Raw genomic sequence first — 56304 nt, 5'->3', positions numbered from 1 at the left:
TGCGCGAGCTGGTCGCGGCAGGGGAGACGGCGTACGCGGAACGGCGGGCCGCGCTGATCGGGGCGCTCGGCACGTACGGGATCCGCGCCGTCGGAGCGAGCGGGCTGAACGTGTGGGTGCCCGTGCGGGACGAGTCCGCCGTGGTCAACGGGCTGCGGACGCAGGGCTGGTGGGTCGCCGCCGGCGCGCGGTTCCGGATCTCCGCCCCGCCTGCCGTGCGCATCACGACGGCGGCGCTCGCGCCTGCGGACGCGGTGCGGCTCGCCGCGGACTTCGCCGGGGTCCTCGGGGACTCGCAGGCCACGTACGGGGGGTGAGGCGGGACGTGCGGGAGCGCCGGGGCCGGTTCGTTCCTCCCCGGCGCTCCTTCGGTGTCCTGTCTCCCGCGCCGGTGACCCCGGTGGTCTTCGTGGGGGTGGTGTGGTCCACGTCACGGGAACCGCGGCGGACCGGCGACCAGTGCGTTGTGTGGAATCACCTATGAGAGATCGTTTCCGCGCCGGAGACCCGGCGGCGCTGGGCGAGGCGTACGACGAGCACGCGCGGGTCCTGTACCACTACGCGTACCGGGTGTGCGGGGACCGCGCCGCGGCCGAGGACGTCGTCTCGGCCACGTTCCTCGAAGCCTGGCGCTGCCGCGGGAAGGTGCACGCCGACGGCGGGACCCTGCGGCCGTGGCTGCTGGGCATCGCGACCAACGTCATGCGCGGCGCCGCGCGGGAGGCGCGGCGGCGGGACGCGGCGCTCGCCCGACTCCCCGAGCGCGGTGTGCTGCCCGACTTCGCCGACGACGTCCTCGCACGGATGACGGACGGCGAGCAGGTGCGGGCGGCCCGTGCCGCGCTCGGCCGGCTCCGACGCCGTGAGCGGGAGGTCTTCACGCTCGTCGTGTGGGCCGGACTCGACTACGCGGCGGCCGGGGAGGCGCTGGGGATACCCGTCGGGACCGTGCGGTCCCGGCTGTCCCGGGCCCGCGAGCGGCTTCGCAAGCTCGCCGAGGCCGAGCTGCGCGCGCTGCGGCGGCGCGAGCGGTCCTCCGGTCCGGGAAGGGCCGGGCCGGGAGGCACCGGGGCGGGGGCAGCGGGGCCGGGGGCCGCAGGGCCGCGAGTGGCCGCGCCCGGGACAGCCGGGTCCGGAGCCACCGGGCAGCGAGCGGCCGCGCCCGGGACAGCCGGGTCCGGAGCCGTCGAGTCCGGAGCCGTCCGGTCTTCCGTCGTGCGTCCTGCCGTTGCCGATCGGTCCGTCATCAGGTCCGGTGGCCGCCCCGTCGTCCCTTCCTCTGTCCGCTCCGCCCTCGTGCCCCGAACGACCCCGGAGAACCAGGCATGAACACCACCCGAAAGACGCACCCGACGCACTCCCCCTCGGACGAGCGCCTGCGCGGCGAGCTCACGGAGCTTCTCCCGCCGCCTCCCGTGCCCGAGATCGAACCCGAGCGGGAGCAGGCCCTCCGGTACGCCGTCCTGCGGGACGCCCTCGCCGCCGGGCCCGCCGCGCGACGTCCCCGGTCCTCCCGCGCCGTCCCGCGCTTCACCTGGATCGCCGCGCCCGCCGCCGCCTGCGCGCTCGTTGCCGGGGTCGTCGTCCTCGCCCCCGCGGAGGCTCCGGCCGGGCCCTCGGGCCGGAGCTCGGCAGGGCAGCCGACCGCGTCCGACGCCGGGCGGCTGCTGTCCCGTGCCGCGCTCGCCGCCGCCTCCGCCCCGGCGCCGGACGCCCGGCCGCAGGACTTCGTCTACATCAGGAGCCTGGCCGCGCACGCCGGGCGCAGCGCCGCCGGGGGCGTCGCCACGCTGCCGCCCGTCCGGCAGCGTGAGGTGTGGCTCTCCGCCGACGGCAGCCGCGCGGGGCTCCTGCGCGAGGCCGGTTCGGCCGACTCCGTGCTCTCGCCGCCGAGCCTGCCCGTGTACGAGCTGGACCACCCGGGCGCGTCGCCGCGGCCGTCGACCCTGGAGGCGGGTGCGGCGTCCGTCACGAACCCGACCCATGCGTACGTGGCCACCCTGCCGACCGATCCCGAGGTCCTGCTGAAGCTGATCCGGGAGGAGACCCGTGGGGACGGGGCCGATGCCGATCAGCGGGCCTTCCGGGCGATCGGGACGCTGCTCGCCGAGACCTGGGCCCCGCCGAAGGTGACGTCGGCTCTGTACGAGGCCGCGGCGCGGATCCCCGGCGTGTCCGTCCTGCCGTCCGCGAAGGACGCCGCCGGGCGTGAGGGCGTCGCCGTCGCCCGTACCGCCGACGGCGAGCAGACCCAGTGGATCTTCGACCGGGCGACGTCGGTGTTCCTCGGCGAGCGCACGGTGCTCGTCGAGACCACGGCGGCGGGGAAGAAGGGGACGGTGCTCGGTCTGTCGGCCGTCCTCGCCAAGGGCGCGGCCGAGCGGGCCGGTGAGCGGCCGGGCGGCTCCGGCGCCTGAGTCCCATGGGCGCGTGCGCGTGTGAAGAGGCCGGTTCCCGTTCGGGGGAGCCGGCCTCTTCACGTGTGCCGTGTCAGGACCTGCGGGTGGCCGCCAGGGTCTCGTAGAAGTGGAGGAGGGAGAGGTTGTCGACCGAGCCGGCGTTGACGGCCTTGGCCAGGGGGGTGCCCTGGAGGAGGCGCTTCACCGGGACCTCGATGCGCTTGCCGGTGAGGGTGTGGGGCACGCCCGGGACCTCGATGATGTCGTCGGGGACGTGCCGCGGGGAGAGCTCGGTGCGGATCGTCCGCTTGATGCGGCCGATCAGCTCGTCGTCCAGGGTGGCTCCGTCCACGAGGTGCACGAAGAGCGGCATCCAGTACCCGCCGTCCGGCTCCTCCAGACCGATCACGAGGGACTCGCGGATCTCCGGGAGACGTTCGACGGCCTCATAGATATCGGCGCTCCCCATCCGCACGCCCTGACGGTTCAGGGTGGAGTCGGAGCGGCCGTGGATGACGACCGAGCCGTGGTCGGTGATCGTGATCCAGTCGCCGTGGCGCCAGACGCCGGGGAACATCTCGAAGTAGCTGTCGTGGTAGCGGCTGCCGTCGGGGTCGTTCCAGAAGTGGATCGGCATGGACGGCATGGGGTTGGTGACGACGAGCTCGCCGACCTCGCCGATCACCGGCTTCCCGGAGGGGTCCCAGGCCTGGAGGTCGGTGCCGAGACCGGCCGCCTGGAGCTCGCCGATGTGGACGGGCAGCGTGGGGACCGCGCCGGCGAAGCAGGAGCACACGTCCGTGCCGCCGCTGACGGAGGCGATCCACAGGTCCTCGCGGACCTCGTCGTGGAGCCAGCGGAAGCCGTCGGGAGGCAGCGGGGAGCCCGTGGTGGCCACGCACTTCACGGCCGAGAGGTCGAAGTCCCTGCCGGGGTGCACGTCGGCCTTCGCGCAGGCCATCACGTACGCGGCGGAGGTGCCGTACAGCGTCGCCCGGGTGCGCTCGGCGACGCGCCACTGGGCGCCCGTGTCGGGGTAGCCGGGGCTGCCGTCGTACAGGACGACCGTCGTGCCGGTGAGCAGGCCGGAGACGAGGAAGTTCCACATCATCCAGCCGGTGGAGGTGTACCAGAAGAACACGTCCTCGGGGCCGAGGTCGCAGTGGAGGCCCAGCTGCTTCACGTGCTCGACGAGGATGCCGCCCTGGGACTGGACGATCGCCTTCGGCAGGCCCGTCGTACCGGACGAGTACAGGATCCACAGCGGGTGCGAGAACGGGACCTGCTCGTAGACGGGCTCGGCGTCGCCGGAGACGAGGTCGGCCCAGTCGAGGGTCCCTTCCGGGGCGGGGGTGCCGAGGAGCGGGATGTGGACGACGGCGCGGAGGGTGGGCAGCTCGGCGCGGAGTTCGGCGACGGTCTCGCGGCGGTCGTGCTCCTTGCCGCCGTAGCGGTAGCCGTCCACGGTGAAGAGGACGACCGGCTCGACCTGCTGGAAGCGGTCGAGGACGCTGCGGGCGCCGAAGTCCGGGGCGCAGGAGGTCCACACGCCGCCGACGGCCGCGGTGGCGAGGAGGGCGACGACGGACTGCGGGACGTTCGGCAGGTAGCCACTGACGCGGTCGCCGGGGCGTACGCCGACGGCGCGCAGTTCGGCGGCGAGGGAGCCGACCTGGCGGCGGAGCTCGGCCCAGGTCGTCGGCGTGGGCTCATGTGTCTCGTCCACATGGAGCAGGGCCGTGTCGTGGGGGCGCTCGTCGGCCGCGCGCAGGGCGTGCTCGGCGTAGTTGAGGGTGGCGCCGGGGAACCATTCGGCGCCGGGCATAGAGCGGTCGCCGAGGACCCGCTCGTACGGGGTGGAGAAGCGGACGTCGAACCATTCGGCGACGGCCTGCCAGAAGGCTTCGAGCTCCTCGACCGACCAGCGGTGGAGCGCCGGGTAGCCGCCTTCGGCCGGGGCACCGTGGTGCTCGGCGGCCCAGGCCTGGAAGCGGGTGACGGCCGCGTCGGCGACGCGTTCGTCGTCCGGCTGCCAGAGCGGCTCGGTCTGCGCTGATGTCATGGTGCTGCTCCCTGGCTGTACGCGGGGTCGGCGTGTGTCCCGCGCACGTGCTGGGGGTGTGCGCGTGACGCGGCTGACAGGACGATGCCATGTGATCGTCTTTCGCACCAGGTCTGCCTGCCCATGGTCGGCCAGTTGAACATGTGCTCCCACCACGGGTGAACGGTAGTTGAACGGAGCTCGTATCGCCCCTGGTGGGTGGCAGGGTGATCATCATGGACGGTCGGGAACTGGTGCGTTCGATCAAGGTGTTCGGCTCGGTGCGGGGCTTGCGGACGGTACGGGCGGCGTGGCGGCAGCGCAGGGCGGACGCGTGGGGGCTGCCGCCGAAGGGGGTGGAGCGGGCGCGGGTGCCGGGGCTCGCGACGGGCGCGGAGGCGCTGCCGGGCGGCGGGATCGTCCGGTTCGCGCGCTCCTCGCTGCGGATCGGCGTGTCGGCGGGCGGCGCGGTGTTCTGGGGGTGGGACGGGGCCGAGCCCCTGCCGTCGTACGCGCTGTCCGGCGCGGCTCCGGATCCGGATCCGCGGGCTTCTCTGGAGCCGGACACGGGCGGCGGGTGGCGGATCGTCTCGGAGCGGGTGACGGTGGCGGTCTCCCGGCACGGGGCGGTGGAGATCCGGACGCCGGGCGGGGTGATGCTGCGCCGGGACCTGCCGCCGCGCTGGTGGGAGCCGGCGGCGGCCGCGGGCGCGGGCGCGCCGGCGCGGTGGGTGCAGCGCAGCGAGGTGCCGGCGGACGCGCGTTTCTTCGGGCTCGGCGGGCGGGCGGCCGGGCCGCGGCTGCGGGACGGCTCGTACCGGCTGTGGAACACGGACCCCAAGGGCGGCTTCGTCCCCGGGGACGATCCGCTGTACCTCACCATGCCCGTGCAGTTCGTCGTGTCGGACGCCGGGACGCACCTCGCCTTCCACGACAACTCCTGGGACGGGCGGGTCACGCTCGCCGAGGGCGAGGAGGGCGCGGGGTCGGGGCACGACCGGCCGGGGACCAGCGAGGTCCGGATGTCGGGCGGGCCGCTGCGCTGCTGGGTGGTGGTCGGGACCCCCGCGCGGGTGATGCACGGCTGGGCGGCGCTGACGGGCCCGCCCGCGCTGCCGCCGTCCTGGGCGCTCGGGCCGCAGCACGCGCGCTGGGGTTTCGGCAGCGCCGCGGAGGTGCGGCGGGTGGTGGCCGGGTACCGGGAGCGGGGGCTGCCGCTGTCCGTCGTCCACCTGGACATCGACCACTACGACGGGCACCGGGTCTTCACCGTGGACGCGGAGCGGTTCCCCGATCTGCCGGGGCTCGCGGCGGAGCTGCGGGAGCAGGGCGTGCGGCTCGTGTCGATCGTGGACCCGGCGGTGAAGGCCGAGCCGGGCAACGCCGTGTACGAGGCCGGGCGGGCGGCAGGGGCGTTCGTGCGGGACGCGCGGGGCGGGGAGGTCCGCGGGGAGGTGTGGCCGGGCGAGTGCGCGTATCCGGACTTCACCGATCCGGCGGTACGGGAGTGGTGGGGCGGGCTGTACGAGGAGCGCCTCGGGCAGGGCTTCGCCGGGGTGTGGCACGACATGAACGAGCCGGTGTCGTTCGCGCCGTTCGGCGACCCGACGCTGCCGCGGTCGGCGCGGCACGCGCTGGACGGCCGGGGCGGTGACCACCGGGAGGCGCACAACGTGTACGGGCTGACGATGGCCCGGGCCGGGTACGAGGGGCTGCGCCGGCTGCGGCCCGACGAGCGGCCGTTCCTGTTCTCCCGGTCCGGCTGGGCGGGGATGCAGCGGTACGGCGGCACCTGGTCGGGGGACGTGTCGACGGGGTGGCCAGGGCTGCGTGCCTCGCTCTCCCTGGTCCTGGGACTCGGGCTGTGCGGGGTGCCGTACTCGGGGCCCGACGTGGGCGGGTTCGACGGGACTCCTTCGCCGGAGCTGTACCTGCGCTGGTTCCAGCTCGGGGCGTGGCTCCCGTTCTTCCGTACCCACTCGGCGATCGACGCCGGGCGGCGCGAACCCTGGGAGTTCGGGCCCGAGGTCCTGGAGCACGCGCGCGTGGCGCTGGCCGAACGGGAGCGGCTGCGCCCGTACTTCGAGACGCTGGCCCGGCTCGCCCGGATGACGGGCGCGCCGTACGTCCGCCCGGTGTGGTGGGGGACGCCGGAGGACCGGGCGCTGCGCGACTGCGAGGACGCGTTCCTGCTGGGGGACGCGCTGCTGGTGGCGCCGGTCCTGACGCGGGGCGCCGACCGGCGGGCGGTGCGGCTGCCGCGCGGCCGCTGGTACGACACCGCGACGGGGCGGGCGTACGAGGGTCCGGGGCAGGTCCTGCTCGACGCGCCGCTCTCGCGGGTCCCGGTGCTCGCCCGGGCGGGGGCGGTGCTGCCGGTCCGGGGCGACGGGGACGGCCCGGCCCTCGAGGTGTGGGCGCCCGCCGCCGGGCGGACGGGCGGCGGGCTCGTCGTCCGGGACACGGGCGACGGCTGGGAGCCGGCCGAGATCGAGCGGTACCAGTCGCGGCTCGTGGACGGCCGGGTGGTGGTGGAGCGGGTCACGGACGACGGGGTGGAGGCGGCGGGGCTGCCGGTGCGGGTGCGGGGGGGGTGAGGGGGTGAGGGGGTGAGGGGGTGAGGGGTGTCCCCCGGCTCGGCCCTCGCCTGGTCGGCCTTCCTCCGAGTCCGCCGGCGGAAGACTCGGTGCCGTACGTCCTCCGCTCAGTCGTACGCCCCCGCGAACCACTTGCGTGCCGCCTCCGTGTGGAGGGGGAAGGCCAGTTGCCCCGGGGTGCGGATCAGATGGTGGCCGCTCGTCTCGTTCGTGGGGGTCGAGGGCGGGAGGGCGGTGGCGGGACGGGGCGGGAGGAGGCCGAAGAGGAGGAGGTGGCCGCCGGGGGAGCTCATCGCGTCGGCGAGACGGACGTCCTCGGCCGAGGCCTGGATGCCGGTCTCCTCGCGGAGTTCGCGGGCGACCGCGGCGCGCCAGTCCTCGGCATGGTCGATGAAGCCGCCGGGCAGGGCGATGCCTCCCTTCTGGGGCTCGATGGTGCGGGTGATGACGACGAGCCCCCTCCCCCGGTCCCCGTCCGTGACGGGGAGGAGGGCGACGGCGACGGGCAGGGGGTTGCGGTAGGCGGTGTGGCCGCAGGCCGGGCAGGTGCGGGGCCAGCCGGCGTCGGGCGCGTGCGCGGCGCCGCAGGCGGAGCAGTGGGAGTCCATCACGGGCCGACGGTATGCGATCTCCCTTTCCCGGCGCCGGTGGAACTGATAGACGGTGCGCATGACAGGACTCGTTTCCGCTTTCCGTACCCTCGCCGTCGGCGCCGCGGCCGGGCTGCTCGCCGTGACGGGCGCCGTCGCCGCCCCCGCTCCCCCGGCCTCCGCGGCGCCGGAGCCCCAGGCGCCACGGGAGTTCGTGGCGCTGAGCTCGGTGGACCGGACGATCGTCCAGGAGATGCGCTACACGACGGCGCACAACTTCGTGGGCGAGCCGATCGACGGCTACCGGCAGCCGCTGTGCATCCTGACGCGGCCTGCCGCGGAGGCGCTGCACCGCGCGCAGGTGCGGCTGCTCGCGCGGGGCTACACCCTGAAGGTCTACGACTGCTACCGGCCGCAGCGGGCCGTCGACCACTTCGTGCGCTGGGCGGAGGACCTGGAGGACGAGCGCATGAAGGAGGAGTTCTATCCGCTCGTCGACAAGTCGAGGCTGTTCGCGGACGGTTACATCGCGGAGAAGTCCGGGCACAGCCGGGGCTCGACGGTGGACCTGACGATCGTGCGGCTGCCCGCCGTGCGCACGCGCGCGTACGTGCCGGGCGAGGCGCTGTCCGCGTGCTACGGGCCGCGGGAGGAGCGGTTCCCGGACAACTCCGTGGACATGGGAACCGGGTACGACTGCTTCGACACCCGCTCACACACGGACGACCCGCGGATCCAGGGTGAGCAGCGGGCCAACCGGCAGCTCCTGAAGAGCGTGCTCGTGGAGCAGGGGTTCGTGAACCTGCCGGAGGAGTGGTGGCACTTCACCTTCAAGCCGGAGCCGTTCCCGGGGACGTTCTTCGACTTCCCGGTGGCGCGGAGGTCGGTGGCCGGACACTGACGTCTTCCCCGTCCGGGTCGCCCGTGCCACACTTCTGACGCTTCGTCAGGTCAGTGGTGAGCGGTGGCACGGGAGGCCTTGATGGCACGGACGCGCAGACCGGTGGTGGCCGGGTGGTTCACCGACGACACGGTGCCGGAGGAGGAGTTCCGGCTGCTCGGGACCCGCTGCACGGCCTGCGCCTCGGTCTTCTTCCCGCGCGAGGACGAGCTGTGCCGCAATCCGGGGTGCCCCGGCGACGGCGAGCTCGCCGAGGTGCCGCTCTCGCCGCGCGGCCGGGTCTGGTCGTACACCGACGGCCGGTACCGGCCGCCCGCCCCGTACGTCTCCGACCCGGACGCCCCCTGGGAGCCCTACACGCTCGTGGCCGTGGAACTGGCGGCCGAGGCGATGGTGGTCCTCGGGCAGGCGGCCCCCGGGGTGCGGCCGGCCGATCTCGCGGTGGGCACGGAGGTCGAGGTGGTGCCGGGTGTCCTGAACGAGGACGACCTGCACACCTGGACCACCTGGAACTGGCGGCCCGTCGCCCGGGACGAGCGGGAGGAGACCTCGTGAACGACATCGCCGTCCTCGGGGCGGGAATGCACCCCTGGGGCAAGTGGGGCCGGAGCTTCGTCGGTTACGGGACGGCCGCCGCCCGCGCCGCGCTCGCCGACGCCGGTCTGGAGTGGACGGACGTCGGCTCGATCGTCGGCGCGGACACCGTGCGCTGCGGCTACCCCGGTTACGTGGCGGGGGCGACCTTCGCCCAGGCCCTCGGCTGGCAGGGTGCGCGGGTCACCAGCGTCTACGCGGCCTGCGCCTCGGGCGCGCAGGCCGTGGCGACCGCCCGCGCCCAGATCCTGGCCGGGCTCGCGGACGTGGTCCTGGTGGTCGGCGCGGACGCGACGCCCAAGGGGTTCCTGGCCCCGTCCGGCGGCGAGCGGCCGGACGATCCGGACTGGCTGCGGTTCCGGGTGCTCGGCGCGACCAATCCCGCGTACTTCGCGCTCTACGCCCGCCGCAGGATGGCCCTGTACGGCGACACGGCCGAGGACTTCGCCCAGGTGAAGGTGAAGAACGCGGCGGCCGGCGCGCTCAATCCGCTCGCCCGCTACCGCGCGCGCGTGACCGCCGAGGAGGTCGCCGCCTCCGCCGTCGTCGCCGATCCGCTGCGGCTCCTCGACATCTGCGCGACCTCGGACGGGGGCGCCGCGCTCGTCCTGTCCAGCATGGAGTTCGCGCGCCGGCACGGGCGGCCCGATCCGGTGCGGGTGCGGGCGGTGTCGACGGTCTCCCCCACATACCCCAAGGCGGTGCTCGACCTGCCCGACATCGCGACGGACTCGGCCGCCTCGGTCTCCCCCGCGCCGCACGGCTTCCGCGCCTCGATCGCGCGGGCCGCGTACGAGGAGGCGGGCATCGGGCCCGAGGACCTGTCCCTCGCGGAGGTGTACGACCTGTCCACCGCGCTGGAGCTGGACTGGTACGAGGACCTCGGGCTGTGCGGGACGGGCGAGGGCGCCAAGCTGCTGCGCGAGGGCGTCACCTCGCTGGGCGGACGGCTGCCGGTGAACACCAGCGGCGGACTCGCCTCCTTCGGGGAGGCCGTGCCCGCGCAGGCGATCGCCCAGGTCTGCGAGCTGACCTGGCAGCTGAGGGGCGCGGCGGGCGACCGGCAGGTGCCCGGGGCCCGCGTCGGCATCACCGCGAACCAGGGCCTGTTCGGGCACGGGTCCGCGGTCGTGGCGGTGCGCTGACGGTGTGCTGAGCGGTGTGTCGACAGTGCGTCGAACGGTGTGCCGCGCGGTGCACCGAACAGTGTGCCGACCCGGCGCCGAACGGTGTGCCGCCCCCTCCGCGAGGAGGGGGACCGTTCGGGCCGGGTTCCTCAGGTGGCGGCCGGCGCGTGCGTCCTGTCCGCGAGGACGAGGGCGTGCTGGACGACCGCCACGAGGACGTTCTTCACCGACTCCCGGTCCCGGGCGTCGCACATCAGGAGCTCGACCTCGGGGTCCAGGTCGAGCGCCCCGCGCACGCTCTCGGCGGGGAACCGCCGGGCGCCCTCGAAGCAGTTGACGGCGACCGTGAAGGGGATGCCGCGCCGCTCGAAGTAGTCGATGGCCGCGAAGCTGTCCTCCAGGCGGCGGGTGTCCGCGAGGACGACCGCGCCGAGCGCGCCCTGCGCGAGCTCGTCCCACAGGAACCAGAAGCGGTCCTGGCCGGGGGTCCCGAACAGGTACAGGACGAGGTCCTCGCGGAGGGTGATCCGGCCGAAGTCCATGGCGACCGTGGTGGTGGTCTTGTTCTCGACGCCGTGGAGGTCGTCGACGGGCCGCCCCGCCTCGCTGAGGATCTCCTCGGTGCGCAGGGGCCTGATCTCGCTGACCGCGCCCACCAGCGTCGTCTTGCCCACCCCGAACCCGCCCGCGACGAGGATCTTCAGGGTCACCGGCTCGACGAGCGGCTTCTTGCGGCTAGAGCGCCCGAAGGCCATTGATCACCTCGCGAAGGATGCTCACGTCCGGCAGCTCGGCCGGCGGAACGGGGCGGGTCACATGGACGAGTTCGTCCTCGACGAGGTCGCCGACGAGGACCCGGACCACCCCGACGGGGAGGTCGAGTCCTGCGGCGAGCTCGGCGATCGACTGGGGCTGCTCGGAGCAGCGTTCGACGATCTCCACGTGTTCCGGGGAGAGCGTCTGGTCACGGCCGGGGTCGTCGGCGGCGGGCTCGGGGACCACCAGCGCGATCAGGTCGAGCCGGTGCCGGGTGGCGGCACTGGTCCGGCCGCGGGTCATCGCGTACGGACGGACCACCGGCCCGGCATCGGCGTCGAACCAGTGGTGGTGACCGGGGGCGCGACCCTCGGTCACCTGGCTCGGCTCGGCTGCGTCACTCATGCCGTCCCACTCACCCTCCGGCGGGCAGGCCGGTCCGGGGGGCCGTCGTGAGGTGGGCCCCGACCCGCTTCACCATCAGCGTCATCTCGTAGGCGACCTGGCCCACGTCGGAGTCGGCGTCGGCGAGGACGGCCAGGCAGCTGCCGTCACCGGCGGCCGTGACGAACAGGAAGGCGTCCTCCAGCTCGACGACCGTCTGCCGGACCTTGCCCGCCTCGAAGTGGCGTCCGACACCCTTGGCGAGGCTGTGGAAGCCCGAGGCCACGGCGGCCAGGTGCTCGCCGTCCTCGCGGGTGAGCTGCTGCGAGGCGCCGGTGGGCAGCCCGTCGCTGGAGAGCACCAGGGCCTTGCGGATGGACCCGACCCGCTGGACGAGTTCGTCGAGGAGCCAGTTCAGCTCGCCGTTTCCGTGGCCGAATGCGGAGTTGGTGCCGGGTGCTGCGGCGTTCGGTGCGGTCATCGACCGTCCCCCTCGGGTGTCGTTCCTGGTGCTGACGTGTCGTCCGGGTCCGCTGTGTGCCGTCGGCCGCGCTGCCAGCCGCGCTGCATGGCGGCCATGCGGGCGCGTACCTCTTCGGCGTCGCGCTCGAAGGATTCGGGCCCGTCCGCGCCGACGGCCGTACGGTCGGCGGCGCCCGTGCCCCGGTCGGCCGGGGCCTCGGTCTCGCGCAGCTGGGGCGCGAGGTTGGCCTGGCGGACGCGGCGGGGCAGCCCGCCGAACGGCTCGGGTGCCTCCGCCGCCACGGGACCCTCCGGGGGTACGGGAACGAGTGTGGGCCCCTGGGCCGGTGCCGGGACGGGGAGCGGGACCGGTGCCGGGGGCAGCGGTGCTCCGGCGTCGGGGACGGCGGGGTGCGCGCGGCCCGGCTCGTCGACGCGGCGGCCGCGGTCCACGATCAGCGTGGGGGTGGAGCGGCGCGGCAGCGGTACGGGGCCGCGTACGGCTCCGTCGGCGCGCGCGTCGTCCTCGCCCCGGCCGGTCGTCTGGTCGGGGGCCTGCTGGTGCTGCTCGCCGGCCGGGGCGAGGCCCGGGCGGCGGTTGCGGGGCCGGAAGAGGCCGCCGCGCTCGCTCTCGGTGTCGAGGATGTCGGCGGACCGGTCGAACAGCACGTCGAACTCGTCGGCGTCGAGCGGCGCCTCCAGCTCGACGGGTCCGTCCAGGACTCCCGGGGCCTCGGTGACGTCGGGGACCCGGGCGAGCACGGGGCGGCGCGTGGGCAGCGGGGTGGGACCCGTGACGTCCCCGTCGCGGCGGCCGGGTCCGTCGGAGTGACCGGCGCGCTCCAGCGTCCTGCCGTCCGGGCTCCTGCCGTCCACGGCCTCGCGCTCCGCGGACTTGCGGTCCAGGCGGAACCCGGCGCCCTGGGTCTCGGGCGCGTCGGTGAGCAGCGCGGCCGGGATGAAGACGACCGCGGTGGTCCCGCCGTACGGGGAGGTCTGGAGCGAGACGCGGACGTTCTGGCGCTGGGCGAGCCGGCTGACCACGAAGAGGCCGAGGCGGTCGGTGTCCGAGAGCTCGAACTCGGGGGTCTCGGCGAGCCGGAGGTTGGCGTCGAGCAGCGCGTCGGCGTTCATGCCGAGGCCGCGGTCGTGGATCTCCAGGGTGAAGCCGTTGGCGACGCGCTCGCCGAGCACCTGCACGGCGGTGTGCGGGGGCGAGAACACCGTGGCGTTCTCCAGGAGTTCCGCGATGAGGTGGGTGAGGTCGGCGACGGCGGGGCCGCCCACGCCGAGGCGGGGGAGCCTGCGCACCTCGATCCGCTCGTAGTCCTCGACCTCGGCGACGGCGGCGCGGACCACGTCCATGAGCTGGACGGGCTTGCGCCACTGACGGGAGGGGGCGGCGCCGGACAGGATCACGAGGCCTTCGGCGTGCCGGCGCATACGGGTGGTGAGGTGGTCGAGGCGGAAGAGGTCGGCGAGCTCCTCGGTGTCCTCCGTGCGCCGCTCCATGGTGTCGAGGAGCGTGAGCTGACGGTGGAGCAGGACCTGGTTGCGGCGGGCGAGGTTGACGAACACCTCGGAGACCCCGCGGCGCAGCTCCGACTGCTTGACGGCGGCCTCGACGGCGGCGCGCTGGAGGGTGTTGAGGGCCTGGCCGACCTGGCCGACCTCGTCCTCCCCGTACCGGAGGTGGGGCACCTCGGTGCCGACGTCGACGTGTTCGCCCGCGGCGAGGCGCCGCATGACGCTGGGCAGCCGGACGCCCGAGACCTCCTGGGCCTCCTTCTGGAGGCGGCGCAGGTCGTGGACGAGGGAGCGGCCGATGCGGACGGAGATGACGATCGAGGCGAGCAGGGCGAGGAAGCCGAGGACGCCGGCGACGCCGACCTTGAGGAGCACGCTGTAGGCGGCGGGCTGGACGCGGTCCTGGTAGCGGTCGCCCGCCGCGGTGTTCTCGCGGGCGAGGTCGTCCAGGACGGGGCTCGCCTCCTCCTGCCAGTAGGCGGCGGTGACGGCGCGCGGCTCGTCGGTCGGGCCCTCCTCGATGATCGCCTTCTCGGCGGCCCGCAGCGCGGCCGTCTCCGGGCCGGCCCAGTACTTCTCGAAGCGCTCGCGCTCGCTGGTCGGCAGGAGTTCGAGGTTGACCTCGTAGAACTGCTCGCGGTTGGCGACGAGGTTCGAGATCGCCCGGAGCTCCGGGGCGGTGACCCGGTCCGCGACGAGCGCGGAGAGGACGAGCGCGTCCTCGCGGGAGAGGACCTCGCGGGCGCGGGTGATGCCGACGAGGGCGCGGCCCTGCTTGTCCATCTCCACGTTCTCGAGGGCGTGGAGGGTGATGAGGAAGCTGTAGCAGGGGTCGACGAGCCGGTTGTAGAACTCGAGGGCCTGGATGCGGCCGATGCCGCGCTTCTCGACGGAGCGGCGCAGCGAGTCGAGGTCGTCGAGCGCGGCGAGGAGCGAGTTGAGCCGCTGGGTGGTGACGGGCCGCATCTCCTCGCGTACGCCCGGGTCGGCGGCGTTCGCGCGGATCCGGGCTATCTGCCGGTCGGTGGCCCGGCGGGTCTCGCGCAGGGAGGCGAGGGCCGTGGAGCCCCGGGGGTCGGCGAGGTAGACAAGGGACTGGCGGCGTTCGAGCTGGATGACACGGGCGGTGTCCTCCAGCGGGTAGCCGACCTTCTCGACGATGTAGGCCACGTCGAGGAGCTGGTCGGCCTCACGGCCCGTCAGGACCGTCGCGAAGGCCCAGAGGCCGGTCAGGGAGACGAGCGGTACGAGGAGCAACGCCACGATCTTCCGGCGGATGGACTTCCCGCGAAAGCGCATGGCCTCCCCCAGCTCGGCCCCCGCGCGCGCCACGGAGGTCCTGCACGTTCGTGTCGGCGCGCGTCAACACGCGGCGTCAACCTTCGGTTTCAAACAAATGGCGGCGTGAGCCTACTACTGCATCACGGCCATCTCGAAGGCATGTCCGGACGATTTTCAGCCTGTCGAGTGAGTGTTGATCATGAGATGTCCCAGTATTCGGGGAGTTGGGATCGGCCACTGTGGCACAGGACACCTGATGGTGTGCCATTTCTCCGGCCTGCGGAGATGGCTGGAACTGTGCGTTCCGGTCAGATTCAGGCGAAACCTTTTCCCGCTCTCGTGCGTCATTACGTACGGGGAGGGTCCTGTCCGCGTAAAGGCGCTCACAACGGGCAGCCACCCCAGAGGCGTTCAGTGGTGGGGAGTGACAGGACGATGGAACACGAGTCGCGGTCGGCGCGGCAGTTGTGGGTGGACGACGAGAAGGGCCGGCAGCGGATGCCGGATCCGGTGCGCACGGCCGCCGTGCGCGCCGTGATGATCACGTCGGTGACGCTGATCCAGGCGGTGGTGGCCTTCTTCTGCTCGGTCTCGGGCTCTTGGCTGGCCTTCCCGATGACGGTCAGTTCGGTGGTGTCGACGGTCGTGGCGACCTGGAGCGTCCTCGACGTCTGGATCACCCGTCAGGTGTGGCGTCAGCGCAACGGGGTCGTGTCCGAGCCGAGCAGTACGGCACGTCAGCTGCGGCGCGAGCGTCGCGCGGAGGAACGGTCGTCGGAACGGGCCGAACGGACCGAGCGTGGTGCGGAGGGCCGGAAGGACGGCCTGGCGGAGGCGGCCCGGCTGTCCGAGGCGGCCTGAGCCGAGCCCGGTCGCGGGCCTGGATGCCGGAGCGGCCCGGTCCCCCTCGTGGGGGCCGGGCCGCTCCGTCGTGGGTGCCGCTCCGTCGTCGGTGCCGCTCTGTCGTCGGTGCCGCCCTGTCGTGGGTGCCTCCCTGTCGTGGGTCAGGCGGTGGGCTGCGGTGCGGCGGTGTCGTCGGACGCGTGCCGGCGGAACATCCGCGTCGCCGTGATCTCGCCGTGGATCGACTCGCCCTCCCCGGCCGGCTGCGGCAGGCCCGGCCGCAGGTGCTCCTCGACGCTGATGTACTTGAGCCCGGCCCGCAGGTCGGCGTCGTTCCGCAGGCGGATCACCAGCGGGAACTCGGCCAGCGCCGTCGTGTCGAACAGGCCCGTCGTGTAGAGGAGCTGGACACCGAGCGCGTCCGACACGGCCCGCTGGAGCTCCAGCAGGTACGTGGCGTTGGCGCGGCCGATCGGATTGTCCAGGAACAGCGTGCCCGCGTGGCGGTGCTTGTCCCGGCCCCGGTCGTTGGAGCGGAGCGCCGCCATCGTGCAGTACAGGGCGATCGCCGCGGTGAGCAGCTGGCCGCCGGAGAAGACGTCGCCCATCTGGCCGACGGGCACCCGCTCGGCGCGCAGCACCGCGTCCGGCTTGAGGATCTCGACGGAGACGCCCTTGGGTTCGAGGGCCGCCTGCACACCTCGCAGCAGCAGGGACATGCCGTCGCGGCGCAGGTCGGAGTTCTTCTTCACGGCGGCGCGGGTCGCCTCGTCGACGACCTCGCCGAGCCGCTCCGCCAGGGTCGCCTGGTCGGGCTCCTCGAACCGGATCCGCAGGAACTCCTGGCCCGACCACTCGCCGAGCCCCTCGGGGAGCCGGGAGAGCCGCTGCGCGGAGCGGAGGGTCGTGAGCGAGGACTCCACGAGACCGCGGAGCCGGTCCACGATCGAGTCGCGGTTGCGCTCCAGCTGCGCCAGTTCGTCCGTGAGGACCCGGAGCCGGGGCGCGAAGGCCTCGGCCCACTTGGCGGCGTGCTCGGGCAGCGCGGAGGCGGGGAGTTCGCGGATCTGCTGGCGCGCCGGGGTGCGGACCTGCTCGTAGCGGGTGGAGTTGGCGTGCCGGACGAGGATGTCGCTGGCCTCGCGGACGGCGGCGTCGGCACCGGACAGGTCGGCGGTGCAGGCACGCAGGGCGCGGCGCGCCTCGCCCGCCGCCGTGCGGGCCTCCTCCAGGGAGCCGGTGTACGTCTCGGACTCCTCGCGCTCCTCGTCGGCGTGGTCGCGGAGCAGGTCGCGCAGGAGGGCCGACGTCTCGTCGAAGCCGCCCGCCGCGTCCTCGGCCGCCCGGTGGTCCCGGAGCAGTCCGGCGTGCGCGGCGCGCGCCGACTCCAGGGCGTCGGTGCGGGAGGCGAGTTCGCCGGTCGCGGTACGCAGCAGGGCCTGCGCCTGCTCGGCGTCGGCGGGCACCCGGTCCTCGGGCAGCTCGGTGTGGGCCTCGCCGTCCTCGGGGGCCAGGCGCTCGGCCTCGCCGCGGAGGCGGCCGAGCTTCTCGCTCGCCTCCGTGGCGCGCGACTCCAGCATCTGGACGAGGGACTCGGCGCGGGCGGCGGCCGCCTGCCGGGACGGGCCGTCGGCGCCGTCGGTGGACTCCAGGAGCTGTTCGGCGCGGGTGCGGACCTTGTTGGTGAGGCGGTCGAGCTCGGCGAGGGCGGCGGACTCGTCGCTCTCGGCGCGGGCCTGCTCGGCGCGCAGGTCGGCGCCGACGCCGACCTTCTCGTACAGCTGGGAAGCGGCCCGGTAGGCCTCGCGGAGGGTGGGGAGCGCGGTGCGGGGCGCTGCCGGGTCCTCCTCGGGGAGGGTGTCGGGCGCGCCGGCGATCTCGGCGCGCTCGGCCCGCAGGGCGCGGGCCGTGCGGTGGGCGTCGTCGGCGGCGCGCTGGGCCGCGCGGCGGTCCTCGTCGGCGGCGCGGGCGCGCTCCAGGCAGGTCTGGGAGCGGGCCTCGGACTCGGCTGCGTCGTCGGCGAGTTCGCGGAGCTTGGCCTGCCAGGCGGGGCGCTCGCGCAGGCGGAACGCGAGGCCCGCGAGGGCGTCGGCGGCGCGGCGGGCGCGCTGGGCGGTCTCCTGGCGCTCGTCGCGGAGGTGTGTCGCCTCGGCGGCGGTCTCGTCGGCCTCGCCGCGTGCCGTACGGGCCTCCGCGAGGGTCGCCGCGGCGGCCTCCGCGGTCTCGCGGGCGGTGGAGGCGACGGCCGCGAGCTCGGCGAGCATGCCGGGCGGGCAGTCGGCGCGCCAGGCTCCGATCCGGGAGGCGAGGGCGCGGTCGCCGGCGAGGCGGGCCGCGAGGGTGCGGATCTCCTCGTCGCGGGCGGTGGCGCGGGCGCGCAGCGCGTGCCGCTCCTGGTCGGCGGCCTGCTCGTCGTGCATGGCCGGGTTCGGCGTGACGAAGAAAACGCTGGAGGCGCCGCTGTCCTCGCGCTCGCCGGTGTCCTGCGCCGGTACGGGGGCGAGCAGGGCTGCGGCGGTGCCGACGGCGACGGTGGAGCGGGGCAGCAGGGCCGCGGTGCCGAGGACCTCGCGGGCGCGGTCGTACGAGACGGAGTCGGTGATCACGACGCCGTCGACGAGCTCGGGGCGGGCGGCGAGGACGCGGGCGTGGTCGGCGGGGGCCACGGCCTGGGCGAGGTAGCGCCAGCCGGGAAGAGCGGGGATGCCCTGCTCACCGAGGTACTCGACGGTGGCGAGGACGTCGGGGCCGGGGGGCAGCAGGCCGCCGTCGCCGAGGGCGCCGAGGATGCGGGAGTCGTCGGCCGCGGCGGTACGCAGGTCGAAGAGCTGCCGCTCGGCCGAGGTGACGGCCTGGTCGAGCATGCCGCGCAGCTCGTCGGCGTACCGGTCGAACTCGGTGACGGTCAGCGGCCCTTGGTGGGCGCTCCGGGACCCGGCGGACAGCCCGAAGGCGGCGCCGGGGACGGCGTCGGGGGCGCTGTCGCCGTCGGCCGTCGCGTCCGCGGTGCCGGCCTGCGGCGCGGGGCCGTCCGGGCCGCCGGCGGCCGCGCGCTGGCCCGGGAGCGGCGAGCCGCCGGCCGGGAGGCTCAGCAGCTCGGCGAGGCGCTCCTCGGAGGCGAGGGACTCGGCGGCACGGCGCTCCGCGTCGTAGGCGTTGCCCGCGGCCTCGGCGGCGTCCGCGGCGCGGGCGGCGGCGAGTTCGGCACGGGCCTCGGCGGCGGCGGCCTCGCGGGCGCGGTCGGCCGCGCCGCGGGCCGCGTCCCGGGCGGTGTCCCAGGCGGCGACCGCGGTCTTCTCCGCGTCGCTCGCGGCGAGGGCGGCCCGGGCCGGGTCGGCGTCGGGCGCGGAGTCGTCGAGCCAGCCGGCCCGGACCGCCTCCGCGGTCTCCTGCTCGACCTCGGCGAGCCGCTGGCGCAGGTGGCCGGCCTCGCTGCGGGCCCGCTGGGCCTCGGTGGCGGCGGCGGTGGCGTCACGGTGCGCGGTCTCGCCCGCCTCCTGGAGGGCCGTGGAGCGCTCCTCCTCCTCGGCCGCGTGCCGCTCGCCCTCCTCGGCGGCGGCGGCGAGGGCCCGTACGAGATCGGCTGCGGCCTTCGCGCGGGCCGCGAGGGCGGGGGCGGCGTCCCGCTCGGCCTCGCGGATGGCGGCGGCCACGCGCGCGGAGCGGTCGCCCGCGGCGCGGTGGCGGAGCACGGCCTCCGCCGCCTGCCAGGCGGAGTGCAGGGTGCGGGCGTCGGTGAGCTCGCGGCGCTGGGAGGCGGCGCCCTTCTCGGCGGCGGTCAGGGCCAGGGAGGCGTGCCGGTAGGCGAGTTCGGCGGAGATCAGGGCGCTGCGGCCGCGGGCGGTCTCGGCCTCGGCGACGGCGTGGGCCGCCGAGGTGACCTGCTGGGCGAGCTCGGCGGCCCGGCCGCGCTCCTCGTCGGCGCGGCCGGCGAGGCGGCGGGCGAGGAGACGGGTGCGCCGCTCGGCGGCCGTGTGGACGTCCCGGGCGTGGGCCCGGGTCCCGGCGGCCTCGACGATGCGGCCGAGGAGGTCGACGGAGCCCGCCGTGAACTCGCGCTCGGCGGTGAGCTCGGCCCGGCGGCCGAGCTTGTTGCCGAAGCCGCCGACGAGGTCGGCGAGGCCGTCGGTGTCCCGGGTGTCGGTGACGGCGCGCAGCAGGAGGTCGGTGAAGTCGGAGTCCTTCTTGACCGCGAAGAGGCCGGCGGCCTCGCCCTCGTCGGCGTTCATCTCGCGCTGGTAGCGGAAGAGTTCGGGGTCGAGGCCGAGCTCGCCGAGGTGCTCGTTCCAGCGGTCGTGGATCTCCTCCCAGACGACCTCCAGGTGCGGGTAGGCCTTGCCGGCCTCGGTGAGCGCGTCGCGGAAGCCCTTCATCGTGCGGCGGCGGCCGGTCGCGCCGGAGGCGCCCTCGACGGGCCGGCGGACGGAGGTCGCCTCGGCGACGGGGAGGTTGTCCAGGCTGAGCCCGGGGCCGGGCCGGAAGGAGTACCAGGCCTCGGCGAACTTCCGCGGGTCGTTGGAGACCTGGCGGCCGCGCCACTCGCTGGCCTTGCCGACGACGACGAGTTCGCCCGTGAGGGTGTGCTGCCATTCCAGGGCGACGTGGCCGCAGTCGTCGGCGAGGAGGAACTTGCGGAGCACGCCGGAGCTGGCGCCGCCGAGGGTGTTGCGGTGGCCGGGGAGCATGACCGAGAAGATCAGCTTGAGGAGGACGGACTTGCCGCCGCCGTTCTCCAGGAAGAGCACGCCCGCGGGGGCGGGGCGGCGCGGCGGGCCGACCGGCTCCTCCTCGAAGAACTCCGCCTGGGCGGGGGCGGGGTGGGGCACGGGTGCGCCGACCCCGCGCAGGTCCAGGACGGTGTCGGCGTAGCGCGCGCCGGCGGGTCCGATGGAGTAGAGGCGGACCCGGGACAGCTCGTACATGGCGGGGGACTCTCGTGCTCGTCGTGCTCAGGAAGGTCGGTTGCGCGGAGCGGGTCGGGGCGGGGCGACGGCGCTACGCGTGGAAGGGGAGGCCGGCGTCGGCGGCGAGTTCCAGGTCGTCGCCCTCGGGCGGCGGGACGAGGGTCGCCGTGCCGTCGCTGACCGGCACGACGCCGAGTTCGAGGAGCTCGGCCATGGCGGCGGAGCCGGCCATGTCGCGGACCTGGAGCTGGTAGCGGGCGGTCGTGCGGTAGGAGCCGCCGCCCTCGTCGCCGGTGCGCTGGAGGAAGCCGGAGTCGGTGAGGAAGGCGGCGGCCTTGCCGACGATGCCGGTGGTGGAGCCGGCGAGGCGGCGGGCGTCCTTGGTGGCACCGGTGGCGCTGCGGCGGGAGTAGATCCGCCAGCCGGCCTCCAGGCCGGGGGCGTCGGAAGCGGGGTCGGTGTTCTCGCCCTGCTCGTCGGCGCGCTGCTCCAGCCGCAGACAGGCCTGGCGTACGAAGGCGTCGACGCCGTTGACGGTGAGGCGGCCGATGTACGCGTCGTCGGCGAGGTCCTCGGGGCGGGGGAAGGCCATCGCGGCGACGGCGAGGTGGGCCAGGCCGTGCAGGAAGCGGTCGGCGGAGTCCGTCGAGGCGCGGCGGGCGTAGTCGCCCATGCGGACGGCGAAGACGGAGTCCTCACCGGCGGTGACGGCCATCCCGGCGCGCGGGGAGACCTCCAGGACGACGAGGCCGAGGCCGGTGGCGACGGCGTCGGCGAGGCGCGCGAAGGCGGGGTCCTCGCGGTAGCGGCGGAGCAGCTCCGTGTACTCGGCGTCCCGGGCCGGGAGCAGCTTGGGCTGGAGCCCGAAGGAGACGAGCCGGGCCGCGTCGGCGGCGTCGGCGGGGGTGACGGCGGACGTCGAGGCGGGGGCCGGGCCCGGCTGGGGGTGCGGGGGCTCCTGCTCGCTCCACCCGTCGGCGTACTCGGCGTGGGTCTCGCTCACGGCTGGGGCTCCTCGGTGCGGCTCTCGGGCGGTACGTCGTCGGTGACGGGTCGGGGCGGGGGCAGCGGCAGGGGTACGGGGGTGACGGCCGCGGGTGCGGGTGCGGGGCGGCGGGCGGGCGCGGGCTGTTCGGGCGTCAGCCGCACGGCGCGCACGACCGGGACGCTCCTGCGCCGCGAAGCGGCGTCGGCCCGGGTCGGCTCGGCCGCCGGTACGGCTCCGAGCCGGGGCGGCGTCCCGGGCTCCGGCCGCGACTCGGCCCCGGCCTGACCGCGGGCACCGGCCGGCGGATCCACGAGCACGGGCCGCACGCGAGGTCCGTCGCCGGCCCGGGCGGAGGCGGGACGGGGGTCCTCGGGCTCGGGTGTCGGGGCCGGGTACGGCCGAGCGTCCGGCTCCGCTTCGGGCCCTGTTTCCGGGGCCCGGTACGGCCGAGAGTCCCGCTCGGGTTCCGGAGCCCGGTACGACTGAGCGTCCGGCTCCGCTTCGGGCTCCGGCCCACGGTTCGGCTCGGGCTGCCGCCCGGATGCCGCCGGCGCCGGCCTGGGGCCGGGTACGGCGACGTCGTCGGTGTCACCGGCGGTGTCCGTCGCTTCGGCCGTGGTCGGCGGCTCCACGGGGAGGTCGGCGGGGTCCGTGGGGGTGGTCGGGGTGAGGGTCACGTGGACTCCGAGCGGTCCGCGGCCATGCCCACCGCGTCGAGCAGGGCCGTACCGACGATGAGATCGGCGCCGCCGAACTCCGGGTCGTCCAGCGGGGTGCCGTCGTCGACGGCGAAGAGGAGCCGCTCCTCGCCCTGGCGGTAGGCCGTGCCGACCGGCGGGCTGGCCGCGTGCACGGCGAGCAGGGCCACGAGGTAGGGCAGGTCCGCGTCGAGGAGGCGGGCCTCCGCCAGCAGGCCGGAGAGCCGGCGCGGGGCGTCGTGCTCCAGGTCCAGCAGACGCATGGCGCTCGCGAGCTGCTCCTCGCTGAAGCGGGAGTCGTCGGGCGTGGCGATGAGGTCGGGCTCGGGCATCTCCGCGCCGAGGTGCTCGCGCTCCACGGGCGGGGTGAGGAGCAGGTCGACGAGGTCGCCGAGGCGGACGGAGGCGGGGGTCCGCAGTCCCGTGCCATGGGCGAAGAAGGCGTCGGTGACCTTGCCCGCCCGCTCGACGGGGAGCGGCAGGATCGGGGCGACGAGCTGCCCGTACAGGTCGAGGCCGGTGTACGCGGTGGGGGCGGCGAAGGCCTGCCGGTCCTGCTCGGCGCGGAAGAGCGGCCCGGCCTCCAGGAGGCGGGACTGGAGCTGGGTGTGGCGCCGGATGCAGTCCTTGACGATGTCGACGAGCTCGGCGGCGCGGCGCTTGTGCTCGTGGTCCTCCGCCTCGTCGCGGGCCTTGCGGATGTTGGTGAGGATCGCGTTCTCGTGGCGGTAGCGGTCGGCCACGTGGTCGAGGGCCTCGTCGATCATGTCCGGCACCGCCTGGAGCCAGTCCACCGCACGCACGTTGCGGCGGGTGGCCTCCAGGGTCTTGCGGAGGGTCTCCGCGTACTGCACGGTCCGGTAGCGCGCCTGCTCGGCGGCGAGCTGCGCGTCCGCGAGGCGGCCCCGGCTGATGAGGACCTCCAGCTTCACCTCGGCGGCGATCTGGGCGCTCGTGACGTCGGTGTCGAGGGCGCCGACGAGCACGTTGACCGCTTCGTCGGTGGTGCGGAGGTAGACCCCGCCCCCGTAGCCCGGGACCTCTTCGATGAGCTTGAAGTCGTAGTCCCTGCGGACGTAGACCCCGTCGGTGCCGAAGGTGCCGTAGACGGCGCGGAAGCCCCGGTCGACGCTGCCGACGTTGATCAGGTTCTCCAGGACCCAGCGGGCCACCCGCTCGTGCTCCGCGGCGGGGCGGGAGGGGGCCTGGGCGGCGACGCGGGGCAGCAGCCTGGCCACTATCTGCTCGTGGTCGGCGCCGGTGTCGAAGTCCATGTTGAGGGTGACGAGGTCGATCGCGGAGAGGGCCACCTCGGCCATCGCGTAGACCGTGTACTCGCCGGCCAGGTTCGCCTTGCGCGCGTCGAGGTCGTGCAGCGGGGCGGTGCACGCGAGCGCGCGGAGGCGCCGCGCGAGCCCTTCGTCGGCGGCCGGGCCCTGCGCGGGCCGCGGCGCCGCGCTGAGCTGGGGCGGAGCGAGGTCCGTCGAGGCAGGCGAAGTCACGGTGGACAGATTAGGTCCTCGACCTGACAACGGTCGAAACGGCGCAGATGAGACCGGGCTCACGGAGACCGCCGGGCCGGCGGCCGGGGAGCCCGCGGCCGGTGGCCCGGAGCACCGCGGGCCCGTGACCAGAGGACTGCGGGCCCGTGACCGAGAGCACCGCGGGGTGGCGGTCGGGAAGCCCGGGTGCGGCGGTCGGCGCTCGTCCGGCCGCCCTGCGAGGACCCCGGGGCCCGCCCTCAGCGGTGACTCACGGGCCCGTTGGTTCGTCCACGGCCTGGGCGTAGGCCGCGGCGACGCGGGTGCGGGAGTCGTCGAGGTAGCGGGCGAGGAGCTGTTCCGCCGCGGCCCGCTCGCCCGCGCGCAGGGCGTCCAGGATCTCCCGGTTCCGCAGGAGGTAGGGCTCGTGGAGCGCGCGCGGGTCGTCGACGACGTGGAACGCGAGCCGGAGTTCGGCGAGGACGCCGCGCATCAGCTCGTCCGTGCGGGCGCTGCCCGCGAGGGCGACGAGTTCGCGGTGGAAGTGGATGTTGGCCGTGGAGACGCCCCGCCAGTCCTCGGCGCGGGCCGCGCCCTCGCCCTCCGCGACGGCGGCGACGAGGCCGTCGACGGCGTAGGGCGGCTGCCCGAGGCCCCGGACGACGGCGCATTCGACGAGCCGCCGGGTGCGGTAGATGTCGTCCACGTCACCCACGGCGAGGACCCGGACGAAGACCCCGCGGTTGAGCTCGTGGACGAGCAGGCGCTCGTGGGTGAGGAGCCGGAAGGCCTCGCGGAGTGTGTTGCGGGACACACCGAGGGCGCCGCCGATGCTCTCCTCGGAGAGCCGGACGCCGGGCGGGAAGTAGCCCTCCGCGATCCGGGTCCGCAGGATGTCCGCGACCCGCTCCGCCGTGCTCGTACGCCCGAGCAGCGCGCGGTCGTCCGCCAGTCCCCCGGTCCCACCACTCAGATCCACGGTGTGTGTCCCTTCCGTCGCCCGCGGCCGAGTCAACCGCAGATTGCGGATTTCAGGAAGGGACGACATGCCCCTTGTCGGATCGTTGAACAATCCCCTACCTTGACGGCACCGCACGGTTCCCCAGTACGTCTCTCAGGCACGCCTCCCCCTCCTGCGAGGTGCAGATGAGCACGGCACAGATCCGGCAGCAGTCCCGGGGCGAACAGCCCGACGACACGGGCGCGTTCGCCTGGCTGCGCGCCCTCGGGCCGCGCGGCCGGCGCGCCTTCGGCGGCGCGTTCGGCGGATACGCCCTGGACTCCTACGACTTCTTCACCCTGCCGCTGTCGATGGTGGCCATCGCCGCGTACTTCAACCTCGACAAGGGCCAGACCGGCCTCCTGACCACCGTCACCCTCGTCGTCTCGGCGGTCGGCGGCGCGCTCGCCGGCGTCCTCGCCGACCGGGTCGGCCGGGTGAAGGCCCTGATGATCACGGTCGTCACGTACGCGCTCTTCACGGTGCTCTGCGGCTTCGCACCGAACTACGAGACCCTGCTGGTCTTCCGGGCACTCCAGGGCCTCGGCTTCGGCGGCGAGTGGGCCGTCGGCGCGATCCTCGTCGCCGAGTACGCCTCCGCCGAGCACCGGGGCCGTACGCTCGGCGCCGTCCAGAGCGCCTGGGCGGCCGGCTGGGCCCTCGCGGTGCTTGCGTACACCCTGGTGTTCCAGTTCGCCGACGCGGACCTGGCCTGGCGGATCCTCTTCTGGACGGGCGCGCTGCCCGCGCTGCTCGTCGTGTACGTACGGCGGAACGTGGAGGACGCCCCGCAGGCGGCCGAACTCCGGCGCGCCGACTCGGACCGCGGCTCCTTCCGGGCGGTCTTCCGTCCGCCGCTGCTGCGCACGACGCTCTTCGCGATCCTGCTCTCGACCGGCGTCCAGGGCGGCTACTACACGCTCGCCACCTGGGTGCCGACCTTCCTGAAGACCGAGCGCGGGCTGACGGTGGTCGGCACGGGCGGCTATCTGGCCTTCCTCATCTCCGGGGCCTTCGCGGGCTATCTGACCGGGGGTTACCTCACGGACCGGCTCGGCCGGAAGAAGAACATCGCGCTCTTCGCCGTCCTCTCCGCGCTGTCGGTCCTCGCGTACACGAACATCCCGGTCGGCGCGAACTCCCTGCTGCTCGTGCTGGGTTTCCCCCTCGGCTTCTGCATGTCGGCCATCTTCAGCGGCTTCGGCTCGTTCCTGGCCGAGCTGTACCCGACGCCGGTCCGCGGGACCGGGCAGGGGCTCACGTACAACACCGGCCGCGCGATCGGCGCCGTCTTCCCCACCCTCGTCGGATTCCTCGCCGGGAGCTGGGGGGTGGGCGGGGCGCTGGTCTTCGGCGCCGTCGGCTACGGTCTGGCCGTCCTGGCCCTGTTCGGACTGCCCGAGACACGCGGGAGAGAACTCGTGTGAGCGGGACCCGCAGCACAGCACCACCGCACCACCGCACGACCAGGTGAGAAAGGAAGCACCACATGACCTGGGCCTCGATCGACCTCAACGCCGACCTCGGCGAAGGCTTCGGCCGCTGGACGCTGACCGACGACGAGCGGCTGCTCTCCGTCGTCACCAGCGCCAACGTGGCCTGCGGCTTCCACGCCGGGGACGCGGCCACCATGCGGCGCGTCTGCGAGCTCGCGGCCGAACGGGGGGTACGGATCGGGGCCCAGGTCTCCTACCGGGACCTGGCCGGCTTCGGGCGGCGCGCGATGGACGTCCCGGCGACGGAGCTGGCCGCCGAGGTGGCGTACCAGATCGGCGCCCTGGAGGTCTTCGCGCGGGCGGCCGGCTCGCGCGTCTCGTACGTGAAGCCGCACGGCGCGCTCTACAACCGCGTGGTCCTGGACGAGGAGCAGGCGGCGGCGGTCGTCGACGGCGTCCTGCTCGCCGACCGGACGCTGCCGGTGCTGGGGCTCCCGGGGTCCCGGCTGCACGAGGCCGCGGCGGAGGCCGGACTTCCGGTCGTCCCCGAGGCCTTCGGCGACCGGGCCTACCGGGCGGACGGCTCCCTGCTGCCACGGGGGCAGGAGGGGGCCGTCGTCAGCGATCCGGCCCAGGTGGTGGAGCGCTCGGTGGCCATGGCCCGGTCCGGGGTCGTGACGGCGCACTGCGGGACCTCCGTCGCCGTCCGGGCCCGGTCGCTGTGCCTGCACGGGGACACCCCCGGCGCGGTGGAGCTGGCCCGCCGGGTCCGGGAACGCCTGGAGGCCTCCGGGGTCCGTGTGGAGGCCTTCGCATGAGCGTGCGGACGCTGCGCGTGGGCGACCGGGCGCTCCTGGTGGAGCTGGCCGGCGGCGCGGAGACGGAGGCCTTCCACGCCGAGCTGCTGCGGCGCCGGGCAGCGGGGGCGCTCCCCGGCGTACGGGAGATCGTGCCGGCGGCGCGGACGGTGCTGCTCGACGGGGTGGACGATCCGGGTCGGCTCGCGGCCGAGCTGCCCCGCTGGGAGGTCGGGCCGCTCCACGCGCGCATGGGCGCGGCGGTGGAGGTGCCGGTCCGCTACGACGGGCCCGATCTGGCGGAGGTCGCGGCGCTGTGGGAGGTGTCCGTCGAGGAGGCGGTGCGCGTCCACACGGCGACCGAGTTCCGGGTGGCCTTCTGCGGGTTCGCGCCGGGCTTCGGCTATCTGACCGGGCTCGACGAGCGGTACGGGGTGCCGCGCCGGGCCACCCCGCGGACGGCCGTCCCCGCCGGGTCCGTCGCCCTGGCCGGGCCGTACACGGGTGTGTACCCGCGCTCCTCCCCCGGTGGCTGGCAGCTGATCGGCACGACGGACGTGGTCCTGTGGGACACGGGGCGGGAGCCCGCCGCGCTGCTCGCCCCCGGGACCCGGGTGCGGTTCACGGCGGTGGGCGGGCCGGGGACCGGGGCCGGGGGCTCGGCCGAGGCGGTGGGCGGGGCCGGGGATTCGGCCGCGGCGATGGGCGGGGCCGGGGGCTCCGCGGAGGGCGGGCGATGACCGACCGTGCCGTCGCCGTGGTGCGGGCCGGGGCGCTGACCACCGTGCAGGACCTGGGGCGCGTGGGGTACGCGCACCTCGGCGTGCCCCGCTCGGGCGCCCTCGACCCCGGTGCCGTACGGCTCCTGAACCGGCTCGTCGGGAACGTCGGCGCCCGTGAGGACGCGGCGGTCCTGGAGACGACCGTCGACGGGTGCGCGCTGCGCCCCCGGTGCGCCGTGACCGTCGCCGTGGGCGGGGCGCCCTGCCCGGTCCGGGTGGGCGGGCGCCCGGCCGCCTGGGGGACGGCGGTCCGCGTGCCGGCCGGGTCCCTCCTGGAGGTCGGCGCGGCCGTCCGCGGGCTGCGCTCGTACGTGGCCTTCGGCGGCGGTCTCGCCGTCGATCCGGTGCTCGGCAGCCGCTCCACCGACCTGCTGTCCGGGCTCGGCCCGGCGCCGCTGACGGAGGGGACGGTGCTGCCGCTGGGAGCGGACACGGCCGTACGGGGGTCGGTCGACGCTCCTCCGTGGCCCGGCCCGCCGGACGAACTGCTCCTGCGGGTCCGGCTCGGCCCCCGCGACGACTGGTTCACCGCCGCCGCCCTGCGCGCCTTCGCCACGCGCGCGTACCGGGTGTCGCCGGCGAGCAACCGGATCGGCCTGCGGCTGGACGGGCCGGCCCTCGACCGGGCCCGGCCGGGCGAGCTGGCGAGCGAGGGCATGGTCCTGGGCGCCGTCCAGGTGCCGCCGGACGGGCGCCCGGTGGTCTTCCTCGCGGACCACCCCACGACCGGGGGCTACCCGGTGGTGGCGGTGGTCCGGGAGGCCGATCTGGGCGCGGCGGCGCAGGCGGTGCCGGGAACGCCGGTGCGGTTCATCCCGGTGCGCTGACGTCTTCCGGGGGCGGGCCGTAGCCGCCACCGCCGGGGGTGCGCACGACCAGCACGTCGCCGGGGCCCAGCTCGGCGGTCGCGGCTCCGCCGAGGTGTTCGACGGTGCCGTCGGCGCGTTCCACGAGGTTCTCGCCGAGGGCGCCCGGCTCGCCGCCCGCCATGCCGTACGGCGGGACCCTGCGGTGCCCGGTGAGGAGGGCGACCGTCATCGGCTCCAGGAAGCGGATGCGGCGCTCGACCCCGTGGCCGCCGTGCCACCGGCCGCGCCCGCCGCCGTCCTCCCGTACGGCGAAGGAGTCGACCCGGACCGGGTGGCGCCATTCCAGGACCTCGGGGTCGGTGAGCCGGGAGTTGGTCATGTGGGTCTGGACGGCGTCGGCGCCGTCGAAGCCGTCTCCCGCGCCGGAGCCGCTGGCGACCGTCTCGTAGTACTGCACGCGCGCGTTGCCGAAGGTGACGTTGTTCATGGTGCCGGAGCCCTCGGCCTGGACGCCGAGGGCCGCGTAGAGGGCGCCGGTGACGGCCTGGGAGGTCTCGACGTTCCCGGCGACGGTGGCGGCGGGGTGCTCGGGCGCGAGCATGGAGCCGGGCGGGACGCGGACCTCCAGGGGTTCCAGGCAGCCGCTGTTGAGCGGGATGTCCTCGTCGACGAGGGTGCGGAAGACGTAGAGGACGGCGGCCAGGACGACGGACGTGGGGGCGTTGGTGTTCCCGGGCCGCTGGGATGAGGTGCCGGTGAAGTCGACGACGGCGGAGCGGCGTTCGCGGTCGACGCGGACGGCGACCCGGATGACCGCGCCGTCGTCGGTCTCGTAGCGGCAGGTGCCGTCGGGGAGGCGGGCGACGAGGCGGCGGACGGACTCCTCGGCGTTGGCGCGGACGTGCCGCATGTACGCCTGGACGACGTCGGCGCCGAACTCCTCGACCGTCCTGCGCAGTTCCTCGATTCCCTTCTCGTTGGCGGCGATCTGGGCGCGCAGGTCAGCGATGTTGGTGTCGGGGTCGCGGGAGGGGTGGCGGGCGCCGGTGAGGAGGGCGCGGGTCTCGGTCTCACGGAGCCGGCCGTCCCGGACGAGCAGCCAGTTGTCGAAGAGGACGCCCTCCTCCTCGACGGTGCGACTGAAGGCGGGCATGGAGCCGGGGGTGATCCCGCCGATCTCGGCGTGGTGGCCGCGCGAGGCGACCAGGAAGCGGAGCTCACGGCCGGTGTCGTCGAAGACGGGGGTCACGACGGTCACGTCGGGCAGGTGGGTGCCGCCGTGGTACGGGTCGTTGATCGCGTACACGTCGCCGGGCCGCAGGTCGTCGGCGCGGCGCCGCAGGACCTCCTTGATGGACTCGCCCATGGAGCCGAGGTGGACGGGGATGTGGGGCGCGTTGGCGATGAGGTTGCCCTCGGCGTCGAAGAGCGCGCAGGAGAAGTCGAGGCGCTCCTTGATGTTGACCGAGTGGGCGGTGTTCTCCAGGCGCACGCCCATCTGTTCGGCGATGGCCATGAAGAGGTTGTTGAAGACCTCCAGGAGGACCGGGTCGACGTCCGTCCCGGCGGCCACGCGCGCGGGGCGGGGGGTGACGCGGCGCAGGAGGAGGTGTCCGCCGTCGGTCGCGGTGGCCCGCCAGCCGGTGTCGACGACGGTCGTGGCGTCGGCCTCGGCGAGGAGGGCGGGGCCGTCGACGGTGTCGCCGGGGCGGAGGTCCTCGCGCCGGTGGAGCGGTGTGTCGTGGGGTGTGCCGCCGCTGTACGTGGTGACGGTGGTCCGGGGCGTGAGGGGGCCGGTCCGTGCGCCGGTGCCGACGAGGACGGGGCCGTGCGGTCCGGCACGCCCGACGGCCTCGACGGAGACCGCCTCGACGACGAGCGGCTTGTCCATGGTGAACGCGTACCGCGCCCGGTGGACGGCTGTGAACGCGGTTTTCATCGCATCGGCCGGAGCGAGGTCGACGGGGAGGCTCGCGTCCGTGCCCGCGTACCGCAGGAGCACGTGCGCGTGGGTGGTGATCGCCGCGTCCGGCAGGCCGTCGGCGCGGAGGTCCTCGCGGGTCCGCTCGGCGAGTTCGGCGCAGAGGGCGTTCACGCGCGCGTGCGTGCCGGGGGCGGCGAGTTCGGCCTCGACGGACCGCTCCCGCATGGCGGTGGCGTCGGCGAGCCCGATGCCGTACGCGGAGAGCACGCCGGCGAGTGGGGGTACGAGGACGGTGTCGACGCCCAGGGCGTCGGCGACGGCGCAGGCGTGCTGGCCGCCGGCCCCGCCGAAGCTGGTGAGGGCGTACCGGGTGACGTCGTGGCCGCGCTGGACGGAGATCTTCTTGACGGCGTTGGCCATGTTGAGGACGGCGATCTCCAGGAAGCCCGCGGCGACCTCCTCCGGGGTCCGGCCGCCTCCGATCTCCTCGGCGAGGGCCGTGAACCGCTCCCGTACGACCTCGGCGTCCAGGGGCAGGTCGCCGGTCTCGCCGAACACGGCGGGGAAGTGGGCGGGCTGGACGCGGCCGAGCATGACGTTGGCGTCGGTGACGGTGAGGGGTCCACCGCGGCGATAGCAGGCGGGGCCGGGGACGGCGCCCGCCGAGTCGGGGCCCACGCGGTAGCGGCGGCCGTCGTAGTGGAGGACGGAGCCGCCGCCCGCGGCGACGGTGTGGATGCTCATCATGGGGGCCCGCATCCGCACCCCGGCGACCTGTGTACCGAGTTCACGCTCGAAGGCGCCCGCGTAGTGCGACACGTCCGTGGACGTGCCGCCCATGTCGAAGCCGATGACCCGCTCGTGTCCGGCCTGGGCCGAGGTGCGGGCCATGCCGACGACTCCGCCGGCCGGTCCGGACAGGACGGCGTCCTTGCCACGGAAGTGGGCGGCCTCGCGCAGGCCGCCGTTCGACTGCATGAACATGAGGCGGATCCCGGCGAGTTCACGGGCGACCTCGTCGACGTACCGGCGCAGGATCGGCGACAGATAGGCGTCGACGACGGTCGTGTCGCCGCGCGGGATCAGCTTGATGAGGGGGCTGACCTCGTGCGAGCAGCTGACCTGGGTGAAGCCGGCGGCCCTGGCGGCCTCGGCGATCCGGGTCTCGTGGGCGGGGTGGCGGTAGCCGTGCAGCAGGACGACGGCGACGGAGCGGAGGCCGTCCCGGTGGGCGGCGGCGAGCGCCTCGGCGACGGCGGCCTCGTCCAGGGGACGCACGAGCCGGCCGTGGGCGTCGACGCGCTCCGGGACCTCGGCCACGCGCGCGTACACCGCCTCGGGCAGCACGATGTGCCGGTCGAAGAGCCGGGGCCGGTTCTGGTAGGCGATGCGCAGGGCGTCGCGGAAGCCCTCGGTGACGAGGAGGAGGGTCGGTTCCCCGCGCCGCTCCAGGAGGGCGTTGGTGGCGACGGTGGTGCCCATCTTGACGACGGCGATCCGGTCGGCGGGGACGGGTTCGCCGGGGTCCAGGCCGAGGAGCGCGCGGATCCCGGCGACGGCGGCGTCCTGGTGCCGTACGGGGTCGTGCGAGAGAAGTTTGCGGGTGACGAGCCGTCCGTCGGGCCGCCGTCCGACGACGTCGGTGAAGGTGCCGCCCCGGTCGATCCAGAACTCCCAGCGCCCGTTCATCTCCCCATTGTGGCCGTGAGCGCGGCGGCGAGGGCGGCGTCCGCGCGCGCGTCGAGGGGTTCGGTGCCGGTGCCGTCGGCCCAGTGGCGGAGCTCGGCGCCGGCGAGCAGGAGCAGCTGCGGGAGCAGGTCGCGGCTGCGGCGCAGCACCCATCCCGTACCGGCGGTGGCGAGCCAGAGGAGAGCCTCGGTGCGGGTCGGCGGCGGCTGCGCGGGCTCCCGCGCGGGCGGTGTGCCGTGGGCGAGTCCCCGGGCGGTGAGGAGCCGGTGGAAGTCCGCGGCGACGGCCCGGTGGCCGCGTTCGCCCGGGTGGAGCCGGTCGGCGCTCCACAGGGTGCGGTCCTCCGTCCAGGTGTCGTCGGCGAGGTGGAGGTGAACCGTGCCGTACCGGTCGGAGAGAGCGTGCACGACCGCGTTGACGGAGCGCTGGCGGCGGGCCAGCGGGAGGGCCAGGGGCGGCGGCAGGCCGAGCATCCGCCCGGGGTCGGGCAGGCAGGAGGTCAGGAGGACGGCGCCGGCGGCGGCGAGGTCCGCGAGGACGCGGTCGAGGCGGTGGGCGAGGGCTTCGATGTCGAAGGTGCGGCGGAGGGTGTCGTTGACCCCGACGACCACGGAGGCGAGGTGCGGTCGGAAGGCGACGGCCCTGGGCCGCTGGTGCTCGTCGACGTCCCGGCTGAGGGCGCCGGCGACGGCCAGGTTCAGGAGGACCGTCTGCCGGCCGTCGACCGGGAGCCCCTCGGCCAGCAGGGGCGCCCAGCCGCGCCAGACCCCGTTCACCCGGTCGCCGACGCCCTCGCTGAACGAGTCGCCGAGCACGGCGAAGCGGACGGGACCGTCCGGGGTTCCGGGCCGGGCAGGCGCCTCAGTCCGGCCGCCGAGGGACTCGACCGTCATCGGCGTGCCTCCTCGGCGTGCGAGGGGCCGGGGCCCGGGGGTACGGGGGTGGGTGCCGGTACGGGGACGGGGGCCGGGGCCTGTACGGGGGCCGGGGCCTGTACGGGGGCCGGGGTCTGTACGGATGCTGCGGCCCGTACAGGTGCGAGTGCCGGTGCCGGAAGAGATGCCGGCGCCGGTGCCGGAAGGGAGGCCGGCGCCGGTGCCGGAAGAGATGCCGGCGCCGGTGCCGGAAGGGAGGCCGGTGTCGGCGGTGCGTCGTGGGCCCGGAGGAACGCGGCGACCGACCGCTCCCAGGTGAAACCCTCCGCACGCGCGCGTGCGGCAGCCCGGCGGGCGGCCTCCGGGCGGGCGAGCACCTCCCGGACGGCGGCCGCGAAGGCCTCCGGCGTGTCGGCGGCCACGGCCCCGGCGGTCCCGACGACCTCCGGGAGGGCGGAGGAGGCGCTGACGACGACCGGCGTCCCGCAGGCGAGCGCCTCCAGGGCGGAGAGGCCGAAGGTCTCCGCGGGCCCCGGGGCCAGGCACACGTCCGCCGCGGCCTGGAGGCCGGCGAGGGTCTCCCGGTCGGCGACGTGCCCGAGGAACCGGACCGGGAGGCGCCGCTCCCGCGCCCGCCGTTCCAGGGCGCCCCGCAGGGGTCCGTCGCCCGCGACGACCAGCGCCGCCCGGACCCCGGCTGCCCGGAGCTCCGCGAGGCAGTCCAGGGCGGTGCCGGGCCGCTTCTCGACGGAGAGGCGCGAGCAGAGCGCCAGCAGGACCTGCTCCCCGTCCGCGTACCGGGCGCGCGGCACGGCGCCGCGGCGGCCGGGCCGGCAGCGTTCCAGGTCGACGCCGAGCGGAGCCCGTACGACGTTGCGCGCCCCGATCCGCAGGAACTCGCGCTCCGCCCACTCCGTGGTGCAGACGATCCGGGCGAAGGCCCAGGCCGTGCGGCGGTTGAGGCGGTCCGCGGCCCGGGCCGCGAGCGCGGGGGGAACGCCCCAGGTGCGCAGCACCCCGTCCGCCGTCTCGTGGGAGACCATCACCGAGGGCACGCGGGCGCGGCGCGCCCACTCCCCCGTCCACCGCAGGGTCGTGCGGTCCGAGACCTCGACGCGGTCGGGGGCGAGCCCGTCGAGGAGGCGCGCGAGGCGGCGCCGGTCGGCGAGGACGCGGTAGCCGCCGGTGCCGGGCAGGACGGGCCCCGGGAGGGTGATGACCCGGCCCTGCTCGGTGCGGTGGTCGCTCGCGGCCTCGCCGGGGACGACGAGGACGGGTTCGTGCCCGGCGGCGAGGTAGCCGCGGCCCAGCTGGTCGAGCGCGGTGCGCAGGCCGCCGGAGGTGGTGGTCACGAAGTTGGCGAGCCGCACGATACGGAGCCCGCCGCCCGGTCCGCCGCGGGCGGGGGCGGCGGCCCCTCCGTCGGCGGTGCGGCCGCCGTTCACGCCGCCACCGCCGTCCGCTCGCGCAGGACCTCCCGGTAGTGGCCGATCAGCTCGTCGCCGAGCGCCTCCCAGGTGCGGCCCTCCACGGCGGTCCGGCCGGCCCGGCCGTAGGCGGCGCGCACCTCCGGAGCCGCGGCGAGCGCGGTGACGGCCTCCCGCAGCGCGTCCGGGTCGCCGGGCGGTACGAGGAGCCCGGTGCGCCCGTGGTCGACCAGGTCCAGCGGCCCGCCGGCCGCCGGGGCGATCACCGGGAGGCCGCTCGCCATGGCCTCCTGGACGGTCTGGCAGAACGTCTCGTGCGGGCCGGTGTGGGCGAAGACGTCGAGCGAGGCGAAGATCCGGGCGAGGTCGTCGCCGGTGCGGCGGCCCAGGAACCGGGCGTCCGGCAGGGCGGCGCGCAGCCCCGGCCCGCTGGGCCCGTCGCCCACGACCACGGTCCGGACGCCCGGTGTCCCGCGGATCCCGGCGAGCAGGTCCACGCGCTTCTCGGGCGCGAGCCGGCCCACGTAGCCGACGAGGAGCTCACCCCCGGGTGCGAGTTCGCGGCGCAGGGCGGTGTCGCGCAGGCCGGGGCGGAAGCGGACGGTGTCCACGCCGCGCCCCCAGAGCCGGATGCGGCCGATGCCGTGGGCCTCCAGGTCGCGCACGGCGGCGGACGACGGGGCGAGGGTGCGGTCGGCGGCGCCGTGCACGGCGCGGAGCCTGCGCCAGGCGGCGCCCTCGCCGGTGCCCACGTACGTACGGGCGTATCCGGCGAGGTCGGTCTGGTAGACGGCGACGGCGGGGATGCCGAGCCGGGCGGCGGCCGTCATGCCGCGCACCCCGAGGACGAAGGGTCCGGCGAGGTGGACGAGGTCGGCGCGGTGCGCGGCGATGGCGGCGGCGACCCGGCGGCTGGGCAGGGCCACCCGGACCTGGGGGTAGCCGGGCAGGGGCAGGGAGGGCACCCGTACGACGGCGCAGGGGGCGTCGGTGTCCGCAGCCGGGTCGGCGACGGCGGGGGCGATCACGAGCGGGGTGTGGCCCCGGCGGACGAGGTGGCGCGCGGTCTGGAGGGCGCAGTGCGCCACACCGTTGACATCGGGAGGGAAGGATTCTGTGACGATGACGACACGCATACGGGTGTTGTCGTCCCGCTTGGCGTGTACCCGCCGACGTCGATCTGGACGGTGGGGGAACGTCCCATGAGCGTTTCGCCGTGGCGGCCGGAACGCCCGCCGGGCGTCCGGTCGGCGGACGCCCGGTCGCCCGGGGCGGGGCCACGATCGGCGGGATCTCCGCCGCAGGCCGCGCCGCCCCGGGGTCCGGGCGACGGGGTGGGTCGGTCCGGACCGGATCAGACCTGGGGAGGGGTCAGGCCTGGGGAGGGGTACGGGACCGGGTCACACCTGGAGGTCCGGCCCTATCCGGTTGCGCACCGCCGTCTGCACCTCGGCCTCCTCGGCCGGGTCGGCGGCGAGGCGGCGGAGCCGCTCGGCGACCCGTACGTCGCCGGTCTCGGCGTGCTGGGCGGCCACCTCACGGGTGGTCTCCTCGCAGTCCCAGAGGCATTCGACGGCGAAGCCGGTCGCGAAGGTGGGGTCGGTGGCGGCGAGGGCCCGGGCCACTCGGCCGCGCAGCTGGGAGGAGGACGTCTCGCGGTAGACGTGGCGCAGCGCCGGTGCGGCGACGGCGATGTCGAGGCGTCCCGCTCCGTCGACGAGGACGGCGAGCTCGGGCGCGTCGGGTCCGGCGGAGCGGATGGTGGCGCGCAGCGCCCCGAGGACGAGGCCGGCGTCCTGTGCGGTGCCACGGCAGGCGAGGACCTCGGCGGCCGCGGTGCCGAGCTCGTCGGTGCGCCGGACCCACGCGCGGGCGCGGGCGACCGCGTCCTCGCCGCACATGCGCCGGTAGGCGGCGACGGCGGCCTCGGCGACGGGGCCGGAGCCTTCGTCGACGGCGGCCTCGACGAGGTCGAGGACGGCGGGGTCCCGTGATTCGGCGAGGTGGTGGAGCGCGGCGCCGCGCGCTCCCGTGGAGCCGTCGCGGGCGGCGGCGAGGAGTTCGGGGCGGTCCTCGGGGCCGGCCACGGCGGTGAGGCAGCGGGCGGCGGGGCCGTACAGCACGGCACCTCGCTCGTACCCCTCCTGCGCCCAGTCGAGGACGGCGCGGACGCTCCAGCCGGGGCGGGGGCCCGCGGGGCGCATCTGGCGCTGCCAGCGGTCGAAGGATCCCTGTTCCTGGGCGGCCCTGACCCGGGCGCCCACGGCCTCGCGCGGGTCGTCGGCCCACAGCCGCCAGGGCCGGGGCTCGAAGGCGTCGCGCACGACGCCGGCCAGCTCGGCCTCGCCGGCCGGGTCGGCCGGGAAGCGGGCGAGCACGGGCAGGGCGAGCCCGCGGAGCCCGGCGTCGTCGTCGCGGAGGGCCAGCTCGTCCAGGGCCCAGGCCCAGTTCGTGCCGGTCGCCGCGTAGCGCCGGAGCAGGAGCAGGGCGTCCTGGCGGCCGTAGGAGGCGAGGTGCCCGAGGACGGAGAGCGCGAGCCCGGTCCTGGACTCCTCGGTGTCGAGGTGGTCCTCGACGCCGAAGAGGTGCGCCTCGATCTCGTCGAGACCTCCGTGGAGGTCCAGGTAGAGACGGGCGTAGTAGAGGGAGCGGTTCTCGACCTGCCAGTCGTGGCGGGGGTCGGTGAGAACGCAGTGGTTGAGGGCCGCGAGGGCTTCGGCCCGAGGCGCGGCGAGGGCGTGCAGGGTGCCGTCGCCGCGGCCCCTCTGCAGCAGGCCGAGCAGGGTGCCGCTCGGCGCTATGGATGGATCGAACATGGAAGACGCCTCACATCAAGCTGTCGACACGACCGGGGGAGACCGGGATGACCCGGGTCAGGCGATACATCGCTGTACGCCTAGGCCGTGCGGCAACATGTGGGGCCGCTCGTCGTCCTGCGCTTGCCAGTGACCATCTTCCTCTGCCTCTCGTCGGTGGCCCGGTTGGCCGGGCCCGACGTCATGATGACCCACCCATTTCGCCACCGCGACCACATTTACGACCCTGCTCTCACCTGGGGTTCAATGCCCGTTCACCGGGATCCGAAGAGCTCCAGCAGCTCAGCCTTGCCGAACATGCGAGCGGTGTCCACGGCGGACGGAGTCCCGGACTCCGGATTCGCTCCGCCGGCGAGCAGGGCGCGGATGACGGCGTCCTCGCCCTTGAAGACGGCACCCGCGAGCGGGGTCTGGCCGCGGTCGTTGGAGCGGTCGGCGTCGGCGCCGCGCTCCAGGAGGGCCGAGACCGCGGCGGCGTGGCCGTGGTAGGCGGCGAGCATGACGAGGGAGTCGCCCTTGTCGTTGGTGAGGTTCGCGGGGACGCCCGCGTCGACGTAGGCGGCCAGGGCCTCGGCGTCCCCCGTGCGTGCGAGGTCGAAGACCTTGGAAGCCAGCTCGATGACCTCGGGATCCGGAGTCTCGCTCATCGGGTGGAACCGCCTCTCTCCTGCAGTGTTGACCTGCGCACGGCAAGCGCGGCCGTACGAGTGAATCGACAGGGTACTGCCCGTCGGGCGACATGACCGCGCCCCGACGAGGCAAAGATCACCGCGATCCGGCCTTGCCCGTCTCTAGCGCACCACCGGCTTTTCGCCACCCGACGAGGCATCCGCCGTGCGCCGGTGCAGTGAAATCAGCCGAATTTCACCCTAATGCACCTTTAGTCACATAGATACTTGCCGTGAACCTGGAAGGACTCATGGTGACTGTCCCCTCAACCAGGAGAACACCAAATGATCCTGTCCATCTCAGGCGTGGTCCTGCTCGGCATCATCTGCTTCCTGTTCTTCAAGAAGGACGGGATGAAGGCCTCCCACGCCCTCGTCAGCGCGCTGTTCGGCTTCTACCTCGCGGGCACCGCCATCGCCCCGAGCATCACGGCGGGCGGGCAGAGCCTCGCCGGTCTCCTGGGCGGAATCAAGTTCTGACGCCCCGAGGGGGCGCCCGAACCCTGCCCCCTCCACCAGCCCCTTCCACGAGACCAGGAGTACGACGTGGCCCGGCGACCACTCCCCCGCATTCTGAGCAGCGGCAGCGCGCAGATCGCTCGTAGCCGAGAGATCGCGCGCACGGCCGCCGACAGCGCCACCGATGTGCTCCAGCCGCTGATCACGGTCTCCCGTGGTCTGCGGAAGCTGGCCGCGACCGCGCGCGCCAAGTGGGCCGCGACCCCCAAGGAGCGGCGCGGTCCCACGCTGCTCCTGGTCGCGGCCTGCGTCCTCGTCGTCGCCCTCGTGCCGTACGGGCCACTCCTCGCGCTCGTCACGCTCATGGGCGCCGCCGCGTGGAAGGGGCGCGAACGCCCGGTCGTGAAGACCGGGCCCGACGACGCGGAGATCGCCCGGCTCAAAGGCCTGTACGAGGCCCTCGTGCCGTACTTCTCCGTCCCCGACGACCCCGCACCGCTCTTCGCCCACGGCGGCGACTGGAGCGGCGCCTTCGGGGAGTTCGCCTTCGACGAGGACGGGCGCCCCACCCGGCTGAGGATCGCGTACCCCCCTTACTTCACCGACGGCGACCCGGCCGCGCGCGCCCGGGTCGAGCAGCTGCTGCACGCCAAGTCGGGCCGCGGCCGCGAGTACCACTTCGACTGGGACCAGGAGGGCAACCGGCTCGTCATGAGCGTGCTGCCCGCCCTGCCCACCACCATCGCCGCCCAGCGCTTCGTCACCGTCCCGGGCGAGACCGTCCTCGGCTTCACCGACGGGGACTCCGTGCAGCGGACCGTGCCCGTCGTCGCGGCGGACGGCACGGAGGACGCCCCGGCCGTGGTCTGGCGCACCGGCCCCCGCTCCGCCGAACCGCACCTGCTGGCCGTGGGCCAGCCCGGCAGCGGCACGACCTCCCTGCTGCGCTCGATCGCGCTCCAGGCCCTCCCCCACGGGGACGTCCTGATCGTCGAGGGCGGCGGCACCGGCGAGTACGCCTGCCTGACCGGCCGCGACGGGGTCCTCGCCGTCGAGTGCGGGCTCTCCGGCGCCCTGGCCGGTCTGGAGTGGGCGGCGCAGGAGACGGAGCGCCGCCTGATCGCCGCCAACCGCGCCCGGCAGGCGGGGCACCCCGCACCCGAGGACACCCGGCGGCCGCTGTGGATCCTCCTCGACCGGCCGGGCGTCCTCGGCCACCTGGCCGCCGCCGACGGCCGCCCCGACCCGCAGGAGCTGCTCCAGGTGCCCCTGCGGCACGGTCGCGCGGCGCAGGTCACGGTGGTGGTGGCGGAGCAGTTCGACAGCACGGACACCCTGAGCGAGACGGTGCTGAGCCACACCCGGGCGCGGATCGTGCTCGGTCCCGCCTCCTCCGAGCAGATCGAGTCCGTCCTCGGGGTCGCGCCGCACACGACGCCGACGCCCCAGGTCCCGCCGGGCCGTGGCTACGCCCGCCTCGGTACGGGCCCGGTCCTGCGGCTGCAGGTGCCGGCGACGCCCGACCCGTACGACGACGCGACGAGCGAGGCGCACCGCCAGGCGGTCCTCGCACTCCTGCCGGAACGCCGCGCGGCGGTGGACGCCGTGGTCGTCGGGGCGGCCGGCTTCGGGACGGCGGGCCGCGAGTCCGCCGACTTCGAGGAGTCCGGCTTCGGGTCCACCGACTTCGAGCGGGCCGGCCACGACGGCTCCGGATTCGAGACGACGACGCTCAAGACGGTGCCGGCCGCCGCGGTGACGGCGGTCGAGGCGGCACAGGCCCACGCCCCGGCGCCCGCCCAGGCCCACGCCCCGGCCCCGGCACCCGACCCGGCGCCCGCCCAGGCCCCGGCCCCGCCGCGCCACGAACCCGACGTCGCGGCCCCCGTCGCCCGCTACGAGGGGGAGCCGGCCCCCCGCCACGCGCCGGTCGCCGCCGAGGGCTGAGGCGCGCCGAGAACAGGCCGAGAGGCCGGTAGGGACCCCGGGTCCGTACCGGCCTCTCGGCCTTTCTCCGCTCGCCGTTCTCTCCGCTCACCGGACGGAGGACCGAAGCCCGGGGCCCGACACCCGACGTCACGAACGACGTGCCTGCGCCCCTACGCCCTACGCCACGAACGAGCGGGGCGGCTCCACTCCCCCGCCCGCGCCCGACTCCACCAGCCGCGCGGCGGCGGCGAGCCGGACGGCGGCCTCGTCGGCGACCGGGCCGCCGACCGTGAAGGGCAGCCGGACGAAGCCCTCGAAGGCCCCGTCCACGCCGAAGCGCGGACCCGAGGGGACCCGGACGCCGACCCGTTCGCCCGCCTCGGCGAGCCGGGAGCCGGAGAGCCCGCCGGTGCGGACCCAGAGCGTCAGCCCGCCGCGCGGCACCGAGAACTCCCACTCCGGCAGCTCCCTGCGGACCGCCGCGACGAGCGCGTCCCGGTTCTCGCGCGCCTGCGCGCGCCGGAGGCTCACGGCCTCCTCCCAGCCGCCGGTCCCCATCAGCCAGTTCACGCCGAGCTGCTCCAGCACGGGCGTGCCGAGGTCCGCGTAGGCGCGCGCGGCCACGAGGGAGCGGATGACGTCGGGCGCGGCCCTGACCCAGCCGATCCGCATGCCCGCCCAGAAGGCCTTGCTGGCCGAGCCGACCGTCAGGACCGTCGAGCCCGCCGGGTCGAAGGCGCAGACCGGCCGGGGCATCTCCACGTCGTCGTCGAGGTGCAGCTCGGTCATGGTCTCGTCGACGACGAGGACCGTGCCGGCCGAGCGGGCCGCGTCCACGAGCTGCCGCCGCTGGTCCTCGTCCGCCAGCGCGCCGGTGGGGTTGTGGAAGTCGGCGACGACGTACGCGAGGCGGGGCGCCGCGTCCCGCAGCACCTGGCGCCAGCGGCCCATGTCCCAGCTGCCGAGCCCCTCCGACATGGCGACGGGGACGAGCCGGGCCCCGGCCTCCCGCATGAGCTGGAGGATGTTGGCGTACGAGGGCGACTCGACGGCGATGCGCTCGCCGCGCCCCGCGAAGAGGTGGCAGATGGCGTCGATGGCGCCCATGGCCCCGGTCGTCACCATGATCTGCTCGGGCATCGTGGGGATGCCGCGCGCCGTGTAGCGGTCGGCGAGCATCTGGCGGAGCGCGGGCAGCCCGGCCGGGTAGTCGCCGTGCGTGTGGGCGTAGGGCGGCAGCTCCTCCAGGGCGCCCTGGACGCCCCGGGTGAGCCAGGGCTCGGGCGCGGGCAGCGCCGCGCAGCCGAGGTCGATCATCGAGCCCAGTGCCTCCGGGGGCAGCGGTTCGAGGCCACGCGCGGGCAGCGGGTTCCCGGCCGGTACGGCCGTCCAGCTGCCGGCCCCGCGGCGGGACTCCAGGAAGCCCTCGGCGCGCAGCGCCTCGTAGGCCGCGGCGACCGTCGTCCGGCTGACGGTCAGCGCGACGGCGAGCTCCCGCTCGGCGGGCAGCCGGGCCGCGACGGGGACGCGGCCCTCCAGCACGAGGAGGCGGATGCCGTCGGCGAGGGCGCGGTAGGCGGGCGGCTTCCGCGTGCCGGGTGCCGAGGGCCGCGGCTGCTGCGCCTGGAGCTGCCGGGCGAGCTGAGCGGGCCCCACCGCCGAAGTCCACTGAGCCATCGAAATCAGTCCACCTTCATCGAATTGGCCATGGTTGGCACCGGATACCCCGCCACAGAGTGTCATGAGTCAGTCCACTACCACCACTCTGGGGGGCAGTCCCTTGTCCATCGCCTCCGGCCTCCACGGCCGGCACCTCACCCGCCGGCTCGTCCAGCTGTACGTCGGCCTGACGCTGTACGGGGTGAGCTCGGCGCTCCTGGTGCGCAGCGGGCTCGGGCTGGAACCGTGGGGCGTCCTGCACCAGGGGCTTGCCGAGAAGACCGGGCTGACCATCGGTGTGGTGTCGATCGTGGTCGGGGCTGCGGTGCTGCTCCTGTGGATCCCGATCCGGCAGCGGCCGGGGCTCGGCACCGTCTCCAACGTCTTCGTGATCGGCGTGGCGATGGACGGCACCTTGGCGCTGGTCCCGGACGTCCACGGCCTGGCCGGGCAGGTGCCGCTGCTGGTGCTCGGCATCGTCCTGAACGGGGTCGCCACCGGCCTGTACATCGCGGCGCGGTTCGGTCCCGGTCCGCGCGACGGGCTGATGACCGGTCTGCACCGGCTGACCGGCCGGTCGATCCGGCTGGTGCGGACGGCGATCGAGGTGGCCGTGGTCGCGACCGGCTTCGTGCTCGGCGGTTCGGTCGGCGTCGGCACGGTCCTGTACGCGCTGGCGATCGGCCCGCTCGCCCAGTACTTCCTGCGCTGGTTCGCCGTCCCCGAGGCCGCGCCCCGCCCCGAAGCCACGGACCGCCCCGAGGCCGCGCCCCGCCTCGAAGCCACGGACCGCCCCGAGGCCGCGCCCCGCCTCGAATCCGGCGGCTCAGCGCCCGCCGTCCGGCCGGAATCCGACCGCTCCGTGGCCGCCGAGGCCGCCGCCCGGCCGACGGCCGTCCGCCCGGAGGTCGCCCCCGAGACACCGGGACAGGCCATACTGCGCCCGTGACTCGCGTACGCCACCCCTACCTCGACCACCCCTCCCCCCTCGCGTTCGCCCACCGCGGCGGCACGGCGAACGGCCTGGAGAACACCGCGGCAGCCTTCCGCCGGGCCGCCGCGGCGGGCTACCGCTACTTCGAGACCGATGTGCACACGACGGCGGACGGTGTGCTCGTCGCCTTCCACGACGCGACCCTCGACCGGGTGACGGACGCCTCCGGCCGGATCCGCGACCTGCCGTGGGCGGCGGTGAGCGAGGCCCGCGTGGCCGGCCAGGAGCCGCTGCCGCTCTTCGCCGACCTCCTGGAGGAGTTCCCGGAGGCCCGCTGGAACGTGGACCTCAAGACCGAGTCGGCCCTGGAGCCGCTCGTGGACCTGATCCGGCGGACCGGCGCCTGGGACCGGGTGTGCGTGGGGTCCTTCACGGAGTCCCGGGTGGCGCGGGCCCAGCGGCTCGCGGGCCCCCGGCTCGCCACCTCGTTCGGGGTGCGCGGGGTCGTCGGACTCCGGCTGCGCTCGCTGGGGATCCCGGCGGCGGTGCGGGCGGGCGCGGTGGCCGCGCAGGTCCCGGAGCGCCAGGCCGGCTTCCCGGTGGTCGACCGTCGCTTCGTCCGGGAGGCGCATGCGCGCGGGCTCCAGGTCCATGTCTGGACGGTGAACGATCCGGAGCGGATGAACTCTCTCCTCGACCTGGGCGTGGATGGCATCATGACCGATCATCTGGAGACGCTGCGCTCGGTGCTGACCGAGCGGGGGGCGTGGGTCTGAGCGCGCGTCGAGCCGACGCGGGGCGGATCACGGGGACGAGCGAGGGGGCGCGGCCTTGACCGCAGACACCACCGAACCGGAGGAGTACGCCGCCGGTCCCGCCGAACGGCTGCGCGAGCAGCGCGGCTGGTACTTCTACGACTTCGCGTGCTCGGTGTACTCGACGACCGTCGTCACCGTGTTCCTGGGGCCGTACCTGACCTCGGTGGCGCGGGCGGCGGCCGACGCCGAGGGCTTTGTGCACCCGCTCGGGATTCCCGTGCGGGCGGGCTCGCTCTTCGCCTACGCCGTCTCCGCCTCGATCGTGATCGCGGTGCTGGCGATGCCGATGGTGGGCGCGGTGGCGGACCGTACGGGCCGGAAGAAGCCGCTGCTCGCGGCGGCGGCGTACCTGGGGGCCGCGGCCACGGCGGGGATGTTCTTCCTCGAAGGCGACCGCTACCTCCTGGGCACCTTCCTGCTGATCGTGGCGAACGCCTCGCTCGCGGTGTCGATGGTGCTCTACAACGCCTACCTGCCGCAGATCGCGGAGCCGGACGAGCGGGACAAGGTCTCCTCGCGGGGCTGGGCCTTCGGCTACACGTCCGGCGCGCTGGTCCTCGTCCTGAACCTGGTCCTGTACTCGGGCCACGACTCGTTCGGCCTCACCGAGGGCGAGGCGGTCCGGATCTGCCTCGCCTCGGCCGGTGTGTGGTGGGGCGCCTTCACCCTCGTTCCGCTGCGGCGGCTGCGTGACCGGCACGTCCGCGCGGAGGGCGGCGAGGCCGCGCGGGCGGGCGGGGTCGGCGGTGGCTGGCGGCAGCTGCGGGCGACCCTCAAGGACATGCGCCGCCATCCGCTGACGCTCTCCTTCCTGCTGGCCTATCTGGTCTACAACGACGGCGTGCAGACGGTGATCTCACAGGCCTCGGTGTACGGCTCGGAGGAGCTGGGCCTCGACCAGACGACGCTGATCACGGCGGTGCTGCTGGTCCAGGTGCTGGCGGTGGCGGGTGCGCTGGGGATGGGGCGACTCGCCCGGACGCACGGCGCCAAGCGGACGATCCTCGCCTCGCTGGCGGTCTGGACGCTGATCCTCGTGGCGGGTTACTTCCTGCCGGCCGACGCGCCCGTGTTCTTCTACTGCCTGGCGGCCGCGATCGGTCTGGTCCTGGGCGGCAGCCAGGCCCTGTCGCGCTCGCTCTTCTCGCATCTGGTGCCGCGCGGCAAGGAGGCGGAGTACTTCTCGGCCTACGAGATGAGCGACCGGGGGCTGAGCTGGCTGGGGCCACTCGTGTTCGGTCTCGCGTATCAGCTGACCGGCAGCTATCGAGATGCCATCATCTCTCTCGTGATCTTCTTCGCTGTCGGCTTCGTCCTGCTCGCCCGGGTCCCGGTGCGGCGCGCGGTGGAGGAGGCGGGGAACCCGCTGCCGGAGCGAATTTAGACGCGGAAGTGAAAGGCCGGTAGTGTACGCCTTTGGCCTGCCAGGCGGACCGTTACTGCGTGCTGCTTTGGTGAAGACAGTGAGTCACATCTGATGTCAGATGTGACAAAACGGGCACTGGTGGGTACAACAAGGGGCGGCACGACGGGCGACGCATGACCCGGCACGGGAATCTTTACCGCCGACCGGACGTTGACCGGATAACGACGACAGCGACACCTGTCCTGTGGGCGACAAGCCCGGGAGGCACGATTCATGAGTGAGCGAGCTCTTCGCGGCACGCGCCTCGTGGTGACCAGCTACGAGACCGACCGCGGCATCGATCTGGCTCCGCGCCAGGCCGTGGAGTACGCATGCGAGAAGGGCCATCGTTTTGAGATGCCCTTCTCGGTGGAGGCGGAGATTCCGCCGGAGTGGGAATGCAAGGTCTGCGGAATCCAGGCACTCCTGGTGGACGGGGACGGACCTGAGGAGAAGAAGGGCAAGCCTGCGCGTACGCACTGGGACATGCTCATGGAGCGGCGAACCCGCGAGGAGCTGGAGGAGGTCCTCGCCGAGAGGCTGGCCGTCCTGCGCTCCGGCGCCATGAACATCGCCGTGCATCCGCGCGACAGCCGCAAGTCCGCCTAGCGGACCGCCGGACTGACAACCCGGACCGACAACGCCGCGGGGCCTGGTACACACCACGTGTACCAGGCCCCGCGGCGTTTCCGTGTGCCAGCTGGTCCACGGCCGGTCCTCGTACGGGGGCCCACGCCTGCCGGACCGGCGGCCGGAACCGGGTGCGCGGAGACGCGGATACGCGAGCTCCGCGCACCCGGGGAAGGATGCGCGGAGCTCGTACGGCGTCGATCAGGGCAGCAGGGGCGGGCGGGGCACCTCGGGGCCGCGGGGGCCCTGGCTCGCGTCCTCGCGGACGACCTCGCCCTGGACGACCTTTCCGTCCGGGCGGTGGATGCGCGCCTGCTGGAAGGCGTCCTGGAGGCTGCCGGGAGGCGCCGCGGCCATCCGGCGCTCGACGGCCTTCTCCGTGTACCGCCCGAGGAAGGAGCGGACCGGCGGGATGAGCAACAGGAGTCCGGCCGCGTCCGAGACGAAGCCGGGCAGCATCAGGAGCAGACCACCGAGCATCAGGAAGCCGTTGCGGTCCGCCGCGCCGGTCGTGGCGTCCTGCGTCGGCATCTGGCCCGTCCGGGCGGCCGTCTGGGCCTGCTGGAAGGTCGTGGTGAGGTTCCGGAAGGCGCGGCGGCCCGCCCGCTTCACCACGGTGGCGCCGAGCACGGCGCCACCGACGAGCAGGGCGAGCACGGTGAGCGCGCCCGTCGCGCTCGCCACCACCGTGAGCAGCCAGATCTCCAGGACCAGCCAGGCGGCGACGGCGAGGGGGGCGAAGGTGCGCGCGCGGGAGCGCTTGGGGGCGAGGGGAGGCGTTGCGCCGGTCGTCATGGCCCCCAGTGTGCCTGGCGCCCCGCCGGAACGTCGTAAAGAAGGAATCAGTACGAGCGACGGGGGCCGGGCTGACGGGGAGGCGTCAGGAGGACTTGCGGCCGAGCATCCTGCCGACCTTCTCCGCACGCGCGGTCAGGCCCCAGCCGGTGACCCGCCACAGCGCCTCGACGACGATGTTCCGGCTCATCTTGGAGTCGCCGACCTCGCGCTCCACGAAGGTGATCGGGACCTCGACGACGTGGAAGCCCGCGGCGACCGCGCGGCGGGCCAGGTCGACCTGGAAGCAGTAGCCCGCGGAGGCCACGTCCTCCAGGCCCAGGCCCTCCAGGGTCTCCTTGCGGAAGGCCCGGTAGCCGCCGGTGACGTCGCGGATCGGCACGTCGAGCATCACGCGGGAGTAGAGGCTGCCGCCGCGGGAGATGAACTCGCGGGACTTGGGCCAGTTCACGATCCGGCCGCCCGGCACCCAGCGCGAGCCGAGGACCAGGTCCGCGCCCTTGAGGGCGGTGAGCAGCCGCGGCAGCTCCTCCGGCTGGTGCGAGCCGTCCGCGTCCATCTCGACGAGGACGTCGTAGCCGTGCTCGATGCCCCAGCGGAAGCCGGCGAGGTAGGCGGCGCCGAGCCCCTCCTTGCCCTTCCGGTGCAGGACGTGGACGTGATCGTCCTCGGAGGAGATCTCGTCCGCGAACTTGCCCGTACCGTCGGGGCTGTTGTCGTCCGCGACGAGAACGTGCGCCTCGGGTACCGCCTCCCGCACCCGCGCGACGATCGGCTTGATGTTCTCCGCCTCGTTGTAGGTCGGAATGATCACCAAGGCCTTGCCGAGCGGGCCGTAACGCCTCTGGCCACCGTCGTTCACTACTGCCCCTTCGGATACATACGAGAACCCCACCATAGCGAGGTCCTCGGAGTGCTCCGGCGCGGCGGTCGCGCGGTTACCGGACATATGGGGGCGGTTGCCGTGCGGTGCGGGGCCCGACGTCCTTCGGTCCGACCTGGGATCCGCTGGCTGCGGGTCGACCGAGAGCCGTTGTCTACTGAACGTCCGGGCCCCACCCGGGTCGCACCTTCCGCCGGAGAAACCTTCCCTCGCGGCCGAGGCGCGGGCGGCGGTCGGCGGCTGCGGGGCGGTGTGAACCGGTCGGACGTCCTGTGGTGGACGCCGTGAACCTACCCGCCCGCGACCGTCGACTGTCAACACCCGCTTGACCTGCGGAGACTCCATGAAAGGCCAGGCAGGAGAGGAAGATCCGCAGGTCGGGGACAAGCGTACGGAGCGGTGTCGGGCGGTCGGAAATATCCCTACATCACTCGTTCGGCCGTACGAACACCGCCTGCCCGTACACCACCGTACGGAGGCAGACGGGGAGCTCCGCACCGGGAGACAGATCGGGCAGACCGGGCGTACCGGAGCGGGGGTCGGTGGACCAGCGGGCCACCCGGTCGTCGGGGGCCTGGACGAGGAGTTCGCCGGTGCTCCAGACCGCGTAGTCGGCGGGGGCGCCGGGGACGAGCGTCCCGGCGTCGTCACGGCCCACGGCCCGCCAGCCGCCCCGGGTGTGAGCGGTGAAGGCGGCGCGGACGGAGATCCGGTGCTCGGGGGTGCGGTGGAACGCGGCGGCGCGGACGGTGCCCCACGGGTCGAGCGGGGTGACCGGGCCGTCGGAGCCGAAGGCCAGCGGCACGCCGGCGCGCAGGAGCGCCGCGTACGGGTTGAGGGTCCTGGCCCGCTCGACGCCGAGCCGGTCGGCGTACATGCCCTGCTCGCCGCCCCAGAGGGCGTCGAAGGCGGGCTGGACGGAGGCGGTGAGGCCCAGCTCGGCGAAGGCGGCGATCGTCTCGGGGGTGAGCATCTCGGCGTGCTCGACGCGGTGCCGGGCTGCCCGGATCCGGGCGAGGCCGAGCTTCTCGGCGGCGGCGCGGACGCCCTCGACGACCGCGCCGACGGCGGCGTCCCCGATGGCGTGGAAGCCGGCCTGGAGCCCCGCCTCGGTGCAGGCCACGACGTGGGCGGCGACGGTGGGGGCGTCCAGGTGGGCGGCGCCCGTGGGGGCGGTGCCGGCGTGGGCCGCGTGGTCCGCGTACGGCTCGTGGAGGCAGGCGGTGTGGGAGCCGAGGGAACCGTCGGCGAACAGGTCACCGGCCGCCCCGAGGGCGCCCAGGGCCCGGGCACGGTCGATGTCGAGGTCGGCCCAGTAGCCCACGACCCGGGGTCCGGCCTCGGAGCGTGCGAGGTCCAGGAGGCCGGTGAAGTCGTCCTCGGAGGAGATCCGGGGGCCGCCGCACTCGTGCAGGGTGCCGATGCCGAGGGAGGCGGCGTGGCTGCGGGCGGCGCGCTGCGCCTCCGTGCGCTGGGCCGGGGAGACGGCGGCGAAGGCGGCGGCGCGGACGGCGTGATGCGCGTCACCGGTGAGCGGCCGCTGCCCGTCGTGGAAGCCGTCCAGGTCGCGGATGCCGGGGACGAGGTCGAGGAGGGCGGTCGTGACGACGGCCGAGTGGACATCGATCCGGGTCAGGTAGAGCGGGCGGCCGCCGGTGAGCCCGTCGAGCTCATCGCGGGTGAGCGGGCGGCGCTCGGGCCACCGGGAGGCGTCCCAGCCGTGGCCGATGAGGATGCGGTCCGCGGGGCGGGCGGCGGCGTGGGACCGGATCAGCTCCGCCGCCTCGGCGAGCGAGGCGGCGGAGGACAGGTCGAGGCCGGTGAGGGCGAAGCCGGTGGCCGTGGTGTGCACGTGCGCGTCGACGAACGCCGGGGTGACGAGCGCACCCTCCAGGTCGACCACCTCGTCCACACCGGAGGCGAAGGCGTCGGCCGCGCCCTCCGAGCCCACCCAGGCGACGTGCCCGCGCTCCACCACCATGGCGGTGGCGAAGGGATCGGCGGGGCTGTGGACTTCCCCGCCGCGCAGCAGCACGGTGCGCTGCTCGTCGGCGGGGGCGGCGGCGGACGCCGCGGACATGGACTCACTCATGCGACCAGGCTAGGGCGTGCGGGGACCCGGTTTGTCCGGCAGGTCCCCGTCCGGGGTGGCGCGTGGTCAGATGCGGGGTGGCCGGGCCTCGTACGGGGTGGACAGGACGACGGTCGTGCGGCTGGACACCCCGGCCTGCGAGCGGATGCGGCTGAGCAGGTGCTCCAGCTCCAGCGGCGTGGCGACCCGGACCTTCAGGATGTAGTTCTCCTCGCCGGCGACGCTGTGACAGGCCTCGATCTCCGGGATGTCGGCGAGCCGGTCGGGGGTGTCGTCGGGGGCGCTCGGGTCGAAGGGTTTGACCGAGATGAACGCGGTGAGCGGCAGGCCCACGGCCTCCGGGTCGACGACGGCGGCATAGCCGCGGATGACTCCGCGCTGCTCGAGCCGGCGGACGCGCTGATGCACAGCCGAGGTGGACAGGCCGGTGGCCTTGCCCAGGTCGGTGTAGCTCATGCGCCCGTCCTTGACGAGCAACTCGACGATCTGACGATCCAGCTCCTCCATGCGGTGACCCTAGTGCGCCCCGCCCGCACCGGGACAACCGGGGGCCACCCGTATAGGCCGCTATGGGCGGTCACGGGGCACCTGCGACGGGCATGTGACGAACACCACAGGTTTGCGTCGGGCCCGGGGTCCCGGCTCACGGTTATGCGGAGTTCCGCATGGGAAGTGCTTGCTGTGGTCGAGGCCGTCACAGACCCGGCCGACGCACCCGAGGGGGAGATTCTCCATGCAGGATCCTGTTGAATCCGTCGACACGTTCGACGAGCTCGACGCGTACGACACCTTTGAGATGTTCCGGGTCGTCTGCCCGGAGTGCGTGCAGCCGATCGCGCTGCTCGCCGACGAGGACGTGCTGCCCGAGCACGCCCAGTGCCCCACGCCGTGGAACCCCTTCGTCCTGACGGTCTGCCGGGGCACGGGCCTCCCGGCCGCCTCGGCCGTCCCGGCGGACGACAGCCTGGAGGCGCAGGAGCAGGACACCGCGCTGCTCCTGACGCTCCCCCAGGGTCTCGACTGGCGGACGCAGCCCTTCTCGCACGTCGGCGGTCCGGGCTCGCGTCCGCTGCGGGTGCCCCAGATGCGGCGCGCCGCTTAGTCCGTGATCGGCGGTGCCCGCTCAGGGCACCCGCCTCACCAGTAGCTTCCCCGCACCATCGCCGCGAGCGTGGCGTGGTGCAGGATGAGGGCGTCCGGGTCGCCGGGCACCTCGACCTCTCCGAAGTGGGCCTGCCGGTACGCGATCCTGAGCATCACGATCGCGTGCCGCAGCGCCGCGTAGAGCGTGTGGAACTCCATGTCGCGCGGGGTGTGCCCGGTCAGTTCCGCGTACCGCCGCTCGATCGCGTCGCGGCGCAGGAAGTCGGGCAGGCCGGGCTGGCCGAAGGAGACCGTCAGGTCCTGGAAGAAGCGGTGGAGGTAGACCGTCCACCCGAGGTCGACCTCGCGCGGGACGCAGGACGCCATCTCCCAGTCGAGGACGGCGGCGGGCGTGAACCCGTCGTAGACGATGTTCCCGATCCGGGCGTCGCCCCAGCCGAGGACGGCCTGCCCCTCGTCCGCCGGCCAGTGCGCCTCCAGCCAGTCGAAGGCCGACTCGATGAGCGGCGAGGGGGCGAGCCCCTCCACCACCCACGCGTAGTAGGCGCGTTGGGCGTCGACGTGGCGGCGCAGCGGAGTGCCCGCACCGTCGGGCAGGAGGAACTCGGCCTCCTTGGCGGGGAACTGGTCGTGCAGCCGGGCCAGTACGGCGACGGACTCGTCCTCCAGGAGGGCGCGTTCGGCGTCGGTGGCGGCGTGCAGCCAGTTCCCCTCGTACGTGTAGGGCATGACGTCCGGCGGCACGCGGCCCTCGGCGCGGGCCATCACGAAGAACGGGGCGCCGAGCGGCTCCGGGTCCTCCTCCAGCCAGAGCACCCGCGGTACGGGAACGTCGGTGTGCTCGCCGACGAGGCGCATCACGCGGTGCTGCCGTGCCATGTCGTAGACGGGGAAGACGGTGTACGCGGCGGGGTCGGCCGCCAGCCGGAGGGCGCAGCCGCGCACGGGGGCGTCGGGGTGCTCCAGGTCGAAGAGCAGCGTCTCGCTGGACATGCCGTTGGAGCCGGGCACGGCGAGGCCGGTGACGCGGGCGCCGGGCAGGTGCCGGTCCAACCAGGCGGTGAGCCGGCGGCCGAGCTCCTCGGGGTCGCGGGTGCTGGTGCGGGGACGGGGGGCGGTTGCCATGGCGGTCTCCTCCTCAGCCGGCCGTCGAGGTGTGGTCGGCGAAGCCGCTGGGGTCGTGGCGGCCGAAGGAGCCGTGTTCGAAGATGCCGTAGCCGGTGCGGCCGTCGAGGGTGAAGCGGGCGGCGTGGTCGGTGACCCCGTAGGCGGCCATGGGGTGCGCGGACGGGTCGGAGAGGTCGTAGACGCGCCGGTCGGTCCAGCCCCGGCCCTGCCAGGTGCCGTGCTGCCAGTCGGTGGCGGGCGGGTATCCCGCGCCGACGGCCAGGGGCGAGGAGGCGAGGATCTCGACGCCGATCTCCAGGGGTTTCCCGGCCGGGTCGGCGAGGTGGACGACGGCCCGCTCGGGGTGGCGGGTGCCGGGGCGGTACGTGATGTCGGTGCGGGGCCAGCCGAGTTGGGTGTCGCGGTGGCCGTTCCGTACGAGCAGGGCCTCGTTGAGGGTGCGGTAGCCGTCGGCGTCCTCCTGGGCGATGACCATGAGGAAGCGGTCCTCGAAGCGCATCGGTATCCAGAGCCAGTGGAAGCCCTCGGGGCGGAACTCGGCTGCGCGGCCGGGTTCTTCGCCGGGTATCGGGCGGACCCCCCAGCTGCGGTCGCGGGTGCCGGTCCACTCCGCCTCGGTGACCGTGAACTCCTCGCCGCCGGCCCTGATCGTGCCCGCGCAGTGCCCGGCCTGGACGAAGCGGCGGCCTTCGAGGGTGAGGCGGCCGCCGTGGCGCTGGGTGTGGTGGGGCTCCCAGACGGTGGGGAAGTCGCCGGTCCAGGTGAGGTCGAGGGAGAGGCCCTCGGGGTCGTCGGGATCGGCGTCGCAGTGCAGGGAGAGCCGCTTGAGGGGTTCGTCGACCGTGATGGTGAGGGGGCCGACGGAGAGGTTCGTGCGGTCGTCGCCGAGGGCGTCCGAGGCGCGGACGGCGTGCAGCCGGTCGCCGATGCGGAGGGTCGCGTAGGCGTCGATGACGCCGGTGTTCGGGTAGACGCCGAGGCCGGCGATGAGCAGGGCCCTGCCCTGGTGGTCGAAGACGTGGAAGATGCAGCGGTCGTAGGCGTTGCGGTCGCCGCTGACGTGGTGCTTCATCGAGAGCGGGGCCTGGTGCACCGGGTATTCGTCGAGCGCGACGGGCCGGTCCTCCGCGTGCCGGTTCACCGACATGACTGACCTCCTGATCGGCGGGTGGTTCCGCGTCGGCGGGTGCTTCCGCGATGAGAGCTGACGGTACGTCAGATGAGCGCGGCGGGACCAGAGCCGCGCACCGGGTACCGGGCGAACTGCCGCCCGAATCCGTTCGGGGGTGACCCCGAACGGCCGGAAGGCGTTGGTCCGGGCATGACCACGCTGTACACGACTCCCAGTGGCTACGGTCGGCACCGGCAGGCCGAGCCGTACGGTGAAGAATCGGTTCCTCATAAGGCGCCGGTGCCTCCGCAGACGCCCGCACCCCTCGCCGCACAGGCGGCGGCCCCTGTGCCCCTCGCCGCCCCTCTGCCGGCCCCCGCGCCCGGCGGCGCACCGCTGCCGCCCCCCACACCCGTCCCGATGCCCGTGCCCGGCGCGGTCCCCGTCGCCGTGCCGATCCCCGGCCCGGCCTGCGCCGACCCGCCCATCTACCAGGACGTCCTCAGCCTGTGGGCCAGCCAGGGCCGCACCCTCCCCGGCCACCGCGACCAGGAGTGGGCCCGGCTCGCCGCCGGTCCGGTCTGGGCGGACCGGACCGTACGCGTCAGCGGGACTCTGGTCCGACGAGGTGACGTGCGATGACCACCCGCTGGATCTGATTGGTCCCCTCGACGATCTGCAGCATCTTCGCCTCGCGCAGATACCGCTCCACGGGGAAGTCCGCGGTGTAGCCGTACCCGCCGAGCACCTGCACCGCGTCGGTCGTGATCCGCATCGCGGCGTCCGTGCAGAAGAGCTTGGCCATGGCCGCCGACCGCCCGAACTCCCGCCCCTCGTCCCGGAGCCGCGCCGCCTCCAGGCAGAGCGCCCGGCCCGCCTCCAGCTGGGTCGCCATGTCGGCGAGCAGGAAGCGGAGACCCTGGAAGTCGGCGATCGGGCGCCCGAACTGCCGGCGCCCCCGCGCGTACGCGACGGCCTCGTCCAGCGCCGCCCGGGCCAGCCCGACCGCGCAGGCGGCGATGCCGAGCCGCCCCGAGTCCAGGGCGGCGAGCGCGATGGCGAACCCCTGGCCCTCCGCGCCGAGGCGCCGCGCGTCGGGGACCCGTACGCCGTCGAAGTTCAGCTGGGCGGTGGGCGAGCCCTTCATGCCCATCTTCCGCTCGGGCGGGGCCGCGCTGAGCCCCGGGGCGTCCCCCGGCACCAGGAAGGCGCTGATGCCGCGCGCCCCCGGACCGCCGGTGCGGGCCATGACCGTGCAGAAGTCCGCGATCCCGCCGTGGGTGATCCAGGCCTTGGTGCCGTCGACGACCCAGTCCTCGCCGTCCCGGACGGCCCGGGTCCGCAGCGCCGCCGCGTCCGAGCCGGCGGAGGGTTCGGAGAGGCAGTACGCCCCGAGGAGGCCGCCGCCCAGCATCGCGGGCAGGTGCTCGGCCCGCTGCTCCTCGGTGCCGTAGCCCGCGAGCGCGTGGCAGGAGAGCGTGTGGACGCTGACGCCGAGGCCCACGGTGAGCCGGGCCGCCGCGAGCTCCTCCAGGACCTGGAGGTAGACCTCGTACGGCTGCCCTCCCCCGCCGTACTCCGGGTCGTACGGGAGTCCGAGCAGCCCCGACCGGGAGAGAAGCGCGAAGAGCTCGCGGGGGAAGACCCCGGCCGCCTCCTCCTCCGCGGCGCGCGGGGAGATCTCGCGCCGGGCGATGTCACGGACCAGGGCGAGCAGCTCCCTGGCCTCGTCGCTGGGCAGCCGGCGTTCCACGCCGTCGGCGGGGCTTTCGGACATGGCCGGGTGCTCCTCCCTGGCGGGCGGCGCGAGCGGGCGCGCACGGGGTCGCGGGGAGTATGCCCGTTCCGTCCCCGGGCATCACACGGGCGGCGTCACATGAGACCCGCCCGGGTGACGAACACGGCGAGCACGACGACGAGGGTCCAGCCGAGCACGTGCTCCAGGATCTTGGGGCCGTCGCCGTCCCGGGGCCCGCCCGTCCGGGCGCGGGAGAGGAGTCGGGTGTACGTGGTTGCGGTCATGGCCACCACAGTGCGACACCCGGACGGCCCCGGGGTAGAGACGTCGGTCACGTCCCCCGCGGCCGCCCGCCCCGCTCAGCCGATGCCGAGGGCCGCGAGGGCCTTGCGCTGCGCGGGCGAGGGCCGGTCCGGGAAGTAGAGATAACAGACCCCGCCTGTGCCGGAGACCACTCGACCGCTCGCGTTGTACCGCTTGGTACGCAGCCAGATGTTCTCCAAATGGGAGGGCGCCGCTTACCACGCGACGCCCCCTTCGCAAACATGCAGGTCACAGGCTCGGACCGCGCGAGACAAATCGAGCACGGACGCGCTGGTGCTGACCTGGTGCTGCCTTCCACTGGCGTCCGTTCCGGCCCGTTCGGGTGCGTCGTGCTGGATCGGTGCTGACTCTGTGCCCCCTCGCCGCCACGCAGACCTCCACCCTCTTGGATGGGGCCGAGTTTCGTCACTGCCGTCGTCGCGAGCAACTGAAGCAAGCGTAGAGGAATTACCTGCGAGTGAGCCGATGCGGGGTGCGTAAAGGCGCTTGCCACCTATCTCGGGAAGCCTACTTATTGGGTCTACGACAACCACCTCAAGGAGGAACTCTCGAGCTTCCGTATAGGCCAGCAGCTTCGATTCTCTCCGACGGAGGTCCGGAAATGGCTGAAAGAGCGATGCCGAACGGTCGCATGAACGTCAAGTACAAGGAGAACGCGCGCGGCGAGATCGCGGTGAACATCATCGAGTCCTGGGGTTCCAAGAGTTGTCCCGTAACTGCGGCTGCGGGGCAGCCGCAGCCACAGTTACGGGACAACTTTTTCCGGGGCCCGTCGCCTTCGATAGCAGGCTCGATCAGTGCAGGCCGAGCTGTCCTGCCAGATTGGTGATCCGCCTGGCCAGCTGCCCGCGACCGTCGTGCGGACCGTCCGTCGCAGGTGCCGGCCTGCCAGCCCGCGCTCGCGCATCAGCCGGGCGACCCGCTTGTGGTTCACTACGCGGCTGCCTTCCGCAGGATCTCCCGCTCCAGCTCGCGGACCTGCTTGCGCAGGCGTCGCAGTTCCTCGCGCTCCACGGGGTTCAACGGGCCCTCACCGCGCGCACCGGACGTCGCCACTTCCGCCCGCGAGCGCGCGCCCCACTGCCGCAGCGACTCCGGGTTGACACCCAGCTCCCGCGCCACCGACGGGATGCGCCGCCCGCTGGACTCCACCAGCGCGACCGCGTCCCGCTTGAACTCCCCCGAGTACCTCGCAGCACCCACGAGGACATCCTCTCCACGAACCCGAAGATCCGCTTCTCAGAAGTGTCCACAATCCGGGGTAAAGCCCAGCTCAGCCCTCACCCCGGCGCAGCGGAGGCCCGTCGGGGGGACGGTGACCGGCCAGGGCGTGCGGCTGTCAGACCTGCTGTCCCTGGGCCCAGACCACGCCTTCGAGGCCGTCCTCCGGTACGCGGTCCGGAGCTCCCCGTGTTTCTTCTGCTGCTCTTGGAGCTCGTTGACGATGGGTCGCAGCAAATCGGGGTGCGACACTTGGCGTGCCTGACCGGCACGTCGCG

At 74.5% G+C, this 56304-nt stretch carries 46 protein-coding genes and 2 pseudogenes (1 of these 48 running past the window's edge); 20 read left to right on the top strand and 28 right to left on the bottom strand.

Annotated elements, in window-relative coordinates:
* From ACF08F_RS21515 to ACF08F_RS21505, 3 genes are all read left to right on the top strand, one after another.
* Positions 1–317 carry the 3' portion of an aminotransferase class I/II-fold pyridoxal phosphate-dependent enzyme gene (locus ACF08F_RS21515; RefSeq protein ID WP_392300116.1) on the top strand. 1003 nt of this gene lie to the left of the window's left edge, so only the last 317 of its 1320 coding nucleotides appear in the window; the start codon falls outside the window, past its left edge; the stop codon is at positions 315–317.
* Positions 318–480: 163 nt separating this feature from the next.
* Positions 481–1329, top strand: a complete 849-nt coding sequence (locus tag ACF08F_RS21510; RefSeq protein WP_392300115.1) for an RNA polymerase sigma factor — start codon at positions 481–483, stop codon at positions 1327–1329.
* Positions 1326–2417, top strand: coding sequence for a CU044_5270 family protein (locus tag ACF08F_RS21505; protein WP_392300114.1), 1092 nt, complete (start codon positions 1326–1328; stop codon positions 2415–2417). The genes ACF08F_RS21510 and ACF08F_RS21505 overlap by 4 nt, the downstream gene beginning before the upstream one ends.
* A gap of 73 nt (positions 2418–2490) precedes the next feature.
* Here the strand turns inward: ACF08F_RS21505 and ACF08F_RS21500 are convergent, their stop codons facing one another.
* Positions 2491–4461: an acetoacetate--CoA ligase gene (locus ACF08F_RS21500; RefSeq protein ID WP_392300113.1), complete on the bottom strand. Its 1971-nt coding sequence runs from the start codon at positions 4459–4461 to the stop codon at positions 2491–2493.
* A 215-nt stretch (positions 4462–4676) separates the two neighbouring features.
* Between ACF08F_RS21500 and ACF08F_RS21495 the strand changes: the two genes are divergently transcribed.
* Entirely contained in the window at positions 4677–7037 is a 2361-nt protein-coding gene (locus tag ACF08F_RS21495) for a glycoside hydrolase family 31 protein (protein WP_392300112.1), read from the top strand.
* A 107-nt stretch (positions 7038–7144) separates the two neighbouring features.
* On the opposite strand, the gene ACF08F_RS21490 is transcribed toward ACF08F_RS21495, so the two are convergent.
* Complete coding sequence (locus ACF08F_RS21490; protein WP_392300111.1) at positions 7145–7708, bottom strand: NUDIX domain-containing protein; 564 nt, start codon at positions 7706–7708, stop codon at positions 7145–7147.
* Between ACF08F_RS21490 and ACF08F_RS21485 the strand changes: the two genes are divergently transcribed.
* The 3 genes from ACF08F_RS21485 (at position 7707) to ACF08F_RS21475 (ending at position 10267) form a co-directional block, all read left to right on the top strand.
* Positions 7707–8528 carry a M15 family metallopeptidase gene (locus tag ACF08F_RS21485; RefSeq protein ID WP_392300110.1) on the top strand — a complete coding sequence of 274 codons (822 nt, stop codon included), beginning with the start codon at positions 7707–7709 and terminating at the stop codon, positions 8526–8528. The two genes, ACF08F_RS21490 and ACF08F_RS21485, sit on opposite strands and share 2 nt — an antisense overlap.
* A gap of 81 nt (positions 8529–8609) precedes the next feature.
* Entirely contained in the window at positions 8610–9083 is a 474-nt protein-coding gene (locus ACF08F_RS21480; protein WP_392300109.1) for a Zn-ribbon domain-containing OB-fold protein, read from the top strand.
* Entirely contained in the window at positions 9080–10267 is a 1188-nt protein-coding gene (locus ACF08F_RS21475) for a lipid-transfer protein (RefSeq protein ID WP_392300108.1), read from the top strand. Before ACF08F_RS21480 ends, ACF08F_RS21475 begins: the two co-directional genes overlap by 4 nt.
* A 131-nt stretch (positions 10268–10398) precedes the next feature.
* Here ACF08F_RS21475 and ACF08F_RS21470 read toward each other — a convergent pair whose 3' ends face one another.
* From ACF08F_RS21470 to ACF08F_RS21455, 4 genes are read right to left on the bottom strand one after another with little or no spacing between them, the layout of a single operon-like run.
* The gene (locus tag ACF08F_RS21470) at positions 10399–11004 is read right to left on the bottom strand and encodes an ATP/GTP-binding protein (RefSeq protein ID WP_392300107.1); all 606 of its coding nucleotides are present in this window, start codon (positions 11002–11004) and stop codon (positions 10399–10401) included.
* Positions 10985–11410 (bottom strand): DUF742 domain-containing protein, encoded by a 426-nt coding sequence (locus tag ACF08F_RS21465; RefSeq protein ID WP_392300106.1) that lies wholly within the window; start codon positions 11408–11410, stop codon positions 10985–10987. Before ACF08F_RS21465 ends, ACF08F_RS21470 begins: the two co-directional genes overlap by 20 nt.
* 10 nt (positions 11411–11420) lie before the next feature.
* Positions 11421–11870 (bottom strand): roadblock/LC7 domain-containing protein, encoded by a 450-nt coding sequence (locus ACF08F_RS21460; protein WP_392300105.1) that lies wholly within the window; start codon positions 11868–11870, stop codon positions 11421–11423.
* Complete coding sequence (locus ACF08F_RS21455) at positions 11867–14677, bottom strand: nitrate- and nitrite sensing domain-containing protein (RefSeq protein ID WP_392300130.1); 2811 nt, start codon at positions 14675–14677, stop codon at positions 11867–11869. The genes ACF08F_RS21460 and ACF08F_RS21455 overlap by 4 nt, the downstream gene beginning before the upstream one ends.
* Positions 14678–15094: 417 nt before the next feature.
* On the opposite strand from ACF08F_RS21455, the gene ACF08F_RS21450 reads away from it, so the two are divergent.
* On the top strand, positions 15095–15520 hold the full coding sequence (locus ACF08F_RS21450; protein ID WP_392300104.1) for a hypothetical protein: 426 nt from the start codon (positions 15095–15097) through the stop codon (positions 15518–15520).
* Between the two features lie 143 nt (positions 15521–15663).
* On the opposite strand, the gene ACF08F_RS21445 is transcribed toward ACF08F_RS21450, so the two are convergent.
* The 5 genes from ACF08F_RS21445 to ACF08F_RS21425 all read right to left on the bottom strand — a co-directional run bounded on the left by ACF08F_RS21445 (position 15664) and on the right by ACF08F_RS21425 (position 24594).
* Positions 15664–20424 (bottom strand): hypothetical protein, encoded by a 4761-nt coding sequence (locus tag ACF08F_RS21445; protein ID WP_392300103.1) that lies wholly within the window; start codon positions 20422–20424, stop codon positions 15664–15666.
* 73 nt (positions 20425–20497) lie between these two features.
* On the bottom strand, positions 20498–21409 hold the full coding sequence (locus ACF08F_RS21440; RefSeq protein ID WP_392300102.1) for a hypothetical protein: 912 nt from the start codon (positions 21407–21409) through the stop codon (positions 20498–20500).
* Positions 21406–21711: a hypothetical protein gene (locus tag ACF08F_RS21435; protein ID WP_392300101.1), complete on the bottom strand. Its 306-nt coding sequence runs from the start codon at positions 21709–21711 to the stop codon at positions 21406–21408. The genes ACF08F_RS21440 and ACF08F_RS21435 overlap by 4 nt, the downstream gene beginning before the upstream one ends.
* Positions 21712–22067: 356 nt before the next feature.
* The gene (locus ACF08F_RS21430) at positions 22068–23594 is read right to left on the bottom strand and encodes a hypothetical protein (protein ID WP_392300100.1); all 1527 of its coding nucleotides are present in this window, start codon (positions 23592–23594) and stop codon (positions 22068–22070) included.
* Between the two features lie 250 nt (positions 23595–23844).
* A complete protein-coding gene (locus tag ACF08F_RS21425; protein WP_392300129.1) occupies positions 23845–24594 on the bottom strand; it encodes a GntR family transcriptional regulator in 750 nt (249 codons plus the stop codon).
* Positions 24595–24719: 125 nt separating this feature from the next.
* Here ACF08F_RS21425 and ACF08F_RS21420 point away from each other — a divergent pair, with 125 nt between their 5' ends.
* The 4 genes from ACF08F_RS21420 (at position 24720) to ACF08F_RS21405 (ending at position 28415) form a co-directional block, all read left to right on the top strand.
* Positions 24720–26000, top strand: a complete 1281-nt coding sequence (locus ACF08F_RS21420; RefSeq protein ID WP_392300099.1) for an MFS transporter — start codon at positions 24720–24722, stop codon at positions 25998–26000.
* A 62-nt stretch (positions 26001–26062) separates the two neighbouring features.
* Positions 26063–26827, top strand: a complete 765-nt coding sequence (locus ACF08F_RS21415; RefSeq protein ID WP_392300098.1) for a LamB/YcsF family protein — start codon at positions 26063–26065, stop codon at positions 26825–26827.
* Positions 26824–27546 carry an allophanate hydrolase subunit 1 gene (locus ACF08F_RS21410; protein ID WP_392300097.1) on the top strand — a complete coding sequence of 241 codons (723 nt, stop codon included), beginning with the start codon at positions 26824–26826 and terminating at the stop codon, positions 27544–27546. Before ACF08F_RS21415 ends, ACF08F_RS21410 begins: the two co-directional genes overlap by 4 nt.
* Complete coding sequence (locus tag ACF08F_RS21405) at positions 27543–28415, top strand: biotin-dependent carboxyltransferase family protein (protein WP_392300096.1); 873 nt, start codon at positions 27543–27545, stop codon at positions 28413–28415. The genes ACF08F_RS21410 and ACF08F_RS21405 overlap by 4 nt, the downstream gene beginning before the upstream one ends.
* Here the strand turns inward: ACF08F_RS21405 and ACF08F_RS21400 are convergent.
* The 6 genes and pseudogenes from ACF08F_RS21400 to ACF08F_RS21375 form a co-directional block, all read right to left on the bottom strand.
* Positions 28399–32010, bottom strand: coding sequence for a hydantoinase B/oxoprolinase family protein (locus ACF08F_RS21400; RefSeq protein ID WP_392300095.1), 3612 nt, complete (start codon positions 32008–32010; stop codon positions 28399–28401). The genes ACF08F_RS21405 and ACF08F_RS21400 overlap by 17 nt on opposite strands.
* Positions 32007–32903, bottom strand: coding sequence for an SGNH/GDSL hydrolase family protein (locus ACF08F_RS21395; protein ID WP_392300094.1), 897 nt, complete (start codon positions 32901–32903; stop codon positions 32007–32009). The genes ACF08F_RS21400 and ACF08F_RS21395 overlap by 4 nt, the downstream gene beginning before the upstream one ends.
* Before the next feature lie 230 nt (positions 32904–33133).
* Positions 33134–34258 (bottom strand): annotated as a pseudogene (locus ACF08F_RS21390) (glycosyltransferase); the annotation flags it as partial.
* 68 nt (positions 34259–34326) lie between these two features.
* On the bottom strand, positions 34327–35448 hold the full coding sequence (locus tag ACF08F_RS21385) for a glycosyltransferase family 4 protein (protein WP_392300093.1): 1122 nt from the start codon (positions 35446–35448) through the stop codon (positions 34327–34329).
* A 264-nt stretch (positions 35449–35712) separates the two neighbouring features.
* Positions 35713–37128 (bottom strand): HEAT repeat domain-containing protein, encoded by a 1416-nt coding sequence (locus ACF08F_RS21380; RefSeq protein ID WP_392300092.1) that lies wholly within the window; start codon positions 37126–37128, stop codon positions 35713–35715.
* Between the two features lie 254 nt (positions 37129–37382).
* Complete coding sequence (locus ACF08F_RS21375; protein WP_392300091.1) at positions 37383–37775, bottom strand: ankyrin repeat domain-containing protein; 393 nt, start codon at positions 37773–37775, stop codon at positions 37383–37385.
* Positions 37776–38081: 306 nt separating this feature from the next.
* Here ACF08F_RS21375 and ACF08F_RS21370 point away from each other — a divergent pair, with 306 nt between their 5' ends.
* Positions 38082–38276, top strand: coding sequence for a hypothetical protein (locus ACF08F_RS21370; protein ID WP_015032212.1), 195 nt, complete (start codon positions 38082–38084; stop codon positions 38274–38276).
* A 66-nt stretch (positions 38277–38342) separates the two neighbouring features.
* The gene (locus ACF08F_RS21365; RefSeq protein WP_392300090.1) at positions 38343–40202 is read left to right on the top strand and encodes a hypothetical protein; all 1860 of its coding nucleotides are present in this window, start codon (positions 38343–38345) and stop codon (positions 40200–40202) included.
* 159 nt (positions 40203–40361) lie between these two features.
* Here the strand turns inward: ACF08F_RS21365 and ACF08F_RS21360 are convergent, their stop codons facing one another.
* Positions 40362–41861 (bottom strand): PLP-dependent aminotransferase family protein, encoded by a 1500-nt coding sequence (locus tag ACF08F_RS21360; protein WP_392300089.1) that lies wholly within the window; start codon positions 41859–41861, stop codon positions 40362–40364.
* Between the two features lie 64 nt (positions 41862–41925).
* Between ACF08F_RS21360 and ACF08F_RS21355 the strand changes: the two genes are divergently transcribed.
* From ACF08F_RS21355 to ACF08F_RS21340, 4 genes are all read left to right on the top strand, one after another.
* The gene (locus ACF08F_RS21355; protein WP_392300088.1) at positions 41926–42792 is read left to right on the top strand and encodes a YitT family protein; all 867 of its coding nucleotides are present in this window, start codon (positions 41926–41928) and stop codon (positions 42790–42792) included.
* Positions 42789–43553, top strand: coding sequence for a glycerophosphodiester phosphodiesterase (locus ACF08F_RS21350; RefSeq protein WP_392300087.1), 765 nt, complete (start codon positions 42789–42791; stop codon positions 43551–43553). Before ACF08F_RS21355 ends, ACF08F_RS21350 begins: the two co-directional genes overlap by 4 nt.
* 55 nt (positions 43554–43608) lie before the next feature.
* Positions 43609–44979 (top strand): MFS transporter, encoded by a 1371-nt coding sequence (locus tag ACF08F_RS21345; protein ID WP_392300086.1) that lies wholly within the window; start codon positions 43609–43611, stop codon positions 44977–44979.
* Positions 44980–45234: 255 nt separating this feature from the next.
* Positions 45235–45609, top strand: a complete 375-nt coding sequence (locus tag ACF08F_RS21340; RefSeq protein ID WP_015032218.1) for an RNA polymerase-binding protein RbpA — start codon at positions 45235–45237, stop codon at positions 45607–45609.
* A 222-nt stretch (positions 45610–45831) separates the two neighbouring features.
* Here ACF08F_RS21340 and fxsA read toward each other — a convergent pair whose 3' ends face one another.
* The 4 genes from fxsA to ACF08F_RS21320 all read right to left on the bottom strand — a co-directional run bounded on the left by fxsA (position 45832) and on the right by ACF08F_RS21320 (position 49907).
* On the bottom strand, positions 45832–46425 hold the full coding sequence (gene fxsA, locus ACF08F_RS21335; protein ID WP_392300085.1) for an FxsA family membrane protein: 594 nt from the start codon (positions 46423–46425) through the stop codon (positions 45832–45834).
* Positions 46426–46510: 85 nt separating this feature from the next.
* Positions 46511–47323, bottom strand: coding sequence for a polyprenol monophosphomannose synthase (locus ACF08F_RS21330; protein ID WP_392300084.1), 813 nt, complete (start codon positions 47321–47323; stop codon positions 46511–46513).
* A 412-nt stretch (positions 47324–47735) separates the two neighbouring features.
* Positions 47736–49400, bottom strand: coding sequence for an amidohydrolase (locus ACF08F_RS21325; RefSeq protein ID WP_392300083.1), 1665 nt, complete (start codon positions 49398–49400; stop codon positions 47736–47738).
* 66 nt (positions 49401–49466) lie between these two features.
* A complete protein-coding gene (locus ACF08F_RS21320; protein WP_024760806.1) occupies positions 49467–49907 on the bottom strand; it encodes an Lrp/AsnC family transcriptional regulator in 441 nt (146 codons plus the stop codon).
* A gap of 226 nt (positions 49908–50133) precedes the next feature.
* On the opposite strand from ACF08F_RS21320, the gene ACF08F_RS21315 reads away from it, so the two are divergent.
* Positions 50134–50502: a hypothetical protein gene (locus ACF08F_RS21315; RefSeq protein WP_392300082.1), complete on the top strand. Its 369-nt coding sequence runs from the start codon at positions 50134–50136 to the stop codon at positions 50500–50502.
* A 35-nt stretch (positions 50503–50537) separates the two neighbouring features.
* Here ACF08F_RS21315 and ACF08F_RS21310 read toward each other — a convergent pair whose 3' ends face one another.
* Complete coding sequence (locus tag ACF08F_RS21310) at positions 50538–51629, bottom strand: phosphotransferase family protein (RefSeq protein WP_392300081.1); 1092 nt, start codon at positions 51627–51629, stop codon at positions 50538–50540.
* 13 nt (positions 51630–51642) lie between these two features.
* A complete protein-coding gene (locus ACF08F_RS21305) occupies positions 51643–52779 on the bottom strand; it encodes a hypothetical protein (RefSeq protein ID WP_392300080.1) in 1137 nt (378 codons plus the stop codon).
* A 264-nt stretch (positions 52780–53043) separates the two neighbouring features.
* Between ACF08F_RS21305 and ACF08F_RS21300 the strand changes: the two genes are divergently transcribed.
* Positions 53044–53385, top strand: a complete 342-nt coding sequence (locus ACF08F_RS21300; RefSeq protein ID WP_392300079.1) for a hypothetical protein — start codon at positions 53044–53046, stop codon at positions 53383–53385.
* Here the strand turns inward: ACF08F_RS21300 and ACF08F_RS21295 are convergent.
* From ACF08F_RS21295 to ACF08F_RS21280, 4 genes and pseudogenes are all read right to left on the bottom strand, one after another.
* Entirely contained in the window at positions 53348–54520 is a 1173-nt protein-coding gene (locus tag ACF08F_RS21295) for an acyl-CoA dehydrogenase family protein (RefSeq protein ID WP_392300078.1), read from the bottom strand. The genes ACF08F_RS21300 and ACF08F_RS21295 overlap by 38 nt on opposite strands.
* 95 nt (positions 54521–54615) lie before the next feature.
* Positions 54616–54765: an SCO1431 family membrane protein gene (locus ACF08F_RS21290; protein ID WP_317593739.1), complete on the bottom strand. Its 150-nt coding sequence runs from the start codon at positions 54763–54765 to the stop codon at positions 54616–54618.
* 75 nt (positions 54766–54840) lie between these two features.
* Positions 54841–54981: pseudogene (locus ACF08F_RS21285) on the bottom strand (peptidase C39 family protein); the annotation flags it as partial.
* Between the two features lie 757 nt (positions 54982–55738).
* Positions 55739–56008: a transposase gene (locus tag ACF08F_RS21280; RefSeq protein WP_392300077.1), complete on the bottom strand. Its 270-nt coding sequence runs from the start codon at positions 56006–56008 to the stop codon at positions 55739–55741.
* Between the last annotated feature and the right edge of the window lie 296 nt (positions 56009–56304).

The sequence above is a fragment of the Streptomyces sp. NPDC015130 genome (assembly GCF_043080005.1).
In the GTDB taxonomy this organism is placed as follows: Bacteria; Actinomycetota; Actinomycetes; order Streptomycetales; family Streptomycetaceae; genus Streptomyces.
This window is presented reverse-complemented; position numbering and strand designations above follow the sequence as displayed.

Coding starts and splice junctions, on each gene's coding strand:
- ACF08F_RS21495 (WP_392300112.1), top strand. CDS start 4,677: ATGGACGGTCGGGAACTGGTGCGTTCGATCAAGGTGTTCGGCTCGGTG.
- ACF08F_RS21395 (WP_392300094.1), bottom strand. CDS start 32,903: ATGACGGTCGAGTCCCTCGGCGGCCGGACTGAGGCGCCTGCCCGGCCC.
- ACF08F_RS21370 (WP_015032212.1), top strand. CDS start 38,082: ATGATCCTGTCCATCTCAGGCGTGGTCCTGCTCGGCATCATCTGCTTC.
- ACF08F_RS21405 (WP_392300096.1), top strand. CDS start 27,543: ATGACCGACCGTGCCGTCGCCGTGGTGCGGGCCGGGGCGCTGACCACC.
- ACF08F_RS21360 (WP_392300089.1), bottom strand. CDS start 41,861: ATGGCTCAGTGGACTTCGGCGGTGGGGCCCGCTCAGCTCGCCCGGCAG.
- ACF08F_RS21500 (WP_392300113.1), bottom strand. CDS start 4,461: ATGACATCAGCGCAGACCGAGCCGCTCTGGCAGCCGGACGACGAACGC.
- ACF08F_RS21450 (WP_392300104.1), top strand. CDS start 15,095: ATGGAACACGAGTCGCGGTCGGCGCGGCAGTTGTGGGTGGACGACGAG.
- fxsA (WP_392300085.1), bottom strand. CDS start 46,425: ATGACGACCGGCGCAACGCCTCCCCTCGCCCCCAAGCGCTCCCGCGCG.
- ACF08F_RS21505 (WP_392300114.1), top strand. CDS start 1,326: ATGAACACCACCCGAAAGACGCACCCGACGCACTCCCCCTCGGACGAG.
- ACF08F_RS21420 (WP_392300099.1), top strand. CDS start 24,720: ATGAGCACGGCACAGATCCGGCAGCAGTCCCGGGGCGAACAGCCCGAC.
- ACF08F_RS21295 (WP_392300078.1), bottom strand. CDS start 54,520: ATGTCCGAAAGCCCCGCCGACGGCGTGGAACGCCGGCTGCCCAGCGAC.
- ACF08F_RS21305 (WP_392300080.1), bottom strand. CDS start 52,779: ATGTCGGTGAACCGGCACGCGGAGGACCGGCCCGTCGCGCTCGACGAA.
- ACF08F_RS21290 (WP_317593739.1), bottom strand. CDS start 54,765: ATGACCGCAACCACGTACACCCGACTCCTCTCCCGCGCCCGGACGGGC.
- ACF08F_RS21330 (WP_392300084.1), bottom strand. CDS start 47,323: ATGGTGGGGTTCTCGTATGTATCCGAAGGGGCAGTAGTGAACGACGGT.
- ACF08F_RS21315 (WP_392300082.1), top strand. CDS start 50,134: ATGCAGGATCCTGTTGAATCCGTCGACACGTTCGACGAGCTCGACGCG.
- ACF08F_RS21400 (WP_392300095.1), bottom strand. CDS start 32,010: ATGAACGGGCGCTGGGAGTTCTGGATCGACCGGGGCGGCACCTTCACC.
- ACF08F_RS21470 (WP_392300107.1), bottom strand. CDS start 11,004: ATGGCCTTCGGGCGCTCTAGCCGCAAGAAGCCGCTCGTCGAGCCGGTG.
- ACF08F_RS21460 (WP_392300105.1), bottom strand. CDS start 11,870: ATGACCGCACCGAACGCCGCAGCACCCGGCACCAACTCCGCATTCGGC.
- ACF08F_RS21355 (WP_392300088.1), top strand. CDS start 41,926: ATGAGTCAGTCCACTACCACCACTCTGGGGGGCAGTCCCTTGTCCATC.
- ACF08F_RS21325 (WP_392300083.1), bottom strand. CDS start 49,400: ATGAGTGAGTCCATGTCCGCGGCGTCCGCCGCCGCCCCCGCCGACGAG.
- ACF08F_RS21485 (WP_392300110.1), top strand. CDS start 7,707: ATGACAGGACTCGTTTCCGCTTTCCGTACCCTCGCCGTCGGCGCCGCG.
- ACF08F_RS21410 (WP_392300097.1), top strand. CDS start 26,824: ATGAGCGTGCGGACGCTGCGCGTGGGCGACCGGGCGCTCCTGGTGGAG.
- ACF08F_RS21340 (WP_015032218.1), top strand. CDS start 45,235: ATGAGTGAGCGAGCTCTTCGCGGCACGCGCCTCGTGGTGACCAGCTAC.
- ACF08F_RS21320 (WP_024760806.1), bottom strand. CDS start 49,907: ATGGAGGAGCTGGATCGTCAGATCGTCGAGTTGCTCGTCAAGGACGGG.
- ACF08F_RS21465 (WP_392300106.1), bottom strand. CDS start 11,410: ATGAGTGACGCAGCCGAGCCGAGCCAGGTGACCGAGGGTCGCGCCCCC.
- ACF08F_RS21490 (WP_392300111.1), bottom strand. CDS start 7,708: ATGCGCACCGTCTATCAGTTCCACCGGCGCCGGGAAAGGGAGATCGCA.
- ACF08F_RS21310 (WP_392300081.1), bottom strand. CDS start 51,629: ATGGCAACCGCCCCCCGTCCCCGCACCAGCACCCGCGACCCCGAGGAG.
- ACF08F_RS21510 (WP_392300115.1), top strand. CDS start 481: ATGAGAGATCGTTTCCGCGCCGGAGACCCGGCGGCGCTGGGCGAGGCG.
- ACF08F_RS21380 (WP_392300092.1), bottom strand. CDS start 37,128: ATGTTCGATCCATCCATAGCGCCGAGCGGCACCCTGCTCGGCCTGCTG.
- ACF08F_RS21415 (WP_392300098.1), top strand. CDS start 26,063: ATGACCTGGGCCTCGATCGACCTCAACGCCGACCTCGGCGAAGGCTTC.
- ACF08F_RS21375 (WP_392300091.1), bottom strand. CDS start 37,775: ATGAGCGAGACTCCGGATCCCGAGGTCATCGAGCTGGCTTCCAAGGTC.
- ACF08F_RS21480 (WP_392300109.1), top strand. CDS start 8,610: ATGGCACGGACGCGCAGACCGGTGGTGGCCGGGTGGTTCACCGACGAC.
- ACF08F_RS21385 (WP_392300093.1), bottom strand. CDS start 35,448: ATGCGTGTCGTCATCGTCACAGAATCCTTCCCTCCCGATGTCAACGGT.
- ACF08F_RS21445 (WP_392300103.1), bottom strand. CDS start 20,424: ATGTACGAGCTGTCCCGGGTCCGCCTCTACTCCATCGGACCCGCCGGC.
- ACF08F_RS21455 (WP_392300130.1), bottom strand. CDS start 14,677: ATGCGCTTTCGCGGGAAGTCCATCCGCCGGAAGATCGTGGCGTTGCTC.